Source organism: Kribbella sp. NPDC050241 (genome assembly GCF_044459685.1).
Lineage (GTDB): Bacteria > Actinomycetota > Actinomycetes > Propionibacteriales > Kribbellaceae > Kribbella.
On the sequence record NZ_JBITJE010000022.1, the window covers coordinates 1 to 46,304 of the forward strand.

The 46,304-nt window shown below is 67.9% G+C and carries 53 protein-coding genes and 1 tRNA gene; 18 read left to right on the forward strand and 36 right to left on the reverse strand.

From position 1 onward, the window contains the following. Window positions 1–104: 104 nt before the first annotated feature. Window positions 105–521, forward strand: coding sequence for an NUDIX domain-containing protein (locus tag ACIBG5_RS42895; protein ID WP_396397862.1), 417 nt, complete (start codon window positions 105–107; stop codon window positions 519–521). 95 nt (window positions 522–616) lie between these two features. Here the strand turns inward: ACIBG5_RS42895 and ACIBG5_RS42900 are convergent, their stop codons facing one another. Next, entirely contained in the window at window positions 617–1,588 is a 972-nt protein-coding gene (locus ACIBG5_RS42900) for an NAD(P)-dependent alcohol dehydrogenase (protein ID WP_396397863.1), read from the reverse strand. A gap of 180 nt (window positions 1,589–1,768) precedes the next feature. Further along, the gene (locus ACIBG5_RS42905) at window positions 1,769–2,290 is read right to left on the reverse strand and encodes a hypothetical protein (RefSeq protein ID WP_396397864.1); all 522 of its coding nucleotides are present in this window, start codon (window positions 2,288–2,290) and stop codon (window positions 1,769–1,771) included. A gap of 99 nt (window positions 2,291–2,389) precedes the next feature. On the opposite strand from ACIBG5_RS42905, the gene ACIBG5_RS42910 reads away from it, so the two are divergent. Both ACIBG5_RS42910 and ACIBG5_RS42915 read left to right on the forward strand, forming a co-directional pair. After that, window positions 2,390–2,737 carry a hypothetical protein gene (locus tag ACIBG5_RS42910; RefSeq protein WP_396397865.1) on the forward strand — a complete coding sequence of 116 codons (348 nt, stop codon included), beginning with the start codon at window positions 2,390–2,392 and terminating at the stop codon, window positions 2,735–2,737. A gap of 103 nt (window positions 2,738–2,840) precedes the next feature. After that, complete coding sequence (locus tag ACIBG5_RS42915; protein ID WP_396397866.1) at window positions 2,841–3,611, forward strand: maleylpyruvate isomerase family mycothiol-dependent enzyme; 771 nt, start codon at window positions 2,841–2,843, stop codon at window positions 3,609–3,611. 262 nt (window positions 3,612–3,873) lie between these two features. Here ACIBG5_RS42915 and ACIBG5_RS42920 read toward each other — a convergent pair whose 3' ends face one another. After that, on the reverse strand, window positions 3,874–4,230 hold the full coding sequence (locus ACIBG5_RS42920; RefSeq protein ID WP_396397867.1) for a YciI family protein: 357 nt from the start codon (window positions 4,228–4,230) through the stop codon (window positions 3,874–3,876). A gap of 677 nt (window positions 4,231–4,907) precedes the next feature. Here ACIBG5_RS42920 and ACIBG5_RS42925 point away from each other — a divergent pair. Both ACIBG5_RS42925 and ACIBG5_RS42930 read left to right on the forward strand, forming a co-directional pair. Next, window positions 4,908–5,939, forward strand: a complete 1,032-nt coding sequence (locus ACIBG5_RS42925) for a hypothetical protein (protein WP_396397868.1) — start codon at window positions 4,908–4,910, stop codon at window positions 5,937–5,939. Between the two features lie 234 nt (window positions 5,940–6,173). After that, window positions 6,174–6,821, forward strand: a complete 648-nt coding sequence (locus ACIBG5_RS42930) for a hypothetical protein (protein WP_396397869.1) — start codon at window positions 6,174–6,176, stop codon at window positions 6,819–6,821. Between the two features lie 199 nt (window positions 6,822–7,020). On the opposite strand, the gene ACIBG5_RS42935 is transcribed toward ACIBG5_RS42930, so the two are convergent. The 3 genes from ACIBG5_RS42935 to ACIBG5_RS42945 form a co-directional block, all read right to left on the reverse strand. Next, window positions 7,021–7,103, reverse strand: a tRNA-Leu gene (locus ACIBG5_RS42935). Between the two features lie 25 nt (window positions 7,104–7,128). Next, window positions 7,129–7,695, reverse strand: coding sequence for a peptide deformylase (locus tag ACIBG5_RS42940; protein ID WP_396397870.1), 567 nt, complete (start codon window positions 7,693–7,695; stop codon window positions 7,129–7,131). Then, window positions 7,692–8,198, reverse strand: coding sequence for a glycine cleavage system protein R (locus ACIBG5_RS42945; protein WP_396397871.1), 507 nt, complete (start codon window positions 8,196–8,198; stop codon window positions 7,692–7,694). The genes ACIBG5_RS42940 and ACIBG5_RS42945 overlap by 4 nt, the downstream gene beginning before the upstream one ends. 104 nt (window positions 8,199–8,302) lie before the next feature. Here ACIBG5_RS42945 and ACIBG5_RS42950 point away from each other — a divergent pair, with 104 nt between their 5' ends. Next, window positions 8,303–9,424 (forward strand): sensor histidine kinase, encoded by a 1,122-nt coding sequence (locus ACIBG5_RS42950; protein ID WP_396397872.1) that lies wholly within the window; start codon window positions 8,303–8,305, stop codon window positions 9,422–9,424. Then, entirely contained in the window at window positions 9,421–10,080 is a 660-nt protein-coding gene (locus ACIBG5_RS42955; RefSeq protein ID WP_396397873.1) for a response regulator, read from the forward strand. Before ACIBG5_RS42950 ends, ACIBG5_RS42955 begins: the two co-directional genes overlap by 4 nt. Here ACIBG5_RS42955 and ACIBG5_RS42960 read toward each other — a convergent pair whose 3' ends face one another. Further along, complete coding sequence (locus ACIBG5_RS42960; RefSeq protein WP_396397874.1) at window positions 10,081–11,388, reverse strand: NAD(P)/FAD-dependent oxidoreductase; 1,308 nt, start codon at window positions 11,386–11,388, stop codon at window positions 10,081–10,083. A 297-nt stretch (window positions 11,389–11,685) separates the two neighbouring features. Here ACIBG5_RS42960 and ACIBG5_RS42965 point away from each other — a divergent pair, with 297 nt between their 5' ends. Then, window positions 11,686–12,075, forward strand: coding sequence for an ester cyclase (locus ACIBG5_RS42965; protein WP_360442014.1), 390 nt, complete (start codon window positions 11,686–11,688; stop codon window positions 12,073–12,075). A 104-nt stretch (window positions 12,076–12,179) separates the two neighbouring features. Further along, window positions 12,180–13,298, forward strand: coding sequence for a serine hydrolase domain-containing protein (locus ACIBG5_RS42970; protein ID WP_396397875.1), 1,119 nt, complete (start codon window positions 12,180–12,182; stop codon window positions 13,296–13,298). On the opposite strand, the gene ACIBG5_RS42975 is transcribed toward ACIBG5_RS42970, so the two are convergent. From ACIBG5_RS42975 to ACIBG5_RS42990, 4 genes are all read right to left on the reverse strand, one after another. Beyond that, on the reverse strand, window positions 13,299–13,703 hold the full coding sequence (locus ACIBG5_RS42975) for a putative quinol monooxygenase (protein WP_396397876.1): 405 nt from the start codon (window positions 13,701–13,703) through the stop codon (window positions 13,299–13,301). It lies immediately after the preceding gene. Continuing rightward, on the reverse strand, window positions 13,621–13,950 hold the full coding sequence (locus tag ACIBG5_RS42980; protein ID WP_396397877.1) for a nucleoside triphosphate pyrophosphohydrolase family protein: 330 nt from the start codon (window positions 13,948–13,950) through the stop codon (window positions 13,621–13,623). Before ACIBG5_RS42980 ends, ACIBG5_RS42975 begins: the two co-directional genes overlap by 83 nt. A gap of 19 nt (window positions 13,951–13,969) precedes the next feature. Then, a complete protein-coding gene (locus tag ACIBG5_RS42985) occupies window positions 13,970–14,800 on the reverse strand; it encodes a uracil-DNA glycosylase (protein WP_396397878.1) in 831 nt (276 codons plus the stop codon). Between the two features lie 104 nt (window positions 14,801–14,904). Further along, a complete protein-coding gene (locus tag ACIBG5_RS42990; RefSeq protein WP_396397879.1) occupies window positions 14,905–16,314 on the reverse strand; it encodes an MFS transporter in 1,410 nt (469 codons plus the stop codon). Window positions 16,315–16,471: 157 nt separating this feature from the next. Here ACIBG5_RS42990 and ACIBG5_RS42995 point away from each other — a divergent pair, with 157 nt between their 5' ends. Beyond that, window positions 16,472–17,053, forward strand: coding sequence for a TetR/AcrR family transcriptional regulator (locus ACIBG5_RS42995; RefSeq protein WP_396397880.1), 582 nt, complete (start codon window positions 16,472–16,474; stop codon window positions 17,051–17,053). On the opposite strand, the gene ACIBG5_RS43000 is transcribed toward ACIBG5_RS42995, so the two are convergent. Genes ACIBG5_RS43000 through ACIBG5_RS43030 form a run of 7 tightly spaced genes read right to left on the reverse strand, consistent with a single transcriptional unit; the run spans window position 17,050 to window position 22,067 of the window. Next, window positions 17,050–17,967, reverse strand: a complete 918-nt coding sequence (locus tag ACIBG5_RS43000) for an exopolyphosphatase (protein WP_396397881.1) — start codon at window positions 17,965–17,967, stop codon at window positions 17,050–17,052. The two genes, ACIBG5_RS42995 and ACIBG5_RS43000, sit on opposite strands and share 4 nt — an antisense overlap. After that, complete coding sequence (locus tag ACIBG5_RS43005) at window positions 17,960–18,442, reverse strand: DUF501 domain-containing protein (protein WP_360442038.1); 483 nt, start codon at window positions 18,440–18,442, stop codon at window positions 17,960–17,962. The genes ACIBG5_RS43000 and ACIBG5_RS43005 overlap by 8 nt, the downstream gene beginning before the upstream one ends. Next, window positions 18,439–19,044, reverse strand: coding sequence for a septum formation initiator family protein (locus ACIBG5_RS43010; protein WP_396397882.1), 606 nt, complete (start codon window positions 19,042–19,044; stop codon window positions 18,439–18,441). Before ACIBG5_RS43010 ends, ACIBG5_RS43005 begins: the two co-directional genes overlap by 4 nt. A 21-nt stretch (window positions 19,045–19,065) precedes the next feature. Beyond that, window positions 19,066–20,346, reverse strand: a complete 1,281-nt coding sequence (eno, locus tag ACIBG5_RS43015) for a phosphopyruvate hydratase (protein WP_396397883.1) — start codon at window positions 20,344–20,346, stop codon at window positions 19,066–19,068. 39 nt (window positions 20,347–20,385) lie between these two features. Beyond that, the gene (locus ACIBG5_RS43020; protein WP_396397884.1) at window positions 20,386–20,931 is read right to left on the reverse strand and encodes an RNA 2'-phosphotransferase; all 546 of its coding nucleotides are present in this window, start codon (window positions 20,929–20,931) and stop codon (window positions 20,386–20,388) included. Then, window positions 20,928–21,770 carry a LysR family transcriptional regulator gene (locus ACIBG5_RS43025; RefSeq protein ID WP_396397885.1) on the reverse strand — a complete coding sequence of 281 codons (843 nt, stop codon included), beginning with the start codon at window positions 21,768–21,770 and terminating at the stop codon, window positions 20,928–20,930. The genes ACIBG5_RS43020 and ACIBG5_RS43025 overlap by 4 nt, the downstream gene beginning before the upstream one ends. A gap of 30 nt (window positions 21,771–21,800) precedes the next feature. Continuing rightward, window positions 21,801–22,067 (reverse strand): hypothetical protein, encoded by a 267-nt coding sequence (locus ACIBG5_RS43030; protein ID WP_396397886.1) that lies wholly within the window; start codon window positions 22,065–22,067, stop codon window positions 21,801–21,803. On the opposite strand from ACIBG5_RS43030, the gene ACIBG5_RS43035 reads away from it, so the two are divergent. Beyond that, complete coding sequence (locus tag ACIBG5_RS43035) at window positions 22,059–22,289, forward strand: hypothetical protein (RefSeq protein ID WP_396397887.1); 231 nt, start codon at window positions 22,059–22,061, stop codon at window positions 22,287–22,289. The two genes, ACIBG5_RS43030 and ACIBG5_RS43035, sit on opposite strands and share 9 nt — an antisense overlap. Here the strand turns inward: ACIBG5_RS43035 and ACIBG5_RS43040 are convergent. From ACIBG5_RS43040 to ACIBG5_RS43085, 10 genes are all read right to left on the reverse strand, one after another. Beyond that, complete coding sequence (locus tag ACIBG5_RS43040) at window positions 22,275–22,784, reverse strand: NUDIX hydrolase (RefSeq protein ID WP_396397888.1); 510 nt, start codon at window positions 22,782–22,784, stop codon at window positions 22,275–22,277. The genes ACIBG5_RS43035 and ACIBG5_RS43040 overlap by 15 nt on opposite strands. 2 nt (window positions 22,785–22,786) lie before the next feature. Then, window positions 22,787–23,641, reverse strand: coding sequence for a phosphotransferase enzyme family protein (locus ACIBG5_RS43045; RefSeq protein ID WP_396397889.1), 855 nt, complete (start codon window positions 23,639–23,641; stop codon window positions 22,787–22,789). A gap of 223 nt (window positions 23,642–23,864) precedes the next feature. Then, entirely contained in the window at window positions 23,865–24,848 is a 984-nt protein-coding gene (locus ACIBG5_RS43050) for a MazG family protein (protein WP_396397890.1), read from the reverse strand. A 9-nt stretch (window positions 24,849–24,857) separates the two neighbouring features. Then, window positions 24,858–25,487, reverse strand: a complete 630-nt coding sequence (locus tag ACIBG5_RS43055; RefSeq protein WP_396397891.1) for a hypothetical protein — start codon at window positions 25,485–25,487, stop codon at window positions 24,858–24,860. A 28-nt stretch (window positions 25,488–25,515) separates the two neighbouring features. Beyond that, window positions 25,516–29,154 carry a transcription-repair coupling factor gene (gene mfd / locus ACIBG5_RS43060; protein ID WP_396397892.1) on the reverse strand — a complete coding sequence of 1,213 codons (3,639 nt, stop codon included), beginning with the start codon at window positions 29,152–29,154 and terminating at the stop codon, window positions 25,516–25,518. Continuing rightward, window positions 29,151–29,726, reverse strand: coding sequence for an aminoacyl-tRNA hydrolase (pth, locus tag ACIBG5_RS43065; protein WP_396397893.1), 576 nt, complete (start codon window positions 29,724–29,726; stop codon window positions 29,151–29,153). Before pth ends, mfd begins: the two co-directional genes overlap by 4 nt. 41 nt (window positions 29,727–29,767) lie before the next feature. Further along, window positions 29,768–30,415 carry a 50S ribosomal protein L25/general stress protein Ctc gene (locus ACIBG5_RS43070; RefSeq protein WP_360442073.1) on the reverse strand — a complete coding sequence of 216 codons (648 nt, stop codon included), beginning with the start codon at window positions 30,413–30,415 and terminating at the stop codon, window positions 29,768–29,770. A gap of 268 nt (window positions 30,416–30,683) precedes the next feature. Continuing rightward, entirely contained in the window at window positions 30,684–31,445 is a 762-nt protein-coding gene (locus ACIBG5_RS43075) for an NAD(P)-binding domain-containing protein (protein WP_396397894.1), read from the reverse strand. Window positions 31,446–31,468: 23 nt separating this feature from the next. After that, window positions 31,469–32,110, reverse strand: coding sequence for a response regulator transcription factor (locus ACIBG5_RS43080; RefSeq protein ID WP_396397895.1), 642 nt, complete (start codon window positions 32,108–32,110; stop codon window positions 31,469–31,471). Further along, window positions 32,098–34,065, reverse strand: a complete 1,968-nt coding sequence (locus ACIBG5_RS43085; RefSeq protein ID WP_396397896.1) for a histidine kinase — start codon at window positions 34,063–34,065, stop codon at window positions 32,098–32,100. The genes ACIBG5_RS43080 and ACIBG5_RS43085 overlap by 13 nt, the downstream gene beginning before the upstream one ends. A 136-nt stretch (window positions 34,066–34,201) precedes the next feature. On the opposite strand from ACIBG5_RS43085, the gene ACIBG5_RS43090 reads away from it, so the two are divergent. Beyond that, window positions 34,202–34,861, forward strand: coding sequence for a hypothetical protein (locus tag ACIBG5_RS43090; protein ID WP_396397897.1), 660 nt, complete (start codon window positions 34,202–34,204; stop codon window positions 34,859–34,861). A gap of 112 nt (window positions 34,862–34,973) precedes the next feature. Then, complete coding sequence (locus tag ACIBG5_RS43095; RefSeq protein ID WP_396397898.1) at window positions 34,974–35,450, forward strand: hypothetical protein; 477 nt, start codon at window positions 34,974–34,976, stop codon at window positions 35,448–35,450. 3 nt (window positions 35,451–35,453) lie between these two features. On the opposite strand, the gene ACIBG5_RS43100 is transcribed toward ACIBG5_RS43095, so the two are convergent. The 3 genes from ACIBG5_RS43100 to ACIBG5_RS43110 form a co-directional block, all read right to left on the reverse strand. Then, window positions 35,454–36,434, reverse strand: coding sequence for a ribose-phosphate diphosphokinase (locus ACIBG5_RS43100; protein WP_396397899.1), 981 nt, complete (start codon window positions 36,432–36,434; stop codon window positions 35,454–35,456). Window positions 36,435–36,448: 14 nt separating this feature from the next. Next, entirely contained in the window at window positions 36,449–37,936 is a 1,488-nt protein-coding gene (gene glmU / locus ACIBG5_RS43105) for a bifunctional UDP-N-acetylglucosamine diphosphorylase/glucosamine-1-phosphate N-acetyltransferase GlmU (protein ID WP_396397900.1), read from the reverse strand. A gap of 155 nt (window positions 37,937–38,091) precedes the next feature. Next, complete coding sequence (locus ACIBG5_RS43110; RefSeq protein ID WP_396397901.1) at window positions 38,092–39,144, reverse strand: hypothetical protein; 1,053 nt, start codon at window positions 39,142–39,144, stop codon at window positions 38,092–38,094. A 267-nt stretch (window positions 39,145–39,411) separates the two neighbouring features. Here ACIBG5_RS43110 and ACIBG5_RS43115 point away from each other — a divergent pair, with 267 nt between their 5' ends. From ACIBG5_RS43115 to ACIBG5_RS43125, 3 genes are all read left to right on the forward strand, one after another. Next, on the forward strand, window positions 39,412–39,909 hold the full coding sequence (locus ACIBG5_RS43115) for a DUF664 domain-containing protein (protein ID WP_396397902.1): 498 nt from the start codon (window positions 39,412–39,414) through the stop codon (window positions 39,907–39,909). A 13-nt stretch (window positions 39,910–39,922) separates the two neighbouring features. Continuing rightward, window positions 39,923–40,255, forward strand: a complete 333-nt coding sequence (locus ACIBG5_RS43120) for a VOC family protein (protein ID WP_396397903.1) — start codon at window positions 39,923–39,925, stop codon at window positions 40,253–40,255. 107 nt (window positions 40,256–40,362) lie between these two features. Further along, the gene (locus tag ACIBG5_RS43125; RefSeq protein ID WP_396397904.1) at window positions 40,363–40,731 is read left to right on the forward strand and encodes a VOC family protein; all 369 of its coding nucleotides are present in this window, start codon (window positions 40,363–40,365) and stop codon (window positions 40,729–40,731) included. Between the two features lie 7 nt (window positions 40,732–40,738). On the opposite strand, the gene ACIBG5_RS43130 is transcribed toward ACIBG5_RS43125, so the two are convergent. Further along, window positions 40,739–40,978: a hypothetical protein gene (locus ACIBG5_RS43130; protein WP_396397905.1), complete on the reverse strand. Its 240-nt coding sequence runs from the start codon at window positions 40,976–40,978 to the stop codon at window positions 40,739–40,741. A gap of 197 nt (window positions 40,979–41,175) precedes the next feature. Here ACIBG5_RS43130 and ACIBG5_RS43135 point away from each other — a divergent pair, with 197 nt between their 5' ends. Next, window positions 41,176–42,024 (forward strand): alpha/beta fold hydrolase, encoded by an 849-nt coding sequence (locus tag ACIBG5_RS43135; protein WP_396397906.1) that lies wholly within the window; start codon window positions 41,176–41,178, stop codon window positions 42,022–42,024. Here the strand turns inward: ACIBG5_RS43135 and ACIBG5_RS43140 are convergent. Further along, the gene (locus tag ACIBG5_RS43140; RefSeq protein ID WP_396397907.1) at window positions 42,021–42,695 is read right to left on the reverse strand and encodes a nucleotidyltransferase domain-containing protein; all 675 of its coding nucleotides are present in this window, start codon (window positions 42,693–42,695) and stop codon (window positions 42,021–42,023) included. The two genes, ACIBG5_RS43135 and ACIBG5_RS43140, sit on opposite strands and share 4 nt — an antisense overlap. Continuing rightward, the gene (locus ACIBG5_RS43145) at window positions 42,692–43,096 is read right to left on the reverse strand and encodes a GNAT family N-acetyltransferase (RefSeq protein WP_396397908.1); all 405 of its coding nucleotides are present in this window, start codon (window positions 43,094–43,096) and stop codon (window positions 42,692–42,694) included. Before ACIBG5_RS43145 ends, ACIBG5_RS43140 begins: the two co-directional genes overlap by 4 nt. A 327-nt stretch (window positions 43,097–43,423) precedes the next feature. Between ACIBG5_RS43145 and ACIBG5_RS43150 the strand changes: the two genes are divergently transcribed. Then, window positions 43,424–43,618, forward strand: a complete 195-nt coding sequence (locus tag ACIBG5_RS43150; RefSeq protein WP_396397909.1) for a hypothetical protein — start codon at window positions 43,424–43,426, stop codon at window positions 43,616–43,618. A gap of 403 nt (window positions 43,619–44,021) precedes the next feature. Here ACIBG5_RS43150 and ACIBG5_RS43155 read toward each other — a convergent pair whose 3' ends face one another. Both ACIBG5_RS43155 and ACIBG5_RS43160 read right to left on the reverse strand, forming a co-directional pair. Next, complete coding sequence (locus ACIBG5_RS43155; protein ID WP_396397910.1) at window positions 44,022–44,951, reverse strand: phosphotransferase family protein; 930 nt, start codon at window positions 44,949–44,951, stop codon at window positions 44,022–44,024. Between the two features lie 419 nt (window positions 44,952–45,370). Further along, a complete protein-coding gene (locus ACIBG5_RS43160; RefSeq protein WP_396397911.1) occupies window positions 45,371–45,808 on the reverse strand; it encodes a hypothetical protein in 438 nt (145 codons plus the stop codon). Window positions 45,809–46,304: the final 496 nt, after the last annotated feature.

Genomic DNA, 46,304 nt, shown 5'->3' on the forward strand with positions numbered 1-46,304 from the left:
ACAACAACCGCGCCAAACCCTTCACCTGGACCAAGACCGCCGACACCATCCTCACCAAGATCAGCCGTAAACCAACTTCAAACACGCGACACTAGTGTGTCGCCATGGTCGCCCAGATTCCGATCTCAGTCGCTGTACTTGTGCGCGACGGTCTTGTGCTCCTTGTGCATCGCCATCCATCGCGTCGGTGGTATCCCGACTGCTGGAGCTTCTCCGCCGGCGGGCATGTCGAGGCGGGCGAGTTGCCTCACCAAGCCGTCATTCGAGAATGCCTCGAAGAACTCGGTGTCCACATCCACGACCCCCTGCCCATTCCTATGACGGTCAGCGACCCCACCCTCGACGTGCACGCGTTCCTCGTCGCGCGCTGGGAAGGGGAACCTGTCAACGCCGCACCCGAGGAGCACGACGATCTTCGCTGGTTCCGGCCCAGTGATCTCGCAGACTTGAAGATGGCCCACCCGGAGAGCCTGTCGAGCATCCTGAGCGCCGTCCAGGTCGCAACCGATCAGCCGGACTGAACTGTCCGCTCATCAGCATGAGCGTGCGGATTGCGGCTGAATGCGCGTTCGCGATGCGCCGTCAAGCGTTGTGAGCGAAGTGCGCGTTGTGGGTGCTATCGCGGCGGCTCGACCTCGATCACGACGTTGCCGATCTTTTGCCCCGTCTCGACGTACCGGTAGGCCTCGACGATCTGGTCCAAGTGGTAGCGCCTGTCGATGACCGGTCTGAAGGTTCCCGACTCGATCAGTTCCTTCAGGTGCCTCACGATCGCTTGGCTGTCCCTCGGAATCGGGAACCTGACTTTCTTGCCAGGAAGCAGCGGGGTGACGAGCGCGAGGACCGGGTTCTGGCAGAGCGGACCGAGATCGGAGGACAGATACGACCCGTGTCGTTTCAACAGTCGCCGGCAGCGACCGAAGGTGCTCTTGCCGACCGCGTCGAGCACCACGTCGTACTGCTGGTTGTCCTTGGTGAAGTCCTCCGTCGTGTAGTCGATGACTCGGTCGGCTCCAAGGCCCCTGACCAATTCGAGGTGGGCGGTGTCGCAGACGGCGGTCACCTGGGCTCCAAGCCCTTTGATGATCTGAACCGCCGCCGAGCCGATGGCTCCGGTTGCGCCGTTGACCAGGACGGCCTGGCCGTGGTGGATCTTGGTCTTCCTGATGGCCGCGAGGGCGTAGTGCGCAGCTTCGGTGCCCGGGGCAACCTCGACGAAGGTGAGGTTCGCTGGGATGCCGGCGATCGAACCGTTCACGGGAACGGTCAGGAGCTCGGCATGGCAGCCGAATCGGCCCTCGCTGTAGCCGAAGACGCGCTCACCGACCTTGAACGCGGTGACACCGGATCCGACGGCCTCGACCACTCCGGCGAACTCGGTTCCCATGATCGTCACTCGTGGCCTTCTGAGTCCCGTGAAGAACCTGGTGATGAATGGCTTGGCCGCCCGATAGCCGCAGTCGGTTCGGTTCACCGTCGTCGCGTGGACCCTCACAAGCACCTCGTTCCCCTGAGGGACCGGCTCGTCCACCTCCTCGATCCGAACGACATCGGGCGGGCCGTACCTGGTGTGAACCGCTGCCCTCATGAACCAAGGCTAACGAGTGGCACGCCGATGGATCCAGACGCCGACCGGCGGGCTCCCAGGCCGGCGCCGGAAACAGCCGGCCCTGGCTGTGAGATCTCCATTCCCCCAGTGCCCCGGAGCGATCTCGGTCGCGTCAACCACACACACGCTCACCAACTGCGGCATGTACGGACGCACCTGTTACGTCTTGTTTCGCTGCCAGCGAGGCTTGGCGAGCGCCTCGGGTCGATAGCGGACCACCTTGTAGCCTTCGCCCGTGCCCAGGAGCCACGCGCCGGCAGACGGATCGGGCGGGAACTGGTTGTCCAGCAAGGCGATAAAGCCATCGGCTACCTCAAGGATCCGTGCGAGCTCCAGGGTTCCGTTGGCGGCCCAGCCTCCGGCGACCGGATCGCCATCAAGAATGATCCACTGCCGCATCTGTTCGGTCGACAGATCTCCGAAGGATTCGGCTTTGGCCCGTGCTGTAACTGCTATCGCGCGCAGGGCGGACCGCTGCTCGTCGGACAGCTCACCCGCGTCGGCACCGAAGTCGGTGACCACCGCCGCGACGCGCCACTGCTGGGCTATCCCGCGCAGTGCGGGGTCGTGCAGGGCCGGCGTACGGTTGGCGATCTCTTCGACGAGATAGCCCATCCACGCGCCAAACGCGTCTGCAGTGGCCCAAAACCCTCGCGCGTCGACCTGGATGGTCGTGGTCATACTCACCAGCGCATGATCACAGACCCGAGCAGGACCGCGCACCCCTGACAGCGGCATGTCCGGACGTTGACCACGTGGGTGGGCAGCAGAATGTCAACCATGCTGCTCTCCGCTCCACGACGGCGCGAACGTGTTGCCGTCGAAGCCGTAACGGTGCTGTGTTACGAAGCGCTCGTGTCCATTCGGGCCAGTGCCTACACCGGCCAGGTCCAATACTTGGTTGATGTCGGGTCGGTGGATGTCGATGTCATGGAATGGATGCGATTGCTGGCAGACGCCTGCCACAACCTGCCGAAGTCCTTACACCCGTCCGTGGCGGCAGGTCGGAAGCATCGGGCAACCGATGCCATCCAGTACCTGCTTGCCACAGCGAGCCCGCTACAGCGGCAGTGGCTTGTGGTCACACTTGCTCGCAACGGCATCGATGTCGACGACCTGACTGGCTAGCCCCTGCCAACCTCCGCCCGCCGGGTGTGGAGCCGTTCTCCTTGAGCTGGACGGGATCCTCGCCCGCCGGAAGAAAGCCGCAGCCCGCGAGGTTGTGCGTGGCATGACCACACTTGTCGACCGCGCCGTCGCAGCGCTGCGTGCCAACCACGACACCCTCGCCGCACTGGTGCCGACCTTGACCGAGCAACAGCTGAGGGACCGCAGTGGGGCGGCGGAGTGGACCGTCGCGCAGGCGCTCTCGCACCTCGGCAGCGGTGCCGAGATCTCCCGCAAGCCGATCGCCACCGCCGCAGGCGAGCAGGTCGAGACCGAGGACAACCAGGCGATCTGGGCCCGGTGGAACGCCGCGTCTCCGGCCGACCAAGCGGCCGGGTTCGTCAAACACGACGCGGCGTACCTCGACACCGTCGAGGCGCTCAGCGCCGAGCAGCGCGATCGCCAGATCGACCTGGGCATCCTGCCCCAGCCGGTGCCGCTGGTGGTCGCGCTCGGCATGCGGCTCAACGAGGTCGCCAACCACGCCTGGGACGTGCGCGTCGGCGTCGACCCGTCGGCGACCGTGGATCCGGACTCGGCCGAGCTACTCGTCGAGCTCTTCGGCGGGCCGCTGGCCTTCCTTCTGGGCTTTGTCGGCAAGGCCGATCAGGTCCAGCGGGAGGTCCGCCTGGCGATCCCGGGCGGCGGCATCCAGATCACCGACACGGTCACCGTGACCGACGCGGTCGATGACCCGACAGCCACATTCGACGGTCCAGCAGAGGCCGTGGTGCGGCTGCTGAGCGGACGCCTCGGCGCCGAGCACGCCGCCGGCGTGAGCGTGACTGGCAACGTCACGCTGGACGAGCTCCGGAAGGTCTTCCCCGGCTACTAGGCCGCGAGGCCCTTGAGGCCGCGCCAGACCTCGACTGTTCCGGAGTCCTGCCGTCCGTGGCGGCGTCCTCGGCGATGTCGAGTCAGCTGACTGGTGGGTGACGGCGACCACCACCCGGGCCGCTGGGCCCGGGTGATCGTCTCGCTCAGTCGCTCTGGAACCCACGTCGGCCCTGCCTTGGCTGGCCTTGGAGGCATGGGTCAGGGCCTCGCCGTACAAGGCGGGGCCGTGGACGGACAGCAGATGCTGCCTCGACGCGATCTCAGTCGATCTCTGGGTCGTACATGAACTTGCGGACGTCCTGCGCACAGCGGCAGGCGGCCGCGTTCTTGGCGGCCCACTTCAGGGCCTCCTCCCGGGTGGGTACGTCGACGATCATCACGCCGCCGATGAGCTCCTTGCTCTCCGGGTACGGGCCGTCGGTGACGACCCCGTCGACGGCCACCACGGCGGCCTCCACGTCGTCGTCCACGTAGTCCAGCCCGCCGGCGAAGACGAACACGCCGGCGTCCTTGGCCTCCTGCTCCACCGCGTTGGAGGCCTTGCCCACCTCGGGCCAGTCCTCCTCGGTGAAGTGGTCCATCGCACCCTTCTCGAACGAGATCAGGTACTTCGCCATCTCATCACTCCTTGTCCCGGCGGCCTTCCTCCGGCCACCCCTCACCCCTGCTACGAACGCCTCGCCCCGGATCCGACAGGCTACCGGCAGAAACTTCACGATCCATCGATCATGTCGTCGCTGTTCCGACCAGTGGGGCATCGAGGCGAGCGCCGCTTCGCGAACTACTGAACATCGATCTCCTGCAGGTGCGGAACGGTGGGCGGAAACACGTTCATATCTGTCACTCAGAACGAGAATGCGGACCACGGGGCGGTCGCTCGCGCGGTAGCGCGCATCGCGGGCCGCAGCCCGCAGACGCCGGCGATAGCGGGTAGGAGAAGGGACGGCGCTGAGCCGGGGATGGGTACATCAACTCGTGCCCAGGACGGGATTTGAACCCGTATGCCTGTGAAGGCCGCGAGGTTCAAATTCGACCGGTCCCGATACTGTCTGCGGCGCGTCGGAAAGATGCTGGTTCCTGGGTGGAGCGGTCCTTGCTGCGGGGCCCGCTGGGCTCGCGGTGGTGACCAACGACCTGCTGGTTCTGGCGATCGCAGCGGCTGTGGCTTTCCTCACCTTGGCGTCGAATGGACGCGACGTGCGATTCATCGGCTACTGAGAGCAGGATTTGGCGCGTCTGCCCAGGAGACGAGATCATCGGTCGGCTTCAACTCCGACGAAAGCGAGAGACACGAATGCGCTGGACCCCGGCGACCGCCCTGGTCGTTGCTCTCATGTTTGCGACGGCAGGCTGCGGCGGCGATCAGGAGGGCGCCGAAGATCGCGCTGCCACCGTCTCATCGAAGCCGTCCCCGTCGCCCCGCCCGAAGCCGACCCCCGCGATCAGCACGCGTGGAGCGGAGGACGTGCTGAAGCGGTACATGTCGGCTATCGGCCAGGCGAACACAAAACTGGACCCGGCACGGGCTGCGAAGATAGAGACGGGATCGGCTCTGAAGATCCACAGCGCGCAGTACCGCGTGTACCGGAAGAACGACTTGCGCTACCCGCCGGTCAAGTACGTCGGAGCGCTGGGTGCGGCACCGATGGTCACGGGCTATCCCAAGTGGTTTTTCACGGCCGCGACGGACCGCGGTTCGGAGCCCGCGACACGGGACTTCCTGCTTTTCGTCCAGGACCGTAGCGGTGCGCCGTGGCGCGCGACCTACGCGCCGTTCTCGAGTAGGGCGACCGGTGCGCTCGCACCCGGAGTGGACGTGGCGGATTTCCCGGCGGTCGTGGCCGCGGGCGACAACCACTTGGCGACCCCGCCGGGCAAGGTCGCCGCCGTCTTGGCCGGCGCCGTGACCCAGGGCAGCGAGAGCCCGTACGCAAAACGGTTCGCGCAGGATGACATCCTCCAGACAGTGCGTAGCAAAATCGTCGATAACCGGAGTGCCTATACGAGCAACGACTGGGCCGGGACCAGCCGCGCCGTTGCCGCCCCGACCCCCGTATTTGCCGTGCGGACGAAATCCGGCGGTGCGCTCGTCTGGTTCGGGCTCGACCTGCTGCACTCCTATCGCAACAAGGGTGACACCAACATGGTGTGGGATACCGAGACCGCGGGCGACATGCAGCAGGGATTCGGGTTGCCATCAGAGGTCACGTCGTCGATCACTCGGCAGGAGCGCTATGAACTGGTCGCCTACATCCCCCCGAAGGGCAAGGGCACGATGCGCCTCCTCGCGAGTCGCTGGTTTCCGCTGTCGGTCCGCGGAAACTGAGGCGTCGCGTCCCGGGCGGGATTCGCTCGGCGATGACTGGTTGCCTCCACAACCGCGGACACTTACGTGTCAAGGTGCGCAGGCAGTCTCTCCGCATCGCGACGAGCCCTCAGGCGAGGAGCCGAAGGTTGCCCCGCTCCCCGGTCCTACGGTGGCGGCGCGCATTCGGGCCCCTCGAGGGGCCTGTCTTGCATGAGAGTGGCGGTTCATGTCGTTCGCCGCGATACTTGCGCGGTGCAGGAGCCGTCAGCTGACTGGGTGGCCATCGCCCCGCGATTCACGCCGGGCTGGCCGTGGCCCGAGGACTCCTACGGTCTGGGACCGATGTACGGCAACGACGGCTGGTGTCGGGGCTGCGGTACCCCACTGGTGGAGCAATCAGGCCCGCTCGTCATGCAGGGCAGCAAGTTCCCGACAGCCGACGTCTGGATGCCGAACTGGCTCTTCGACGTTGTCTGCGTTTCGGAACAACTGGCTGCAGACATCTCGGAACGCTTCAGCGTGGACCTGGGCGAGGTGCACAAGCCGCGCAAGGGTCCCACCGGGGTGCAGCAGATCCTCCCCGCGCTGACGGTCGATTCATGGCACAGGCAAGAGGAACTGGTGCTGGCTGTGCGGGCCCGGCACAGCGAGCACCACGGCGATCAGACGGGGTCGTCCTGCGCAACCTGTGGCCGCTGGAAGTGGTTGCCCGTGGGTGAGAACGAGGCGCCGATCGTCGCGAGCGCCCTGATGTCGACTTCCGACGTCCTCGCGTCGCCGGAGGTGTTCGGGGACGGCCTGAAGTCGTACCGACACCTGCTTTTCCGCAGACCACTCGGCGAGACACTCGTGGCCGCCAGCCCCCGCAACTGGCACCTCGTCGAGGCGGAGGTCAACTAGCCGCTGCCGGACCGCCGCCCAGTATCTCGGACAATCCGCTCATCGGCATGTGCATGCATTAGCCGACGTCTCAGGTGGTCTCAAGGCGCTGTGGTCATGATCGCGCGACAAATGCCAACGCCGTTGCAACCGAGGCGGGCTTGTTTCGAGCTTGGCCAAGAAGACTTGCGCGGCATCTGCGTAGCTCAGACCCCGCAGGTGCCCGGGACGGGATTTGAACCCGTATGCCTGTGAAGGCCGCGAGGTTTAAGCTCGCTGCGTCTGCCGTTCCGCCACCCGGGCCGGGGCGTGGGACTGAGGTTACAAGTTACTGGTAGACCTTTCGCGGGTAGACGGCGTGGGCGCCGGAGACTCGGTCGAGGAAGAGTTGGCCGTTGCAGTGGTCGATCTCGTGCTGGAGGGCGCGGGCCTCGAAGGCGTCGGTGGAGATCGTGACGTGGTCCGTCGTACCGGGGAGGACGCCGGTGACGGTCAGCCTGGTGGCGCGCTTGACGTCGCCGGTGAAGTCAGGGACCGACATGCAGCCCTCGCGGCCCTTCTCCTGGCGGCTGGACTCGACCACGACCGCGTTGCACAGCACAAAGACACCGTGACACGTCCGCGTCTTGGGATGCCCGGTCACGTCCAGCGCGAACATCTGCGCCGCGATCCCGACCTGCTGAGCCGCCAGCCCGACACAGCCGGGCGAAACCCGCATGGTTGCGACCAGATCGGCAGCAAGAGCGACCATCACGGGGTCGAGCGGGTCTACGGTCGCGCCTTCGGTGGCGAGGACCGGGTGAGGCGCCCGTACCACCTCCAGAGTGTCGCCGGTGATCCCGAGCTGGGCGGGGCTCCAGCTGGCGAGGGTCTGGTTCAGGTGTGCCACGCTCACAGGTCGTCGCTCTCCGCGGGCCGTAGCGTGACGCCGACTCCGAGCTCCTCCGCGGTGATCTCCAGCGCCCGGTCCAGCCAGGCCAGCTCGGCGGTCGGCGGGATCTCGACCTCGGCGGTCAGCACGTACAGCTCCCCGCTGAGCCGCGTCGCCAGGTCCGTGATCGTCCCACCGGCGGACGCGATGATCCGGGTGACCGCCGCGACGATCCCCGGCCGGTCCGCGCCGTGCACGCTGAGCAGGTACGACGGCCCGATCGGTGCGTGCTCGTGTTCGGGTCCCATGATGCGCACTGTGATCACCAGCTCGCCCCGCAGCGGCTCGAGCGCGGTCTTGACCTCGTCGAACGGCCCCGAGCACACGATCATCATGGCGAAGTGGCCGCGCAGCAGCGTCATGGTGGAGTCCTCGAGGTTGACCCCGGTACCGACGAGGGCCTCGGTGACGTCCGCGATAATGCCCGGGCGGTCCGGGCCGATGACGGTGACGGCGAGCTGACTCATGCCCGGCAACCTACCGTCGACCTAAGTAGGCGATCACACCGACTTCGGTATCCGGACAGCCGTCATCGGCCCGGAGAACGCTTACGCACCGCTACATTCGTGTCATGACCGAGCCCGCGAACCGTCGCCGCAGTACGCGCGACTGGATCGTGGACAGCATCGTCTTCGTCGTTGCGGTCCTGCTCGGCCTGGTCCTGTTCGACCAGAGTCAGAAGGAAGGGGTCAGCTCCACCCTGCTGGCGGTGGACTTCTGCGCGGGGATGGCGCTGTGCCTGACCCTGTGGTTCCGCAGGCGCTGGCCGGTTCAGCTGGCACTGATCGCGGCGGTGGTCTCGATCTTCTCCGACACAGCCAGCGCGGCGACGCTGATCCTGATCCTGTCGGTCGCCGTGTACAAGCCGTGGCGAGCCACGCTGCTGGTGTTCGCGGTGAACTCGATCTCCCTGTTCGCCTACATCCAAGTCAAGAACCAGAACGACGACGCCGCGATCGTCATCGCGGCGACGTCGATCTACGTCGCCGTCGCCGGCTGGGGTCTCTACATCCGGTCCCGCCGCCAGTTGCTCCAAACGCTCCGCGACCGGGCCGATCGTGCCGAGACCGTCGCCAAACTGCAGGCCGAGCAGGGCCAGATGCGTGCCAGGGAAGAGATCGCCCGCGAGATGCACGACGTACTGGGCCATCGACTCTCACTTCTGAGCGTGCACGCCGGCGCCCTCGCGTATCGCCCCGACGCGTCCACCGAGGAGGTCGCAGGCGCCGCCGAGATCATCCGGGCCAGCGCTCATCAGGCATTGCAGGACCTCCGCGAGGTGATCGGCGTACTGCGGGCGCCTGTCGGCGAGCTCCCGCAGCCGACGTTCACCGATCTCCCCCAACTGGTCGAGGCGTCCCGTACGGCGGGAGTCCCCATCGACCTCACCCTGGATGCTCCCGGCGCGTTGCCCGACCACGTCGGACGTACGGCGTACCGGATCGTCCAGGAAGGTCTCACCAACGCGATGAAGCACGCGCCAGGTGAGAAGCTGACCATCACCGTGACCGGCGCCCCAGGCAACGGTCTGTCGGTGGAGGTGCGCAACCCCGCGCCGCATCGCAGACGAGGAGATGGGCAGGGCTTGATCGGACTGACCGAACGGGCGGCACTGGTCGAGGGACGGGTCGAGCACGGCCGCACCCCCGATGGCGAGTTCCGCCTCTTCGCCTGGTTACCGTGGCCGGCGTGAGTATCCGGGTCCTCATTGTCGACGATGATCCGCTGCTGCGTGCCGGGCTGAAGCTGATGCTCGGCGGCGCTCCGGACATCCGTGTGGTCGGGGAGGCCAGCGACGGCAGCGGCGTACAGGGCCTGATCGATCGGCTGGCTCCGGACGTCGTACTGATGGACATCCGGATGCCAGGCACCGACGGCCTGACCGCGACGGAAGCGGTACGACGCCGCCCGGGCGCGCCCGAGATCGTCATCCTGACCACGTTCGACGCCGACGAGCACGTACTGCGCGCGCTCCGCGCCGGGGCGGCCGGGTTCGTGCTCAAGGACACCCCGCCTGCCGAGATCGTCGATTCGGTACGCCGGGTGGCCGGTGGGCAACCGGTGTTGTCACCGGCCGTCACGAAGCGACTGATCACCCGGGTAGCGGCGTCCGGCCAGGACCAGCGCAAGGCCAAGGCGATGGACCGCCTCGCCGACCTGAACGACCGCGAACGCGAGATCGCCGTCGCGGTCGGCGAAGGCAAGTCCAACGCCGAGATCAGCGCGACGCTCTATCTCAGCGTGCCGACAGTGAAGACCCACGTCTCGCGGATCCTGACCAAGCTCGATCTGAACAACCGGGTCCAGATCGCGCTCCTGGTCCACGACGCCGGCCTACTGCACGAGTGATCAGGACCGGGTCGCGCGGCGGAACTCCTCGTTGGGCATCTGGAGGCTGCCGAGCGAGATCACCTCGCGGCGGAAGAACAGCGCCAGCGTCCAGTCGAGGACGACGCGGGCCTTCCGGTTGAAGGTGGGGACGCGCGACACGTGGTAGGTCCGGTGCAGGAACCAGGCCGGCCACCCCTTGACCTTGATGCCGTACAGCTGCGCGACTCCCTTGTGCAGGCCGAGGCTCGCGACCGAACCGACGTACTTGTGCTTGTAGTCCTGCGGCGGCTGACCGTCGACCACCCGGAGGATGTTCGCGGCGAGCCGGTTCGCCTGGCGGACCGCGTGCTGCGCGTTCGGTGCGCAGTACGCCCCGGTCTCCGAGGTCAGGTCAGGTACGGCGGCGTTGTCGCCGGCCGACCAGGCGTCGTCCACGCCCTCGATCCGCAGGTTGGCCAGGCACTTGACCCGGCCCTTGTCGTCCAGCGGGAAGTCGGTGCCGGCCAGCGCCGGGTTCGCCTTCACGCCGGCGGTCCAGACGATCGTGTCGGCGTCGAATTCGTCGCCGTCGCTGAGGATCACGTGACCCTTCTCGCAGGACTCCAGCCGGGTCTCCAGCTTGATGTCCATCTTGCGCTTGCGCAGCTGGTCGACCGTGTACTTGCCCAGCTCCGGGCCTACCTCGGGCAGGATCCGGCCGGTCGCCTCGACCAGCACCCAGCGCATGTCCTCGGGCTTGATGTTGTCGTAGTACCGGGTGGCGTAGCGGGCCATGTCCTCCAGCTCCGCGAACGCCTCGACACCGGCGTACCCACCGCCGACGAAGACGAAGGTCAGCGCGGACTTGCGCAGCGCCGGGTCGGGCTGCGACGACGCGACGTCCAGCCGGTCCAGCACCTTGTTGCGCAGCGCGATCGCTTCCTCGACGTTCTTGAACCCGGTCGCCTCCTCGGCCAATCCGGGGATCGGCAGCGTCCGGGCGATCGAGCCGAGCGCGACCACGACCTGGTCGTAGGCCAGCTCGTACTCCGGTCCCTCCTCGGGCATCACCTTGGCGACCTTGTTCGCGTGGTCGATCCCGGTGACCCGGCCGGTCACCACCCGGCAGCCCTTGAGGGTCTTGCGCAGCGGCACCACCACGTGCCGCGGTTCCACCGAGCCGGCTGCCGCCTCCGGCAGGAACGGCTGGTACGTCATCACCGACCGCGGGTCCACCACCGTGACCCGGATCCGGCCTTTCCTGGCCGCGCGGCGCAGGCCGTACGCGGTGTACATCCCGACGTAACCGCCTCCAACGACGAGGATGTGCGGCACCTGGGCTGTCATGCGGCTCACTCTCCCTGAGTGGTCGTCCGACTTAATGTCTACTTCAGGTTATCGACTCGTGAAAACTTTCACAAACCCTCTGGGGAGCGATCTCACGCACCGGAACATCCCCCGTCCGAGCGACCTCTCACCCCCTCATGGTGACGCCATCCGGGCCGTACGCCGAGCCCTCACGCCACCCGTCACAGAACCGCAAGAGCTCTGCATCCGTCAGTACCGGGCGGTGTTCGGCCTTGCCGGGGTGCGGGATGCGTCCTAGCTTCGCAGCAGATGAATCGCGGCAGGGTGGGAGCAGGCATGGATCGCGAAGAGATGGTGCGGATCGACGATGCGATCACCGACGCGATCGGGGCCGGTGATCTCGGCGCCTTCGACACCCTGATGGGGCCGGCGCTGGCGGCGGACTTCCGGGTCGGCATCGGCGAGATCCGCAGCGCCTTCCCCGACTATGCGGGCATCGTGGTGAGCCGGGTGGTCGAGGGCGACCGGATGGCGAGTCATTTCGTCTATCACGGCACGCACCAGGGCGAGTGGCTCGGCGTACCCGCGACCGGTCGGCGGGTGCGGTTCGTCGGGACCAGCATGAATCGGTTCGCGAACGGCGTGATGGTGGAGGCCGACGTCGTTGTGGACATGCTGGAAGTCCTCAAGCAACTAGGTGGGTTCCCGGACGACGAGCCCGCCTAGAACCAGGGCCGACCCGCAGGGATTCGGGGGCGTTCCCGGGTACTTCGGCGTGCGCTGCTCCGGAAGGGTGGCGGGCATCGGATTGCTGAACTGGGAGGCTGGGGATGAGGCGCGCACTTCGGGCGTTGGTGGCTGTGACGACTGTGTCGGCGATGGTTGCGGTGCCTGCCGCTGCTGTTGCCGCGCCGGCGGAACGGGATCGGGCTGAGCTGCAGAAGCAGCTGGACGACGTTGTGGATGCTGTCGCGGTGGGGGCGGTCGCGGAGGTGCGCGACGGGCAACACGTGTGGCGTGGAAGTAGCGGTGTGGCCGAGCTGGGGAAGACGAGGGAGGTTCCGGTCAACAGCCGGTTCCGGGCTGGGAGCATCACGAAGACGTTCCTGGCGACCGTCGTACTGCAGCTGGTCGATGAGGGGTCACTGCGGCTGGACGACAAGGTCGAGTCGTGGCTGCCTGGCGTCGTACCTGGTGGCGACGGGATCACCGTGCGGCAACTGCTCAACCACACCAGCGGGGTGTTCGACTACCGGCTGACCTTGACGCTGCCGCCGAGTCCGGAGTTCCTGAACTATCGGTGGCGGACCTGGAGCGCGAGCGAGCTGATCCAGCGTGCCGTCGCGCAGCCGTCGCAGGTCGACCCGCCAGGCTCGGCCTTCTCGTACTCGAACACCAACTACACGCTGCTCGGCGAGATCGTCCGCAAGGCGACGGGCCACTCGTATGCCGACGAGGTCGAACGCCGGATCATCAAGCCGCTGCGGTTGAAGGACACCGAGATGCCGGGTACGTCGCCCCGGATCCGCGGGCCGCACCCGCACGGCTATCTTCCTGTGCAGCGCAGCGAGAACGACGTGGAGCTCGTCGACTTCACCGAGATGAACCCGTCACTGTTCGGCGCCGGTGGCGAACTGATCTCGACGACAGCCGACCTCAACCGCTTCTTCACCGCACTCCTCGACGGTCAGCTGCTGCCACGCCACCTCTTCGACGAGATGAAGACCGCAGGCACCGAGACCAGGGACTACGGCCTCGGCTTGTCCTGGCGAGACACCACGTGCGGCATCCGTCTCTACGGCAACGACGGCGACGCCCTGTCCTACCAGTCCTGGTCGTTCTCAAGCCGCGACGGCCGCCACCAGGTGACCATCGCCGTAACCCCCACCTTCAAAACCAACCCCGACGCCGCAGTCGACAACTTCCTGAACAAGGCCGTCTGCGGCTGACTACGCGGTGCCGCCATTGTGCAGGTAGGCGACCTGGCCGTAGGCACCTTCTGGAGTTCCGGCCACCAGCGACATGATGCGTTTGGTGGCCGACACGACGCCGTCGGAACGAGTCCCGGCATCGTGTGCCGCTTTGTCCGTCCAGAGCTGCGTCAACCAGATGGTGTCCGGGTCATCGAGGGCCTCATTGATGCTGCACAACTCAAGGCCGGGAATGCCGCCGTCCAGCATGTCCTTGAATCCCTGGACGACTGCGTCCCGCTGTCCCGGTTGCGCGGTCATCTTCCCGTAAACACTGAACACGTTCGTCCTCCAAGTAGGTTCAACGGTTGTCGCCGCTGCCACCCAGCACGGAGCGCTTCTGGCGACTGGCGAGTTTCTCGATGTTCTTCTCGGCGACTTCACTCAGCGGAATGTCGAAGTAATCGGCAAGCACAGCGACATACCACATGACATCGCCGAGTTCTTTGGTCAGATCCTCGACGTCCACCGTCGACAGGTCGCTGTCGTGGTCACGGATGATCTTCTTGACCTTCTCGGCGATTTCACCAGATTCCCCGACCAAGCCGAGCACGAGATGCAGGAACTCGTTCTTCTTGTCACGGGGAGCAGCCGTACGGAGCGCAGCCTTCTGGTAATCGTCCAAGTCCACGTCGCGAGTGTAGAACTGGTCAGATGTCGGCGATGGTGCGGGCACGGTGGAGTACGGCGTCGAGCATCGCTTCGGTCAGGCGGCCGGTGAAGGTGTTCTGCTGGCTGGGGTGGAAGCAGCCCAGGACGGTGACCTCGCCCTGAGGGGTTCGTAGCTGGTGTTCTACGCCGTGGCCGAACTTGGGGCGAGGTTTGGGGATGGTGGCGCCGAGGGCGGCCAGCCCGTTGAGGAGGGCGTCGTACCCGAACTTTCCCAAGCAGACGATGGCCTGGGTGCTCGGGAGGACCAGCTCGAGCTCCCGGCGGTACCAGGGTGCACAGTTGTCGCGTTCTTCCGGCGTTGGTTTGTTGGCGGGTGGCGCGCAGCGGACGGCGGCAATCATGCGGGTGCCGATCAGGTGGAGGCCATCGCCGGCGTGTTCGCTGGTCGCCTGGTTGGCGAGGCCGACGCGGTGGAGCGCGGCGAACAGCCAGTCGCCGGAGCGGTCGCCGGTGAAGACGCGACCGGTGCGGTTGCCGCCGTTCGCCGCGGGCGCGAGGCCGACGATCAGGATCCGCGGCTCGGCCACACCCCAACCGGGGATCGGCCGGCCCCAGTACGGCTGGCCGGCAAAGGACTTTCGCTTGCCGATAGCAACTTCTTCCCGCCACTCCACGAGTCGCGGGCAAGCCCGGCACATCGAGACCCGTGCCTCCAACTCGCCCAGGTCCTGCGTCTCGGTCAGCGCGACCACCTCGTCCGCATCCCGCGCAACCGGAGTACGACGTACGGCGGGATCCTCCGGCCACCCGGTTCCCGGCGGAACCGGGCTGTCGAACAACTCCCCCGTCAACGGGTGCGGAAGCTTCATCCGCACAGGCTAGCCCCGTCTGAATCCGCCCACGTGGCATGCCTTTCCGGAAAGAAGTCGTCTCCTGGTGACGACTTCTTTCCGGAAACCGAGGACTGCCGAGGCTAACGAACCAGTTCTTCGAGGACCGGGTCCGGTGCCGCGTGCTGAGCTCGGCGGTGGGTGGGGATGGCCAGGGCCAGGAGGACGGCGGCTGCGGCGAAGGCGGCGAGTAGGAGGAAGGTGTCGGTGAAGCCTGCTTCGGTCGGGAGGCCGGAGGGTTGGGTGTGGCCGGTGATGATGGAGCTGGCCAAGGCCGTGCCGATCGAGCCACCGATGGTGCGGATGTTGGCGTTCATGCCGGTCGCCGCTCCTGTCTGCTCGCGCGGCACGTTCTGCACGATCAGGCTCGTCATCGACGCGTAGGCCATCCCGAGGCCGATGCCGAACACCGCCGTCCAGAGCGCGACCTGCCAGGGCTCATCGTGGAGCTCGGCGAACGCGAGCGAGGCCACCAGGATCAGCGCCGATCCCCAGACCACCTGGGACTTCACACCGAAGTACGGCGTGATGGGACCACTGAGGGACCCGGTGACGGCCATCGTGACCAGCATCGGCAGCATCAAGAGACCCGCCTGCGTCACGCTCGAGCCGAACCCGAAGCCCGCAGCCTTCGGGATCTGCATGAACTGCGGCACGAACGCGTACACCGCGAACATCGCCGCACCGAACAGCAGCGCGACCAGGTTGGTCGTCCAGACCGCCGGCAGCCGCATCATCCGCATGTCGATCAGCGGGTTCCGCGACCGAAGCTCAACAGTGATCCAGCCGGCCAGCAGTACGACGGCAGCCGCGAACAGCACGATCGTCCGCGCCGAACCCCAGCCCCACGACCGCCCAGCACTCAACGGCAGCAGGAGAGCGATCAGCCAACCGGACAGGAACGCGGCGGCCAGCCAATCGATCCGGCCGGGCACACGAACAGGTGACTCGGGGACATAGTGGCGTACAAGCACCGACGCGAGAGCGATCACGATCAGCGGGATCCAGAACAGCCAGCGCCAACCGAGCGCCTCCACGATCGGGCCGGCCAGCACGATTCCGAGCCCGCCGCCGGCCGCGATGATCGCGGAGACCACGCCGACCACCGACGGCACGCGCTCGCTCGGGAATTCGTCCCGGATGATGCCGAACGACAGCGGGAACACCGCGCCGCCGACGCCCTGGACGACCCGGGCCGCGATCAGTACGCCGATGTTCGGGGCGAGCGCGGCGATCAGACAGCCGACCGCCAGCGCGATCAGCGCGCCGAGCAGAGTGCGCTCCTTGCCGGTCATGTCGCCGATCCGGCCGAGCAGCGGCGTCGCGACGGAGACGGACAGCAGGAGCGCGGTGAAGACCCAGGTGACCGTGCTCGGGGTGGTGTGCAGGTCGTGCTGGATGACGGGCAGTGCCGGGCTCACCAGCGACTGCAGCATCGAGAAAGCGGCCACGACCGACGCCAGCACAGCCAGCGTCACTCGTGGTGAGGACATATTTCCGGGCATGCAGAAGTCCTTCGAAAGGGTGTGAGCGCGCCGCACCCGCGGCGCGGGAATTCCCCGGCCTGGTAAAGTCGAGGTATGCCTCCACTATAGCGGAGGGTTGCCTCCGCTTGCAACGGGTATGGCACACGATGGATAGGGTGATCGGATGGTGAGTGAGACCAGGCCGGCCCTGCGGGTCGACGTACGACGGCCGCAGCGGGCCGACGCGCGACGGAACTTCGACGCGCTGCTCGCCGCTGCCCGGGACGCGTTCTCCACCAAGGGCACCGAAGCGTCGCTGGAGGAGATCGCGCGGCAGGCCGGCGTCGGGATCGGCACGCTGTACCGCAACTTCCCGACCCGCCAGGATCTGCTGCGGGCCGTGTACCTGGGTGAGATCGAGGAGTTGTGCCTGGCCGCCGAGGACGCCGCCGACCTCCCGCCGTGGGAGGCGCTGGCAACCTGGGTCCGTCGCTTCGTCGAGTACGCCGCGACGAAGCGCGCGATCCACGAGTCGCTGAACCGGGAGGCTGCCGAGTTCAGTGAGGCGCGGGACGCGATGTACGCCGCGGGCACGCCGCTGTTCGAGCGAGCCCAGGAGGCCGGCGAGGCGCGCAAGGACGTGTCCTTCGACGACCTGCTCCGGATGATCAGCGGCCTCACAGCCGCCGGGTTCGTCGACGACGAGCAGCGCGAGCGCGTGCTCCGGATCGCGCTGGACGGCGTCCGCGCCCGCGCGGCCGACTAACCGATCGAGAGGGCGACGCCGTCGAGGATGTCGTGCTCGGAGACGATCACCTCGCCGACGGCCATCCGGTCGTACAGGCGCTGCAGGATGAGCGCGCCGGCGCCGATAACGTCCACCCGCCCAGGGTGGATCACCGGGACGCTGCTCCGCTCGGCCCGTGTCGACCGCATCAGCCAGTACGTCGTCTCGCGGAGCAGTGAACCCGGGATCCGCGAGTGATGGATCCGCTCGGCGTCGTACTCGGTCAGCTTGGACGCGACGGCGGCGACGGTGGTGACCGTGCCGGCGGTCCCGATCAGGGCGCGTGCCGCAGTGATCGGGACGGTGGTGGAGGCCAGGAGGGCGTCGACGTCTTGGGTGGCGGCGGCCAGTTCGGCGGCCGTCGCGGGGTCGGAGACGAGGTGCCGCTCGGTCATCCGGACCGAGCCCATGTCGAGCGACTCGGCGGCGATCACGCCGTTCGCGTCGCCCAGGACGAGTTCGGTGGATCCGCCGCCGATGTCCGCGACGAGATACGGCCCGGGTACGGCGAGAGCACTCAGACCACCGGTCGCTCCGCGGAAGCTGAGCTCGGCCTCCTCGGCACCTGAGATGATCTCCGGCTCGACGCCGAACCGTTCCGAGATCCCGGCGAAGAACTTGTCCCGATTGCTCACATCCCGCGCAGCCGAGGTCGCCACGAACCGCGTCCGCGGAGCTCCGGCGGCTCGAATCACAGCGGCGTACTCGTCGGATGCCTTGAACACCCGCTCCAAGGCCTCCGGCGCGAACGCCCCGGTCGCATCCACACCCTGCCCGAGCCGCACGATCGTCATCCGCCGATCGATCTGCTTCAGCTCACCATCCACCACATCCGCAATCAGCAGACGGAGAGAATTGGTCCCGCAATCAACCGCGGCGACCCGGTCAAACACACGGACCTCGGCGGCCCCAGTCGTCCAGGGCGGCGAGGGCCTCGTCGCCGAGGGGGTTCACACCGGGGCCGGCTGCCAAGGAGTGGCCGACGAGAACGTGGAGGCATTTGACGCGCGTCGGCATGCCACCGGCGGTGATACCGGCGATCTCCTCGACATGCTCGATGGACTCGCGATGGGCGAGGTAGGACTCATGAGCCGCCTGATACTTCGCCGCCAGGTCCGCGTCGGTGCCGAGCCGGTCGGTCATTTCCTTCATCATGCCCTCGGCCTCGAGCGTCCCGATCGCCGACGCCAGTCGCGGGCAGGTCACGTAGTACGTGGTCGGGAACGGCGTACCGTCCGGCAGCCGTGGCTCTGTCTCGACAACGTCGGGCAGGCCGCAACTGCAGCGGTGCGCGATCGAGCGGATGCCACGGGCGGTCCGGCCCAACTGCTTGCTGACCGCTTCGGTGTCCTCGGGGCTGACGCTCACCGCGTCGCCTTGGGAGAGGGTGTGATGATCGGCTTCGGGGTGGGTTTGGCCGGGGTGGCGGCCGGCGGCGCGGGCGGTTCGCCGGCGCCTTCGACACTCCCCCAGAGCTTCGTGTACCAGGTCGGCTTCTGCGCGTCCGCCGTACCGTCCGCCGGCGTGTTGGGCTCCGGAGGCGCACCGACCGGCTTCCCGTCCGCGCCGATCACCCGGTAGCCGACCTCGCCCGGCATCACCCAGCCGAGCCGCTGCCGCGCCTGCGCCTTCACGTACGCGTCGTCGTTCCAGCGGGCGATCTCGTCGTTCAGTTCGCCGACCCGCTTCTCCCGGTCCCGGATCTCCTGCTGCAGCGCGGTGATCTGCTGGTGCTGGTCGAACCACACCCGCAAGCTCTGCGCGTACGACACGATCAGCGCACCCAGCACCAGCAGTACGACGGCCGCCCGGCCGGTCAGGTTGCGGGACCCCCGGGTCCGGGCCGGTCCGGCGGCTGTCCCCGTCGTACGGCGTTTGGGCTGATCGCCCCGCCGGGCCGGTGGACGCGACTGGGTACGGCTCGACGGACGCGAGCCGGGTCGTGCACCGGATTCCCGACGGGACGGCATGCTGTCTCGACTCCTCCTGGGTCAGCCCTGGTACCGCGGGAAGGCGGAGCGACCGGCGTACGCCGCGGCGTCGTCCAGCTCCTCCTCGATCCGCAGCAGCTGGTTGTACTTCGCGGTGCGGTCGGACCGCGCCGGGGCACCGGACTTGATCTGGCCACAGTTCGTCGCGACCGCGAGGTCGGCGATCGTGGTGTCCTCGGTCTCGCCGGAGCGGTGGCTCATCATGCAGGTGAAGCCGCTGCGGTGGGCCAGGTCGACCGCGTCCAGGGTCTCGGTCAGCGAACCGATCTGGTTCACCTTGACCAGCAGGCTGTTCGCCGCCTTCTCGGTGATACCGCGCTGCAGCCGCTCGACGTTGGTGACGAACAGGTCGTCGCCGACCAGCTGGGTCCTGGTGCCGAGCTCGGTGGTGATGGCCTTCCAGCCGTCCCAGTCCTCCTCGTTCAGTGGGTCCTCGATCGACACGATCGGGTACGACGCCACCAGGTCCGCGTAGTACGCGATCATCTGGTCGGCCGACTTCTTGCCACCCTCGAACGCGTACACGCCGTCTGTGTGGAACTCGCTCGCGGCCACATCCATCGCCAGCGCGATGTCCTTGCCGAGCTGCAGACCGGTCTTCTCGACCGCGACCGCGATCAGGTCGAGCGCCTCGCGGTTGCTGGCCAGGTTCGGCGCGAAGCCGCCCTCGTCGCCGAGGCCGGTGGACAGGCCGCGCTCCTTCAGCACCGCCTTCAGCGCGTGGTAGACGGTCGCGCCCTGCATCAGCGCCTCGCCGTAGGTGGCCGCGCCGATCGGGGCGATCATGAACTCCTGGACGTCGACGTTGCTGTCCGCGTGCGCGCCGCCGTTCAGGATGTTCATCATCGGCACCGGCAGGACGTGCGCGTTCGGGCCGCCGACGTAGCGGAACAGCGGTAGGCCGGCGCTGTCCGCGGCCGCCTTCGCCACTGCCAGGCTGACGCCGAGGATGGCGTTCGCGCCCAGCTTGGCCTTGTTCGGGGTGCCGTCGAGGTCCAGCAGCGCGTGGTCGATCAGCCGCTGCTCATGGACGTCGTACCCGACGATCTCCTTGTCGATGTCCTCCAGGATGGCCGTGACGGCCTTCAGGACGCCCTTGCCGCCGTACCGGGCCTTGTCGCCGTCACGCAGTTCGACGGCCTCGAACTGGCCGGTGGACGCGCCCGACGGGACGGCCGCCCGGGCGACTGTGTCGTCGTCGAGCAGAACCTCGACCTCGACAGTGGGGTTGCCGCGCGAGTCGAGGATCTCGCGGGCGCCGACGGCCTCGATGGTGGCCACATTGACTCCCAAGTTCTCGATGACGAATCGGTCCCGAGCCTAGCCGTCAGACCACCGGGCCCGGTGGACCGCGTCGACCCTAACGATCGCATCCGGCGGTACCTCCCGCGTCAGTAACACTCCGTTGGGCGCCCGATAGACCGCCAGATTGCCTGGATCCACGCCCAGCAAGACATCCACGGCCGATCGCCGTCCGACCTGGCTGTCCTTGGACGGCGCCAGATGGACGTGCGTACGTCGCCCGGCCTTGAGACCCTCGTGCTGGATCGCGGACAGTGCCTGGCCATTGGTCCCGTGCCAGAGCAGGTGGTCGGGGTGCACCCGTTCCCAACTGTTCTCCAAGGCTTCACGTGTCACCGGCATCCCTGCGCGTGAGTGCCCCTGACAAGCCCGGATTCGGTCTCTGTCGACCTGGAGCCGCTGCTTGTCGTTGTCCCGGACTGCGGCGTCCAGCCGCTCGCGGGTCAAGTGCAGCAGTTCGAGTACGTCGCTGATCGCCGCCCAGCCGTCCGCACTCATCGTGAGGCCGCGCTCACCCGCCGTGTGCCTGAGCAGCCGCGAGACCATCCGGCTGTCTCTGCTCACGACAGCATCCGCTTCAGTTCGTCCACCCTCTCGCTCCGGTCGGGTCGCGTGACGACGTAGTACCGCACCGGTGGCAGATCCTTGACCGGGATCCTCCGGACGGCACCCGTCGTACGGACCGAACCGTTGACCACGGCCGGTCCTATCCCGAGACGCACGAAGTGGACCAGCAGTTCCCACCCTTCCGCCTCGACCGCCACGGACCACCGCAGCCCCTGATCGAGCATGCTCCGCTCCAACTGCTGCCGATGCAGCCGATCTTTCGGCGGTACGACGAGCGCCTCGTCCCGCAGGTCCTTCAACCGGACGCTCCGCCGGCCGGCCAGGCGGTGGTCGGACCGGGTGATCAGGGTCTGTGGGAACTGCTGGAGCAGGTCGCAGTCGAGGTCATCGGGCGGGACCGTGAGCGCGGTGACTCCCACATCGCCGGACCCCTCCCGCACCGCAGCCAAGGTGGCGGCCGCATCGCCGGTGCGCAGTTGCAGCTCGTGGCCTTTGGCAAGGATCCGCCGGATCGGATCGCCGAGCAGGTAGAGGTACGCGCCCGAGCCGGCCATCAGCACGAGTGGGCGCGGAGGTAGGGCATCGAGCGTACGCAGGAAGTCGGCGGCCCGGTCGTTCGTGTCGTTCGCGAACGCGGCCAGCCGCTCTCCGGTGTCCGTCAGGTGCAGCTGCCGTCCTTGCTTGACGTACAGGGATTTTCCGAGGCGCTGCTCGAGTTTTCGGATGCGGGTGTGGAGCGCCGGCTGGCTGACGTGCAGCTCTTCCGCCGCGCGGGTGAAGTTGCGGTGTCGCGCGAACACCGCGAACGCTTCGAGATCCTCCGCCACCAGAGTCATTGACAGAAACTATAGCTGTATGGCTGATTGCTAGTTCTGCTGAAGTGCTGCGGCGGGTGAGCCTTGAGGTATGAAGCGATTGGGGATTGATATCGGACGGGTCATCATCGATGGATCGTCGGGATCCGGGGACACATCGTTCTTCTCCGGCGACACCGCGGCGATGCTGCGGACGCCCGCCGTACCTGGTGCGTTCGAGGCGATCGCGCGGCTGGTGCCGCTGTTCGACGAGGCCTGGCTGGTCTCGAAGTGCGGGCCGCGGGAGCAAAGCAGCGATCGCTGGATTGGTTGCGTCATCACCGCTTCTTCGAGCGGACCGGGATTGCCGACGGCAACGTTCGATTCTGCCTGCGTCGACCACAGAAGGCGATCCACTGCGCCGACCTCGCCATCACCCACTTCGTCGACGACAAGCCGGACGTGATCGCGGCCATCAAGCCCGTGGTGCCTCACCGCTACCTGTTCAAGAACTGGATTGCCACCGAGACGGCGATCCGGCGGGATCTAGCCGGCGTCTGAGCTCCTGCGATCGATGGCCAGGTGGCGGAGCTCGGTCGCGTCCTCCATCAGGCAGTCCCGGATCTGTGGCGGCAGGAGATCCACGCCGCCCAGGTCGGCGCGGCGAACCCAGCGGAAACTGTGCGCGAGCTCCACGGTGTCCTGCGCCGCGTCCGGCGAGAGGCCGTCGGGCCAGGCGAACTCGTAGTAGAAGCAGACCTCCTGATGCAGCGTGCCGTTCAGGGTCAGCATGTCCTCGGTGACCAGCCGGAGTTCACCGACGGTCAGCTCGAGCTGCATCTCCTCGCGGAGTTCACGGACCGCAGCGGCCGCCGCAGTCTCGCCGTACGCGACCTTCCCACCGGGCAGGAACCAGCCGTCGAGGTCATCGACTGCGCACAAGAGGATCCGGTCGCGATCACGGACGATCGCCCCGGCCCGCAGCTTGAAGTTGCCGTCCGGACCCACGCAAGCGATGTCCTCCGGCTGCCCTGCCCAGCCAACCTCTTGTTCCACAGTCAGTGCTCCTCGGAGGCGAAGGCGCGGCGGGCGTCGGCGAGGCCCTTGCGGTTCTCGGCTGGGTCGGCGATGCCGGTGCGGACGTCGGTCGAACACCGCCAGGCGAAGTACCCGGCCTGGACCGCCCATCGGAGCCGGAGGAACGCTGTGAGGCCGGTCTCGACCTCGTGGGCAGACTCCGGCCGCTGCTCGAGATACGCGGGTACGACGTCGTCCGGGGTACCGGCGTACATGACCGCCGACGCCACGTCGTACAGCACCGGCCCATGCATCGCGCCACCCCAGTCGATCAACGCGACCTCACCATCGGGCTGCCGCAGAAACGCCTCAGCCGCCGGATCCCCGTGCAACCCGGCCCAGGACAGGCCATCGAGCGCCTGCACACCCTCTACCGCGCCCTCAACCGCCGGCCGGATCCACGCTTCCAGATCCAAGTACTCATCGAACTGCGTCACCAGGTGAAGCCAATCCACCAACTCCCCGGGCGGCGTCGCCGACACACCATGCACCCGCCCGAGCGACTCGCCGACCGCACGCTGATCCTCAACCGTCCCCGCCAGCGGCTCCCCGTCAACGAACTCCAGCACCCCAACCAGCCGGTCCCCCACGCGCTCGGCCACCCGGCCCGCCTGACTCACCACCGGCCGCCCAGTCACCACTCCCGCATCCCCAAGCCGCGCCGCCAACTCCAGCCCAGGCACGAACGCGCCATCCCCCGCGTCCACGGACTTCACCACCACCCGCCAGCCATCCGCGGCGGCAAGCCACACAGCGGAGTTCATCCCGCCGGTCAGTTCCTCCACATGTGTGGGCTTGAGATCCCACCGCTCCAGCAACACTCCGGTGACATCCACCGCCCCACCCTGCCAGCCACACACCACCCCCGCATCCGATTTCCCAGCAGCACCACCACGAGGCGGACCTCCCCCACTCACCATCGCCCGTGACCTGCAAGTGGCAGCAGCCCGCTGAGCGTGAGCCGGTCACGCGACGAGTAGTTGGTGAGTGGCACAGGTCCGCGCACTCGCTGGTCGTCGGGATGTGGACGGCCGCGTTCGTGCGGATGACCGCCGTGGGTCAGGACGCCTCGGCGGCGCGAATCTCCGCGGTCAGCTGCTGGATCGCGGTCCGGAGTGCCTGTTCGGCGTCGACATCGAGGGTGCGAGCCTCGCGGACCAGCGCCAGCAGCTCCCTGCCGATGCGCTCAGCCTCGGTGCCGGGAGCCGCTGGTGTCAGCTCGGCGGGCAGGACCTTGGCGGCGCGGCCGAGGATTTTGTCGGCCAGGGCCAGGGCCGGGAGGGCCAGCGGGATTCCTTCCAGGACGGAGGAGCGCTGCTTCTCTGCGGCCTTGATGGTTTCCCAGTTGGCTTCGACAGCGGCCGCGTCGGCCGCATCCACCGTGCCGAAGACGTGGGGGTGCCGGCGGACGAGTTTCTCGACGATGTCCCCGGAGACGTCGTCGATCGAGAATCCGTCGTCGGAGCTGTCTTCCTCGGCAATGCGGGAGTGGAAGGCTACCTGCAACAACAGGTCGCCCAGTTCTTCGCGGAGGTGAGGGCGGTCGCCGGTGTCGATGGCTTCGAGGGTTTCGTAGGTTTCCTCGAGGAGGTACTTCGCCAAGGTCTCGTGGGTTTGCTCCTGGTCCCAGGGGCAGTTGCGGCGGAGGCGGTCCATGACGCGGACGAGGTCGATGAGTCGCGCGCCGGGTACGTCGTACGAGCCGTGCAGGATCTCCACGTCGTACGGCGGCCGCGGCTCCCGGCTGATCTGGTCGGCTACCACGCGGAGCAGCCCGGGTTCGCCGTCCTCACCGACGAGCCAGGCGACCTGACGTCCTGAGGCGGCCGCGGCTGACAGCCAGGTCCAGGCCTCGGTGAGCCCGCCCTCGACCTGGGTGACGACCAGTCCGGAGCCGACCACTGCCTGGACATCAGGGCGTGACGGACCACCCGCGGCGCCGATCTCGTCGGCGTCGCCCAGCACCTGCCAGGCGGCACGAGTCAGCAGGCCCGGCGCCACCCGAGGGCTGGTGAGGACCACCTTGATCCCACCAGTGGTCATGCGGGAACCTCAGCCCTGGCCCTGCTGCTGTTGCTGCTGCTGTTCCTGGGCCTCGCGCTTGGCCTTGGCCTGGTCGGACTCCTCGGACAGCGAGCCGGAGACCTTGCCGTCGATGGCGCCGTCGGTCCACTGGCCGAACCGTGGCGCGATGCTGACGTCGATGTTCTTCGACGCGTCCTTGACGACCGCCATGCCGTTCTGCTGCTTCTGCTGCGCCTGCGGGTCGTTCACGCCGGAGCCGCCGCCGAGCTTGATGGTCGCGACCGCCGCCTGCGCGACACCGTTCAGGAAGTCGCGCGACACCGGATTCGCCTGGAACTTCTGGAACGCCGCCTCGTCGCCGACCACCAGCTTCGCGGCCTCGGCGGTCTCCGCGTCGCTGACCGAGATCGACCTCTCTTCGCTGACCTTGGACACCAGCACCGAGTTGACCATCTCGCTCAGCGTGACGCCGGCAGTGAAGTCCTGACCGAGAGCATTGGTGACCGCGCGCGAAGTCTCGTCGACGTCGCCGATGCTGATCTCGGTCCCGCCGACCACGGCCGCCGCGCCCGGGTGCGTTCCCGCCGCGCAGCCGCCGGCCAGCAGCACCATGGCCACTGCCACACCGATCGCCCCAAGCCGTCGAGATGTGCTCACCGAATCTCCTCGTGTCTTCCGTCCAGGTTCACGCCGGCACCCCGATCGGTTCGGCGATCACGTCATCGATCAACCGGGCGCACCACTGCAGCAACTCCTGGTCACGGAGCGGCTGACCGGCGACCGGCCGGGTGGCAGGTCTCGGCACCAGGATCGTACGCAGTTGCGCCTTCACCAGACTCTTCGGGTACAGCCTGTTCAGCCGCAGCACCTTCGAATCGGGCAGCTCGACCGGTCCGAACCGGATCAGATTCCCCTGCAGGGTGACGTCGTGCAGCCCCGCCCGGCGGGCATGGTTGCGGAACTTCGCCACCTCGATCAGGTTCAGCACCGGCTGCGGGATGTCGCCGTACCGGTCGTGCAACTCCTCGACCAGTTCGGCGATGCCCTCGTCGTCGCGGACCGCGGCCAGCCGCTGGTACATCTCCAGCCGGAGCCGCTGCGACGGGATGTAGTCGTGCGGCAGATGCGCGTCGATCGGCAGCTCGATCTTGACCTCGGGCTCCTCGACCTGGGTGTCGCCGCGGTACTCCGCGACCGCCTCGCCGACCAGCCTGACGTAGAGATCGAAGCCGACGTCGGCGATGTGCCCGGACTGCTCGCCGCCGAGCAGGTTGCCGGCGCCACGGATCTCCAGGTCCTTCATCGCGACCGCCATCCCACCGCCCAGATCGGCGTGCTGCGCGATCGTGGCCAGCCGGTCGTGCGCGGTCTCGGTCAGCGGCTTCTCCGGCGGGAAGAAGAAGTACGCGTACGCGCGTTCCCGGCCACGGCCGACCCGGCCGCGGAGCTGGTGCAGCTGGGACAGGCCGAGCAGATCGGACCGCTCCACGATCATCGTGTTCGCGTTCGAGATGTCGATCCCGGACTCGACGATCGTCGTACAGACGATCACGTCGGACTGCTTCTCCCAGAAGCCCTGGATCACGTTCTCGAGCGTGTGCTCGTTCATCTGGCCGTGGGCCACCGAAACCCGGGCCTCCGGGACGAGCTGGCGAATCCGGGCGGCCGCCTTCTCGATCGTGTTGACCCGGTTGTGGACGACGAAGACCTGGCCCTCGCGGAGCAGCTCGCGCCGGATCGCGGCGGTCACCTGGCCCTCTTCGTACGCGCCGACGAAGGTCAGCACCGGGTGCCGCTCCTCCGGCGGCGTCGCGATCGTGGACATCTCGCGGATGCCGGTGATCGACATCTCCAGGGTCCGAGGGATCGGCGTCGCGGACATCGTCAGTACGTCGACCGCGGTTCGCAGCCGCTTCAGCTGCTCCTTGTGCTCGACGCCGAACCGCTGCTCCTCGTCGACAACGACGAGTCCGAGGTCCTTGAAGTGCACTTCACCGGACAGCAGCCGGTGCGTACCGATCACGACGTCGATGGTCCCGTCGGCCAGCCCGTCGATCGCGGCCTTGGCCTCCTTGTCGGTCTGGAACCGCGACAGCGGCGCCACATTGACCGGGAAGGCGGCGTACCGCTCGGCGAAAGTCGCATAGTGCTGCTGCACCAGCAGCGTCGTCGGAACCAATATGGCGACCTGCTTGCCGTCCTGCACCGCCTTGAAGGCAGCGCGTACGGCGATCTCGGTCTTGCCGTAACCGACGTCGCCACACACGATCCGGTCCATCGGCGTGATGCGTTCCATGTCGTGCTTCACGTCGTCGATCGTGGCCAGCTGATCCGGCGTCTCCACGAACGGGAACGCGTCCTCGAGCTCGCGCTGCCACGGGGTGTCCTTGGCGAACGCGTGGCCCTTGGTCGCCTGGCGGGCGGCGTACAGCTTGATCAGCTCGCCGGCGATCTGCCGGACCGCCTTGCGCGCACGGCCCTTGCGCTTGGCCCAGTCGCCGCCGCCCATCTTGTCCAGGGACGGCTGCTCGCCGCCGACGTACCGGGTGACCTGGTCGAGCTGGTCGGTCGGCACGTACAGCCGGTCGCCGGGCTGGCCGCGTTTGCTCGGCGCGAACTCGATCACGACGTACTCGCGGGTGGCCCGCTGGGCACCGGTGCCGACGGTCCGCTGCATCATCTCGACGTACCGGCCGACGCCGTGCTGCTCGTGCACGACGTAGTCGCCGGGCTGCAGCTCCAGCGGATCGATCGTCTTCTTCCGGCGCGAAGGCATCCGTTGCTGCGAACGCCGTTCGGCCGCCGACCGCTGACCGGCCAGGTCGTTCTCGGTGAGTACGGCGAGCTTGATGCCCTCGGCAATGAATCCGTGGTCCAGCTGGCCCTGCGAGATCAAGACGACGCCCGGCGCCGGGATCTCGTCGATGCCCTCGACCGCGCGAGCCGGCAGCTCGGCCTCGGAGAAGACCTCGGCCAGGCGCTGCGCGGGGCCGTGGCCCTCGGTGACGCAGACGACGCGCCAGCCGTCGCGCAACCATCCACGGACGTCCTCGACCGCGGCCGCCGTCTCACCGCGGTACGGGTCGACCTCGTGCGCCGCGATCACCCGGCTCCGGACCGCGCCGGCGTCCGGGTCGATGTCGAACGAGATCCGCTCGCCCATCGAGTCGCGCAGCTCCGGCGCGTCGGTCGGGGCCGCCGCGAACGGCGACAGGCTCCACCAGGCCAGGCCCTTGCCCAGCGCATGCTCCCGGACGTCGCCGAGCGCCATGTACGCCGCCGCGCCCAGGTCGATCGGGGCCTCGCCACCACCGGCAGCGGCCGCCCACGACGCCTCCAGGAACTCCTGGCTGGTCGCGACCAGGTCGTGCGCCCGGGCCCGCACGCGCTCCGGGTCGCTGACCACGACGTGCGTCCCGGCCGGCATCAGGTCGACCAGCAACTCCATGTCGTCGACCAGCACGGGTGCCAGTGACTCCATGCCCTCGACGGCATGCCCTTCGGCCAGCTTCTCGAACAGCTCGGCCAGCTCCGGGTGTTCCTTCGCCAGTACGGCGGCCCGGGCGCGGACCTCGTCGGTCAGCAGCAACTCACGGCACGGAGGAGCCCACAGGCCGTGCTCGGCGATCTCCAGCGACCGCTGGTCGGCGACCGCGAAGTACCGGATCTCCTCGATGTCGTCGCCGAAGAAGTCGACCCGCAGCGGGTGCTCCTCGGTCGGCGGGAAGACGTCGATGATGCCGCCGCGGACCGCGAACTCGCCACGCCGCTCGACCAGGTCCACCCGGTGGTACGCCGCCCCGGCCAGCTGCTCGACGACATCCTCGAGCTCGACCGAGTCGCCGACGTGCAACTGCACCGGCTTCAGGTCGGCCAGCCCGGCCACCTGCGGCTGCAGCACCGACCGCACCGGCGCGACCAGGATCTTGATCGGCCCGGTCGTCTCGTCCGACGGATCCGGGTGCGCCAGCCGGCGCAGTACGGCCAGCCGACGGCCGACCGTGTCCGACCGGGGCGAGAGCCGCTCGTGCGGGAGGGTCTCCCAGGCCGGGTAGTAGGCGACCGTGCCGGGCTCGACCAGGCACTGCAGTGCCTCGGTGAGCTCCTCGGCCTCGCGGAATGTCGCGGTGACCGCGAGCACCGGGCGGTCGGCGCCCTTCTGCTCGGACGCGATCGCGGCCAGCAGGACCGGGCGGATCGGCCCCGGTGCGCTCAGGTCAAGAGTCGTGACACCGTCCGGCTGCGTGGAACTCCGGGCATCACGAACGGCCTGGGCCACCACCGGATCGGTGATCAGGGTGTCGACCAGACCGCTCAGCTTCACGAGTTGTACTTCCCTTGAGTGACATCGAGGCCGTCGGTGAGCAGCGACTCGACCGCGTCCGCGGTCCGGTCGACCGCGAAGGGGAGGTCCTTGCGTTCGGTCGAGGAGAACTCGTTCAGGACGAAGTCGGCGGGGTTCTGCCGGCCCGGCGGACGACCCACACCGAACCGGACTCGATAGTACTCACCGGTGCCAAGCGATTTCCGGATCGACTTCAGCCCGTTGTGCCCGTTGTCCCCGCCGCCGAACTTGCAGCGCAGTACGCCGAAGTCGATGTCCAGCTCGTCGTGGACCACGACCAGGCTGGCGGGCTCGACCTTGAAGAACTTCAGCAGCCCGGACACCGGCCCACCGGATTCGTTCATGTACGACCGGGGCCTGGCCAGCACGGTCCGGATCCCGCTGATCCGGGTCTCGATCACCTCGGACTTGACCTGCTTGTGCTGCTTCCACTTGCCGCCGGTCCGGGCGGCCAGCTCATCGGCCACCAGGTGACCGATGTTGTGCCGGGTGCGCGCATAGGAAGGGCCGGGATTCCCCAGTCCGACGACCAACCACACGTCGTCCGCCACGGATCCCGGCCCTCCTGATGTCGCTGTGTGCTGAGTGCTGACTACTCCGCGGCAGCGGCGACCGGCTCTTCGGCCGGGGCCTCCGGCTCGTCCCGCTCGATGCCGGCCTCGGCCTCGGCGTCGGCCAGCTCGGCGTCGACCTGCTCGGCGGTCTGCGCCTGGGTGATGTTCACGATCAGGGTGTCGGGCTCGATCGCCAGCGTCGTACCGGCCGGCAGCGGCAGGTCGGAGGCGTGGATCTGGGCGCCGACGTCGAGGCCCTCGATCGAGACGGTGACCCCGTCGGGGATGTGGGTCGCCTCGGCCTCGACCAGCACGCTCGGCTGCTCCAGCACGACCAGCGTGTCGCTGACGGCCTCGCCCTCGAGGTGGACGGCGATGTCGACCTGGACCTTCTCACCGCGCCGGACCATGACCAGGTCGACGTGCTCGATGAAGCCCTTGATCGGGTCGCGCTGAACCTGCTTCGGCAGCGCCAGGTGGCTCTCGCCACCGGCGACCTCGATCAGCAGCAGGGCGTTGGCGGTCTTGAGGGCCAGCATGGTGTCGTGACCGGGCAGCGTGATGTGCACCGGGTCACTGCCGTGGCCGTACAGGACGGCGGGAACCTTGTTGTCCCGGCGGATTCGGCGGGCAGCACCCTTGCCGAACTCCGTGCGCGCTTCGGCTTGGATCTTGACCTCGGCCACGAGATGAACTCCTCAGATGCGTTGCGGTGATCAGTTGACTAGGTGGAACTCGGCTGCGGCCTCAGCGGGCGCTTTGTGACCCCGGAGAAGGCGTCAGGCAACGAACCACCGCGTCGATCACGGAGCCGCGCCCAACAGTTCTCGGGGGGCGTCCCTCGCCGAGGCAACCAAAACAGTCTACCCACCACTCCGCCCAGACGGGAAATCCGTTCCCCCAGGCACTTTGCTCCGGCTCCGCCACCACTCCCCGTGAGCCTTTTCCGAAGGCTCAGGTGAGCTTGGTCCAGACCTGACGGAGCGCTCGGGCCGCATCACCTTCGAGGCCGGCGGCGTCCAACGTGGCAGCGAGTTCGTCGAACTCGGGTCCCCAGCGCCAGGCGACGCTCCGCAACTGCTCAGGCAGCCCGGGATCCTTGAGCGATCCCGCGTCCGCGCGGACCTGCTGCGCAGTCAACGCCTCCGTGACACCGTGCTTCTCGGCCAGCTGAAAGGCCAGCACCGCGAGCGCTGCCTTGCCCTTGTTGTAGAGGGCGTACGACGACTTGGCCGCACTGGCCGCACCCGGCTCCGCACCGACCACCATCGCGGTGACCGCAGTGCCGGCCCACAACCCAGCCGCTTGATCAGCAGCAGCACCGGACAGCATCAGGTGTGTCGGACTCGGCCCACCGGTCGGCGGTGGGCCAACCACACCGGCGTCCACGAACGTCGCCTCCGGTACGGCGGACTGCGCCTCACGCAACGACATCGGGGACAGCGGATTCGCCTCGATGTACAGGCCGCCGAAGCCCGCGCCGCCGACCTGCTTGGCGATGTCCACCGCGCCCTGAGGAGCGCACGAGCACAGCACCGCGTCGGCCTCACGCACCGCATCGGCGAACGGCGTACCGATCAGGCCGGCCTCCGCGGCGCGCGCAGCGGAAGCCTCACTCCGTCCCTCCGGCACCCAATGCACCTCGTGCCCGGCGGCGACCAGTTGGGCCGCGAGCTTCGAGCCCATCGCACCGGGATGGAAGACAGCGATTCGCATGGGCCAGTCCTCTGGGAAAGCGGTCAGTGCCCACCAAGATAGGCCAGTACGGCGAGCACCCGGCGGTGCTGTTCGTCGTTCGTGATCAGCCCGAGCTTCGCCATGATGCTGCCGATGTGCGTCTCGACGGTCCGCTCGGTCAGGAACAGGCGGCGACCGATACCGACGTTGGTGCACCCCTCGGCCATCAACGCGAGCACCTCACGCTCACGCGGGGTCAACGGCGCCAGCCGATCGTCTGCGCGCTGGCGCCCGATCAACCGGGCAACCACCTCGGGGTCGAGCGCCGATCCGCCGGATGCGACCCGAACCAGCGCGTCGAGGAACTGGTCCACCGCGAGCACACGGTCCTTCAGCAGGTAGCCGAAGCGGCCCGTCGCGACGAGCTCGACCGAGTGCCGGGTCTCGACGTGTTGGGACAGCAGGACGATGCCCAGCTCGGGGTTCTGCATCCGGAGCCGGCGGGCGGCGCGGGCGCCGTCGTCGGTGTGGTCCGGCGGCATCCGGATGTCGATCACCGCGAGGTCCGGCGTCGTCTCGGCGACTGTGGTCAGCAGACTGGGCGCGTCCACGGCCAGACCGGCGATCTCGTGCCCGGCGTCGGCCAGCAACCGTGCCAGCCCCTCGCGGAACAACGCCGAGTCCTCCCCGATCACGATCCGCATGGCAGCACCGCTTCAACCGTCGTACCGCTGCCGACCGGACTCCGCAGCTCCAGCGACCCACCCACGGCCGCGACCCGATCGAGCAGCCCACTCAGGCCCGACCCCGGCCGAGGCGCCGCTCCCCCACACCCGTTGTCCTCGATCCGCACCCGCACCTCACCCGTCGACCGCGCCACCCGGACCGCGATCGACGTCGCGTTCGCGTACTTCGCGGCGTTCGTCACGGCTTCCGCCGCCACGAAGTACGCCGTGGTAGCCAACTCCTCGGGCAGATCGGGCGGGATCTGCAGGCGGACCGGGATCGGCAGCGATTGCGTGATCGCGCTCAACGCCGCGTGCAATCCGTCGTCGAGGCTGCCCGGACGCAGCCCGTGCGCGATCTGCCGCAGCTCGGCGACCGCAGTGGTCAGCTCCGCGACTCCCTGATCGAGTAGCCCGTCGACATCGACCGATCCGTCGTCCAGATGCCGCTGCGCCAGCCGCAGCGCCATACCCAGCGACACCAGCCGCTGCTGCGCCCCGTCGTGCAGATCCCGCTCGAGCCGCCGCCGCTCTGCATCCCCCGCCTGCACCAGCCGCGCCCGGCTCGCCGCGACCTCACGCAACGCACCGGCCAGCTCGGCCCGCAACCGCGTCACCTCGACCAGGCTGGCCGCCCCAGCAGCCACAGCCTTCAGTACGGCGGGACTGGTCGCGTCGGACGCCAGTACGCCGATCTGCGCGCCCCCCAGCGTCACCGGCACCAGCTGTGGTCCGCTGACCGGCGTACCGGCCGCATCGACGAAACCGGACGCACCGGGGACGAGCAGGCCGACCCGCAGCGCCGGATCGCGCAATGCGGTACGCAGTGCGGACTCCAGCTCCTCCGGTTGCGCCTGCTCGGTGTGAATCCGCCGCTGCAGATCCTCGATCGCCAGCAGGGCAGCACGACGCGGCGGGTAGAGCCGCCGGTCCACCGAGCGCTGCAGGCGAGAGCGCAGTGGCGCCAGCACCAACGCACACAGCGCTGTGGCGGCCGCAGCCACGACGGCCGAGTCCCGACCAAGCACGAGCCCAAGCGACACGGCGGCGACGGCATAGGTGCCCAGCAGGACCACCATGACGATCCCGTACGTGACGGTGTCGGCCAGCACCCGGTCGACGTCGTACAGGTCATGCCGGAGCATTGCCACCGCGACCGACGCCGGGAGGCTCACCAGCGCGATGATGCCGAAGACGGTCGCGACGATGCCGGTGTGTCCGGTGACGACGATCTCGGCTCCGCAGACCACCGGGTAGAGCACGGCGGCCAGTCCGGCGAGTGACAGCCACTTGAGCTGCGCACGCTCCTTGCCGGTCGACCGGCGGGCTCGGATCAGCACCGCGACCGCCGCGGCCAGGCACATGGCCAGGAAGCCGAAGAACACCACGTCGCTGACGATCCGCAGTACTCCGGACAACGGTTCGTACGGCCGGGGCAGGTCCTGAAGAGGTGGCAGGAAGGGTTCTGGGGCGAAGACACCGAAAACCTGTTGTGCCACACCGAGCAGCAGCAGGACCGGCGCGATCGGTCTCCACCGTCGGCTCACCGTCTGACCGGTCGGGAAGTAGAGCAACAGGCACGCAACCGCGACCAGCAGCCACCAGCCGCTCTCCTCGAGCCAGGCCACGACCCGACTGTCCAACGGCAGCCGACCAGGATCGTGGACCACGGCGTTGTAGTAGACATCGCGTCCCGTCAGGAAGACCGCGATCGCACCCATCCAGCCGAGGATCGCCCCGACCGGGTTGACCGGCTCACGCCGGCTGACGACGAGCCCGAGTACGGCGATAGCGGTCCCGATCGCGGCCAGGCCGACGAAGTTCCGGACCGTGTGCGGACCGGTGCGGTACGCGATCAGCAGCCAGGAGCTCCCCGCGACCATCGCCAGGACGAGCAGGAAGGTACCGAGCGCGACCCATCGCGGCCACCGCATGTCGTCAGAGTAAGGCCGCAACCCGCCGTCCGGACTCCGCGCCAGCACGGAGATGCGCCTCCGTACCCGCTCCGATGTGTCACCGCGCCCGCCCGGCGTTTCCTGAGGTCGTCAGCTCACCTCACGGAGGAACACCATGACGACCCGAACCGCACCACCTCCCACCGTTGCCGATCCCGTACGCCGGCGCCGGGTCGGAATCGTTGCCTTGCTCCTGGCGATCACCGCCGTTGCAGCGGTTCCGGGCGGACTGCTCTGGCCGGAACCAGCCGCGGGCGGCGAGACGTACGCCTACAGCGACATCCAGCCGGTCCGCAACCTGTGGTGGGGCCTGCTGGTGGTTCTCAGCGGTGCACTGGTGATCAACGTGCCCGCTCAGGCGCTGCTGACAACGCTGCTCGTGCGCCGCCGCGGAGCCGCCTGGGCGACCACCGGTGCCGTGGTGATGTGGATCGGCACCGCTCTGTACGCCGTCGGAGGCGCCGGCTGGGCAGCGGCGTACTACTTCGCTACCGCACCCGGTGTCGACGCCAGTGTCATCGAGCGGATCAACGACGACTCCGCCCACCTGTTCGGCGTGATGATCCCCGGCGCCCTACTAGTTGCTGTCGGCACCGTCATCCAGGCGGTCGGCCTCTGGCGCTCCCACGCCGTACCCCGCTGGATCCCCGTGCTGTGGCTGACGATCATCGCAACGTTCGTCGTACCCGGCAACGGCATCGGCGGTCTGCTCACCGCGTTGCCGATGACCGCCGCATCACTCGGTACGGCGTACTACGCCTGGCGTCAGGCCTGACTGTCTGGAGACGGGACGCTACCCCTCGTCGTCGTACGGTCCGAGCCGTTGCCCAGGGCTGCGACCAGGTGCAGCGTGGAAGGAACAGCGGATCTCTGGGGAGGGGACTCCAATGAGCGAGAACGCAATGGGGCGCCGCCAGGCGCTGAGGGGTGCAGGCATCGCCGCGGGTGGTGTGGCGATCGCGGGGCTGGCGACTGCCACGCCGGCCATGGCAGACGACAACGGACTGTCCGGCAGTTGGATGTGCCGCCGGCAGGACGACGGCTCGACCGAAAAGATACGGCTGATCCTGAGCTTCGCCGCGGGTGGTGTGATCGTGTCGCACGACATCAGCCCAGCCGGACCGCCGTTCACCGGCACGTGGTCGAAGCACGGCAAGTGGTTCCAGGCGACCTTCTGGACCGGGTTCCCCGGCGAGCTGGGACCGGAATCGGTCGGTCCGACGATCCGGGTGCAGCTCCGCGGATCGGTGTCCCACGGCAAGCTGTCGGCGACGTACCGCTTCACCGTGTACGCGCCGAACAGCGAGACGCAGGTGGAGGAGACCGGCACCGGGAAGCTGACGGGTCGCCGGATCAGCGCCTGACGGTCAGGCGCGGCCCTCGAACAGGCTGGTCACCGAGCCGTCCTCGAAGACCTCGCGGATGGCTCGGCTGATCAGCGGCGCGATCGACAGTTCGGTGAGCTTGTCGAACCGGCGGTCCTCGGCGATCGGCAGCGTATTGGTGACGATCACCTCGCTGGCCTGGCAGTTCTTCAGCCGGTCCACCGCCGGGCCGGACAGGATCGCGTGCGTCGCGGCGATCACCACGCCGGCGGCGCCCTCGGCGTACAGCGCGTCGGCGGCCTTGGTGATGGTGCCGGCGGTGTCGATCATGTCGTCGACCAGGATGCAGACCCGGCCCTTGACCTCACCGACGACCCGATTCGCGACCGTCTCGTTCGGCCGCTCGATGTCGCGGGTCTTGTGGATGAAGGCCAGCGGCGCGTTGTTCAGCCGGGCCGACCACTGCTCGGCCACCTTGATCCGGCCGGCGTCCGGCGACACCACGGCCAGCTTCTGGTCGCCGTACTTGGTCCGGACGTACTCGCTCAGGATCGGCAGCGCCATCAGGTGGTCCACCGGGCCGTCGAAGAAGCCCTGGATCTGCGAGGTGTGCAGGTCGACGCAGATCAGCCGGTCCGCGCCGGCGGTCTTGAACAGGTCGGCCATCAGCCGGGCCGAGATCGGTTCGCGGCCGCGATGCTTCTTGTCCTGCCGGGCGTACCCGTAGAACGGCAGCACCACGGTGATCCGCTTGGCCGACGCCCGCTTGAGCGCGTCGACCATGATCAGCTGCTCCATGATCCACTCGTTGATCGGCGAGGTGTGGCTCTGGATCACGAACGCGTCGCTGCCCCGGACCGACTCCTCGAACCGGACGTAGATCTCGCCGTTGGCGAAGTCGTACGCCGCGGTCGGGACCAGGCCGGTGCCGAGCTGCTCGACGACCTCCTCGGCCAGACCGGGATGGGCCCGGCCGGAGAACACCATCAGGTTCTTCTCGGTGGTTCGCTTCATCCCGCTCATGGCCCGGCCTCCCGTTACTTCTTCTCGCCAGTGTCGCCCAACGCCGCGTGATCCGCCGGTGCCTGTCCGGCATCGGCCGACAGCGCTTCTTCGGCCGCCTTCGCCGTCTTGGTGCCGGCTCGCTTGCGCGCGACCCAGCCCTTGATGTTGCGCTGCCGCCCGCGCGCGACCGCGATCTCGCCCGGGCCGACGTCCTCGGTCAGCGCCGTACCGGCGGCCAGGTAGGCGCCGTTTGCGATGGTCCGCGGCGCGACCAGCACGGAGTTGCTGCCGATGAACGAGTGCTTGCCGACAATCGTCGGGTGCTTCGCGACGCCGTCGTAGTTGGCGAAGATCGTGCCGGCGCCGATGTTCGCGCCCTCACCGATCGTCGCGTCTCCGGCGTACGACAGGTGCGGCACCTTGGCACCGTCGCCGATGGTGCTGTTCTTGGTCTCGACGAACGTACCGATCTTGGCCTTCACGCCCAGCTTGGTCCCGGGGCGGAGGTAGGCGAACGGTCCGACGTTCGCGCCGTCGCCGATCACCGAGCTCGACCCGTGCGCGCGGATGATCGTGGCGTCGGAGCCGATCTGTACGTCGGTCAGCGTCGTGTCCGGGCCGATCGTCGTACCGGACCCGACCGTGGTCGCGCCGTGAAGCTGCGTGTTCGGCAGCAGGGTGGCGTCGCGCTCGATCCGGACCGTCTGGTCGACCCAGGTGGTGTTCGGGTCGACGACCGTCACGCCGGCGCGCATCAGCTTGTCGAGGTTCCGGCGGTTCAGCTCGGCCCGCAGCGTGGCCAGTTGGACGCGGTCGTTCACGCCCTCGGTCTGCATCGCGTCCTCGGTCGCGTAGGCGCCGACCCGCTTGCCGTCACTCTTCGCGATGGCCAGTACGTCGGTCAGGTAGAGCTCGCCCTGCGCGTTGTCGGTGGTCAGCCGGCTGAGCCCATCACGCAGCGTGGCCGCATCGAAGGCGTAGATGCCGGCGTTGATCTCGTCGATCTGTCGCTGCTGGGGCGTCGCGTCCTTGTGCTCGACGATCCCGGCGACGGTGCCGTCGTCTCCCGGGATGATCCGTCCGTACCCGGTCGGGTCGGGCACCCGCGCGGTCAGCACGGTGATCGCGTTCCCCTGCTTGTCGTGCTCGGCGATCAGCTCCTGGAGCGTCTCGGCCTCCAGCAGCGGTACGTCGCCTGACGTGACGACGACCGAGCCCTCGAAGTCGGCCGGTACGGCGGTCAGCCCGGCGCGAACCGCGTCACCGGTGCCGCGCTGCTGCTCCTGGACGGCGGTCCGGGCTCCGGGGTCGATCTCCTTCAGATGAGCCTCGACCAGCTCCCGGCCGTTGCCGACCACGACCACCAGGTGTTCGGGGTCGAGTGCACGGGCGGTGACCACCGCGTGCCCGACGAGACTGCGCCCGCCGATCTCGTGCAACACCTTCGGGATCGCCGATTTCATCCTGGTTCCCAGACCGGCGGCCATGATGACGACCGCCGCGGGACGTTGGGAAGTCACGCGGTCTTCTCCTCGAGTTCCCTGCGAGTTTCTGGAACAAGTATCGGCACGGACACTCGAAACTGTGCCCGCGCAAGCCTACTTGCTCCTCAGACCGGATCCCGCACGGCCTCCGCGCGGCCGTGCGGGATCACGTGACTCGTCTCACGGCATTGTCAGTAGGCGAAGGCGGTGAAGGCCGAGAACGGAGCGTCCGGAGTGGCGCTGGTGAGGCCGGCCGTCCACAGCCGCCCGTCGGCAGCGGCGGCTCCGGTCAGGGTGCCGTACTCGGCGCCCGGGCTCGGTGCTTCGACGAACTTCGAACCGCGGTACTCCAGCACGTAGGGCTTCGCGAAGATGCTGTTGCCGGATTCCTCGAATCGCTCCCCCACTGCGACCGGGCGGTTGTCACGCAATGCGACGTCGTACAGCTGTGACCATCCCTTCGGGGCCGGCACCCGGGTCCAGGAGACGCCGTCGTAGTGCAGGACCAGTGGACGGTCCTGGGCGACATGCTCCACACCGACGAGCCAGATGTCCTTCGGCCCGGCCACCGCGATACCGGTGGGGATCTGGGAACCATCTGCCGGTACGTCGTCCACCAGCGTCCACCGCTTGCCGTCGAAGTGCGCCAGTCCGCCGTTCAGCCCGAGCCAGGCGTCCTGCGCGGAGATGACGGCCAGGGTGTTGCCGTTGATGGATCCCTCAAGTCCCGCCGTCAGTGGCTGCCACGATCCACCGGCGTACCGGTAGACGACCGCGTGCTCCTGCCCGTCGACGTTGGCCCAGCCAGCCGCCCAGACGGCGCCGTTCGGACCGATGGCGACGGTGCCGAACGACCCGGTCGGCACTGACGGCCCCGGTACGACGCGCCAGCGGGTGCCGTTCCAGTGCATCACCAACGGCTTGGGGGTCGCGGGATCGGCACGGTCCTCGCCGACCGCCCAGACGTTCTTGGCGCCGGCCACTGCCACGCTCTGAAGCGTCGCGTTCGTGCGCACCGGCTGTGCGGTGGCCTCCCAGCGCTCGCCGTCCCAGCGCAGCGCGAGCGGCCGCTGGTCCTGGAACCCGTCGATCTGGTCACCACCCACCGCCCAGGTCTCCCCCGCCCGGCTGTCGATGTCGTCAAGGTTCGCCGGCTGCCGCCCGGTCGGAGTCACCGTCCACTGCAACGCCGCCTGCGCGGCGGCCGGCTGCGCTTCCGCGGTGAGCGAGCTCCCTGTGAACACGCACGCAACCACCCCGAGAACCGCCACAAGCCTGCGCGTCCCCCGATTGTTCTCCCGCACTGAAGGCCTCCACATCACTGTCCGGTCCCACGCGAATCGCAGGCACCACCCCTTTAGACGCCATCACCCCCACATCCGTCACGCCTGATCTGCGTATGGCCCGACGCGGACGGGACGGTCTGCGCATGGCGCGACGCGGAGTGAGTTTGTTGTGATGGTTGGGCAGCTGGTGTGCGAGTGACCTCTGCAGGGGGAGGATGGGGTGGTATGGAGCGGGTTCGGCAGCCGGGGGATGGGGATGAGCGGGGGATCTTGCTGGGGTGGTTGGGATTTCATCGGGATGCGTTGCGGGCCAAGTGTGACGGGCTGAGTGCGGAGCAGCTGGTGACGCGGGCGGTGGCGCCGTCGGCGTTGTCGCTGCTGGGGATCGTCCGGCACATGGCGGAGATGGAGCGCGCGTACGGCGTCTGGGCGCTCGGCCCGAAGACCGAGTTGGAATGGGTCTGGGGGCAGTACACCGACGACGGTCCTGAGTGGGACTTCGACGTCGACGCCTCGATGGTGGACGCGTCGATGGCTGCCTGGGAACGCGAACGCACGGCCCACGACGAGCTGATCGCGCGGCACACCTCACTCGACGACATCGGACCCGCCAGCGGCATGAGCCTGCGCTGGAACCTGCAGAAGCTGGTCGGCGAGTACGCCCGCCACAACGGCCACGCCGACCTGATCCGCGAAGCACTCGACGGCCGAACCGGCGAATGACCAGGAGCGAACCATGGGACTCACTCTCGGAGCAATCGTTCTCAACGTGAAGGACGTCGGCCCCGCGGCCGAGTTCTGGCGCCAGGCCCTCGGGTACGGCGCCACGCCCGACAACCCCGACTTCCTCGTCCCGCCAGGCGGCCGGCCCACCGAACTCCACCTCGACGAAACCGACCGCACCCACCTGGATCTCTGGGTCGACCGCAGCACGTCCACCGTCGAGGCCGAGATCGACCGCCTGATCGCCCTCGGCGCCCGCCGCGTCGAGGACTGGACCTACCCGCCCAACGCGGACTTCGTCGTACTCGCCGCCCCTGACGACACCATGTTCTGCGTCATCGGGTGAGCAGTCCCTGGACCGCAGCTCCGGCCAATCCCCATGCTCCACACCATCTGGAACTGTCGGCGGCGGGTGTGATGCTGTCCACGTTCGATCGGCGAAAGGGGACACAGATGTCCGGCAGAGACGCTCCTCGTCTGACGCATGTCCGCGCGAACGTGCGCCACCTGCCCAGCGCGATCACGTGGTACGAGGATTTGCTCGGCGTCCAAGCCCAAGGGCATTGGCCACCCGACGCCCCGACGTACGCCCACTTCACCCTCGGCCCCACGCAGTTCGCCCTCGGTCGGTACGACCCGGCGCCGGCCGTCGGTGCCCGCTTCAACTTCGAGGTCGACGACGTCGACGCCTGGTGGGCACGCAGAAGCCCGGACACCGACGTACTGGAACCCCTGCAGAACACCCCCTACGGGACCCGCAAGTTCACCATCAAAGACCCCGACGGCAACGAACTCGGCTTCGTCCAGGCCAGGCCGGATTGACCGCACATCAAGCGAACGAACGCTCCGCGAAGCTGAGCCCACCGCGCTCCACCGCGGTGAGGATCTGCCGACCGACGTGTTGGGGCGGCATGCGCAGGTACTGGGTGTACGCCTCGGCGCGGAGGCGGAGGTCGAAGTTGTGGCCTTCGAGATGCCACAGCGGAGCCGGGTCGCGGTCGGGTGACGCGAGGCGGTGGAGTGCGTCGATCTCCAGCAACTCGTGCAGCGGCCCGAGGTCGCCGGACACGTCCCACGCGGTCGAAAACCAGCGGCCACCGCCTGCCCGCGGTGCGTGCCGAGCTCCTGGCACGCGCCGGCCGTTCCGAGGAAACTGTGACGGCGTACGACGCCGCCCTCGCAGCCTGCGACAACGCGGCTGAACGGGACCATCTGACGCACCGACGAGCAACACTCCGGCCCTGAGGTTTTGGCATGCTCGGTGGCATGGGCGATGGGGCGCTGGTCGATGTCGGGGATGTCACGTTGTTTGTGCGGGAGCTCGGCGAGCGTGGTGACAAGCCGTCGTTGGTGGTGATGCACGGCGGGCCGGATGTCGGGCACGGTTATCTGGTGCCCGGGTTCGAACCGCTGGCTCGCGACCATCACGTCGTACTGTTCGACTTCCGTGGCTGCGGCCGGAGCACCCGGGGCCTTCCCGACGAGGACCTTCAACCGGAGTACGTCGTACAGGACACGCATCAGCTGATCGACAAGCTTGGCCTCGGACAGGTTGACCTGCTGGGCTTCTCCACCGGCGGCAGGGCGGCGATGCAGTTCGTGGACAAGCATCCTGAGCAGGTACGGCGGCTTGTCCTCGCGTCGACCACGGCTTACGCCGATGCGGACCAGTACCTGGCGGGCTGGGAGGAATACCAGCGGCGCCAGCGAGCGGAGGACGCCGCCAGCGGGAAGCTGCGGAACTCCACCGTCTTCGTTTGGGACCTCGACCTCGCACCGGCGTACCTGGAACTGCTGGAAAGCCTGGGTTCCGACACCGGCGACTGGAGCGAGGAACGCGCCATCAACGGCGACATGCACCCGTGGTGCCCCGGCGACCCCGAACGCATCCTCCGCGACTCCGGCAAGCCCATCCTCATCCTCCACGGCGAACAAGACATGGGCTTCCCCGTCCAACTCGCCCGCCGCCTCCACGCCGCCCTCCCCACCAGCCACCTGGCCGTCATCCCCAACACCGCCCACATGTGCCACTTCGAAAACCCAACCACCTGGTCCACCCACATCCGCGACTTCCTCCAGCCCCTGAGCAGACCGCCGACAGCTGAGGCCGGTTAGCGGGTGAGTTGCTGCAGCCAGGGGTGGTTGTTGTCGGTACGACGGATCATGTTCCGGAGCCAGAGCTGCTTGTCCTGACTCAACAGCGGCCAGACGCACGCCAGATCCCGCTCGTCTTTCGTACGCCGCTTTCGAGCCTTGAACAGCAGAACGATCTCGGGATTGAGGTACCGAATCCTGTCGCCCGCAACCCACGTGACCTCGTCGAGCGGCGCAACGTGATCAGCGATGAACTTGTTCGTCCACAGACCATCGCGATCCGGCGTCAACGGCAGGTCGATCACCCACGGCGCATCACCATGCTCGCGCACCCAGATCTGACTCGCCGGATGAAACACCTCGGGATGCCGATCAGTCAGCGGCCGCATGTCCTCCCCGGCAAGACACCACAGATGCCACCGATCCCCGACGTACGTCCGAAGCGCAGGCACATCAGAAGCAAAGATCGAGACATCCACATCGTCATGCCGGCGGCCCACCCCCGTGAACGCATCGACGGCCCACCCACCGACTACCCACCACGGCCGCCCGAACCCCTCCATGAACCCGGCAACCCCAGCCAGATCCATCGCCTCCCAGCGCCCATAAAGCCGAGCCCAGTACGCCGCCTCAGCCAACTCATCGACCGTCGGCCCCAACCACTCGGGCCGCTGGTTCATCCAGCCGTTCACAGACTTCGGCGTACGACGACGTTGCGTTTCGCCTTGGTGCGTTCCTCGCCGTACACCGTGAACCCGGCGGCGAGAAAGGTACTCAGCATCCCGCGCCCAGGATCCCCGGGCAGGGCCTTGACCGGATAGGCCTCCACGATCCGCGCGCCCGAACTGCGAGCGTATTCGACTGCCGCCTCGACCATCGGCAGCGTCGTACCACGCCCGCGATACCCACTCTTCACGAACAGACAGTTGATCGCCCAGATCGACTCATCGTCCGGCTCGTCGATAGGCAACACCCGCGAGTGGACGATCGCGTAGTACTCCGTCCGCGGCGCAACCGCACACCAAGCAGCCGGCCGCTCATCGACATACCCGATCAGCCCAACCGGCTCCCCCGCCCGCACAAACCCCTCCATGGCGGCCCGATTCTCCGCACTGCCATTCACCGCAACCACCGAACTCGGCAACCGCCGAGCCATGCACCAACACCCCCGCGTCCCCCCACTAGGCCCAAACAACTCAACCAGGTCCTCCCACCGCCCCTGATCAACCGCCTGAACCATCACATCCATCCCCGCATTCAACCACCGCCCCCGGACAGAAACCGGCCCTCCAGAACGCACCGCCGAGCGACGCAGAAGCACGCACCCACGGGCGCGTACGAGCACGCGAGTGCGCCAATCACCGGAAACTATTCGTCGCTGGGTGCCCCTTTGTTTCCGAAGATCGCGACAGTGACCGACATGGACGACCTGATTGACGACCCAGGCCCAGCGTGCGCGTCCACTGAGATGCAGGTTGGCGATGTGGTCGAAGGCCACCTGTACGGCGGCGTGCTTCGAGGACAGCGGACGAACTCCGGCCTCAGCCAGAGCTGCCGGGAGAACGTCTCGGACCTCGCGAGTGTCCCGGCCGCTGAGGCCCGCGAGTTCAGCTAGCGCGGCGCCGTCATACCCCTGGACGAGCCAGTTGGCAGCCCACATCGGAACGGACTCTGCGCAGTTCGTCCAGGGCCAGCCATGCGGCTACCAACTCAGGTGTCGGCGTCGCCCCATCCAGCATGAACTCTTATGACATGCGCCCATTGTGCGGAGCTTCACGCGGAGCCGCACGGGATCTCTCCATTGACTCCACGAGGAACCGGACGCGGAGCGACGTGTTGGCAGATCCGTTGGCAAACCCCGAACTCAGACGGTCCCAAGCCGGGGTTGTACTCGGCTCGCCCGCCAGGTTTCGACGTAGCCGGCTCGGAAGACGGCCGACCTGACGCTCACCGCTTGCCCGCGAGCGTGACGCCGTGCCCACCGAGTAACCCACCTGAGGCCGTGGCTTACTCATTCGTCACCCGCGCACGAGCAGGGTCTCGAGGTCTGGAAGTCGGGCGAACATGTCGGGGAGGCCGCGTACGCCGTTGCGCACGGCCTCGTGCGATAGCGCGAGGTCAGGGCCGGTGCTCGCCTCGACACCGGCCAGGCAGCGCAGGATGTTCCACCGTGTGTGCCCCAGCCAGCCACCGATCATGAACACGAACCAGCTTGGACCCGCCGGCGGCAGCGCTCCGCCCCCGGCGACGTAGCCGTCGAGGACCGAGCGGAAGATAGTGGGCTCGATGGTGTCGAAGCCAGGTCCCTTCGCGAGGCTCAGCGCGGTCGAGCCGAGCTCACCGGACAAGTCGAGCATCCCCGAGAGCTCCCAGTCGAGCACTACCGGCCGACCGTCTCGAGCCAGCAGGTTCCACGGTTGAATGTCCTTGTGGGTCAGCACCATGGGGCCCGGCCGTTCGCAGGTGTCGACGAAGTCGGCAATCGCGAGCAGCGTCTCAACGTGGGAGGCGAGTTCGTCGGCCCACGGCTGACCGGTCGCCGCCGCCCGCTCGGCGAGCTCGGGCCAGTCCCGTGGCGTCGGGTCCTCGATCGACACGTCGGTCCATTCGACGTCCAGTGCGTGGATGCGCGCGAGAATCTCACCGATCTCGAACGCGTACGCCGCCGACACCGGTGCTTCGGGCACCTTCTCTCCCTCCACCCACCGGTGGACGAGCGCGTGATGGCTGACCGAGATCGGCTCAGGCATCGGTACGCCGGCTGCGAACGCCGCCTGCTCGAACCTGAACACGTCCTCGAAGCGGTAGGTCCAGCGGCGGTCGACGAGGTTCAACTCCTTCACCGCGAACGATCCCTGGTCGGTGTCGAGCCGGAACATCCGGTTGGCGAACCCGCCATGGACCCGGATCATCGGCCCGATCGGCGTACCGAGATGCGAAAGATCCACCCCACGCACTCTAGGACCCGCACTTCATCGACGCACCGGAATTGCCCGGAACGCATGCATCCAGGCTGAATGCCTGCGCGACGTCAGCGAGGCGGTCGACTTCTGCGGTGTGCTGGTGGGCTGGGACGGCTCGTGCCGCATGCTCGGCTGCACGACCTTCGACATGTGTACGCCGCCCTGCTCCTGATCGCCGGTGTCCGGTCCGCGTCGTCGCGGAACGCCTCGGCCACGCTGATCCGGCGATCACCCTCCGGGTCTACGCACATGTGATCCGCCAGCACGCGGACGAGGCTGCTCAGAGCGTCCCGAGCCGGGGCTTCAGTTGCTCCCCCGCCAGGTTTCGATCCTGGTCTTCGAGATTCAAAGCTGCCGCCGACCCATCCAACCCGGTCCACATGTCCCCGCTACGAGCGAAGTGCCTAGAGCCAGGGCGGGTCGTAGCGGCCCACATAGGCGCGTGCGCGTTCTGTCGGATCGGCCCAGTACTGGTGCGGTTGTCGATGCACGTGCTCTTCACAGAACTCCCGAAGGTCACTGCTGATCGTCTCCACCTGACGGACGGGGAGACCCTCGAAGTCGCTGTTGACCTGCAGGAGTTCGGACTCATGGTTCCAACCCGACGCATCGAACGCCCACGTGCCCCACCTCGCGTACGTGTGAAGTGGATGCTCGTAGTCACCCAAGTACACCGCCGCCAAGGCGATCCCCTTGTCGGGATAGAAATCCCTGCACGTCCAGGCCAGCACGTGGCATGCCCCACTCGAGAAGAAGGCCCGATCCGTTCGTTCCCAGGAGACTTGTTGATCTGTCCGCTCGATCGCGGTTCGCCGGAACACCCCAGACGCTGTCACTGCCATGGGGCGATGCTAGCGACGCGGTCCCCGTCCGCGATGAGGCTCCAAGTACCCCGATGTGTCTTCCCGTCTGCCGACCAAAGTGCCGGCCGATTCGGACCCGTCATCCCGGCGTCGCGAGGCCCCGCCAGACGCAAATGCTCTTGGCTCTCGTGAAGACCACCTGGGCGGGCGCGGGCGGTGAACGGCCGGAGGCCGCATCCGCACGGCCGCGCCTTGATCCATAAGAGCCAGATTCGGCAACGGGCCACGCGGCAAGACTGTCCTCCTTCGGCTGCGGCGCGACACTCGTCCGCCAGGTGATCTGCGACAGTCGAAAGCGCGGATCGCGGCAGATCCGGTTGCCGCAGCGCACGCCATCTGCGGCACGTCCGAGCGACATGGTCCCTTCGTCGGGCCGGTCTGGCGACGGTCATGAATGGTTGCCCAGTCGTCGCCGCACCACACGCCGCCGCAGGGTGGGCGAAGCCACCACCTCGTAACCAGCCTCGAGGAAGAC

Coding starts and splice junctions, on each gene's coding strand:
- ACIBG5_RS42895 (WP_396397862.1), top strand. CDS start 105: ATGGTCGCCCAGATTCCGATCTCAGTCGCTGTACTTGTGCGCGACGGT.
- ACIBG5_RS42900 (WP_396397863.1), bottom strand. CDS start 1,588: ATGAGGGCAGCGGTTCACACCAGGTACGGCCCGCCCGATGTCGTTCGG.
- ACIBG5_RS42905 (WP_396397864.1), bottom strand. CDS start 2,290: ATGACCACGACCATCCAGGTCGACGCGCGAGGGTTTTGGGCCACTGCA.
- ACIBG5_RS42910 (WP_396397865.1), top strand. CDS start 2,390: ATGCTGCTCTCCGCTCCACGACGGCGCGAACGTGTTGCCGTCGAAGCC.
- ACIBG5_RS42915 (WP_396397866.1), top strand. CDS start 2,841: ATGACCACACTTGTCGACCGCGCCGTCGCAGCGCTGCGTGCCAACCAC.
- ACIBG5_RS42920 (WP_396397867.1), bottom strand. CDS start 4,230: ATGGCGAAGTACCTGATCTCGTTCGAGAAGGGTGCGATGGACCACTTC.
- ACIBG5_RS42925 (WP_396397868.1), top strand. CDS start 4,908: ATGCGCTGGACCCCGGCGACCGCCCTGGTCGTTGCTCTCATGTTTGCG.
- ACIBG5_RS42945 (WP_396397871.1), bottom strand. CDS start 8,198: ATGAGTCAGCTCGCCGTCACCGTCATCGGCCCGGACCGCCCGGGCATT.
- ACIBG5_RS42950 (WP_396397872.1), top strand. CDS start 8,303: ATGACCGAGCCCGCGAACCGTCGCCGCAGTACGCGCGACTGGATCGTG.
- ACIBG5_RS42960 (WP_396397874.1), bottom strand. CDS start 11,388: ATGACAGCCCAGGTGCCGCACATCCTCGTCGTTGGAGGCGGTTACGTC.
- ACIBG5_RS42965 (WP_360442014.1), top strand. CDS start 11,686: ATGGATCGCGAAGAGATGGTGCGGATCGACGATGCGATCACCGACGCG.
- ACIBG5_RS42970 (WP_396397875.1), top strand. CDS start 12,180: ATGAGGCGCGCACTTCGGGCGTTGGTGGCTGTGACGACTGTGTCGGCG.
- ACIBG5_RS42985 (WP_396397878.1), bottom strand. CDS start 14,800: ATGAAGCTTCCGCACCCGTTGACGGGGGAGTTGTTCGACAGCCCGGTT.
- ACIBG5_RS42990 (WP_396397879.1), bottom strand. CDS start 16,314: ATGTCCTCACCACGAGTGACGCTGGCTGTGCTGGCGTCGGTCGTGGCC.
- ACIBG5_RS42995 (WP_396397880.1), top strand. CDS start 16,472: ATGGTGAGTGAGACCAGGCCGGCCCTGCGGGTCGACGTACGACGGCCG.
- ACIBG5_RS43010 (WP_396397882.1), bottom strand. CDS start 19,044: ATGCCGTCCCGTCGGGAATCCGGTGCACGACCCGGCTCGCGTCCGTCG.
- ACIBG5_RS43025 (WP_396397885.1), bottom strand. CDS start 21,770: ATGACTCTGGTGGCGGAGGATCTCGAAGCGTTCGCGGTGTTCGCGCGA.
- ACIBG5_RS43030 (WP_396397886.1), bottom strand. CDS start 22,067: ATGACGCAACCAATCCAGCGATCGCTGCTTTGCTCCCGCGGCCCGCAC.
- ACIBG5_RS43050 (WP_396397890.1), bottom strand. CDS start 24,848: ATGACCACTGGTGGGATCAAGGTGGTCCTCACCAGCCCTCGGGTGGCG.
- ACIBG5_RS43075 (WP_396397894.1), bottom strand. CDS start 31,445: ATGCGAATCGCTGTCTTCCATCCCGGTGCGATGGGCTCGAAGCTCGCG.
- ACIBG5_RS43080 (WP_396397895.1), bottom strand. CDS start 32,110: ATGCGGATCGTGATCGGGGAGGACTCGGCGTTGTTCCGCGAGGGGCTG.
- ACIBG5_RS43085 (WP_396397896.1), bottom strand. CDS start 34,065: ATGCGGTGGCCGCGATGGGTCGCGCTCGGTACCTTCCTGCTCGTCCTG.
- ACIBG5_RS43090 (WP_396397897.1), top strand. CDS start 34,202: ATGACGACCCGAACCGCACCACCTCCCACCGTTGCCGATCCCGTACGC.
- ACIBG5_RS43095 (WP_396397898.1), top strand. CDS start 34,974: ATGAGCGAGAACGCAATGGGGCGCCGCCAGGCGCTGAGGGGTGCAGGC.
- ACIBG5_RS43100 (WP_396397899.1), bottom strand. CDS start 36,434: ATGAGCGGGATGAAGCGAACCACCGAGAAGAACCTGATGGTGTTCTCC.
- ACIBG5_RS43115 (WP_396397902.1), top strand. CDS start 39,412: ATGGAGCGGGTTCGGCAGCCGGGGGATGGGGATGAGCGGGGGATCTTG.
- ACIBG5_RS43120 (WP_396397903.1), top strand. CDS start 39,923: ATGGGACTCACTCTCGGAGCAATCGTTCTCAACGTGAAGGACGTCGGC.
- ACIBG5_RS43125 (WP_396397904.1), top strand. CDS start 40,363: ATGTCCGGCAGAGACGCTCCTCGTCTGACGCATGTCCGCGCGAACGTG.
- ACIBG5_RS43135 (WP_396397906.1), top strand. CDS start 41,176: ATGGGCGATGGGGCGCTGGTCGATGTCGGGGATGTCACGTTGTTTGTG.
- ACIBG5_RS43145 (WP_396397908.1), bottom strand. CDS start 43,096: ATGGAGGGGTTTGTGCGGGCGGGGGAGCCGGTTGGGCTGATCGGGTAT.
- ACIBG5_RS43150 (WP_396397909.1), top strand. CDS start 43,424: ATGGACGACCTGATTGACGACCCAGGCCCAGCGTGCGCGTCCACTGAG.
- ACIBG5_RS43160 (WP_396397911.1), bottom strand. CDS start 45,808: ATGGCAGTGACAGCGTCTGGGGTGTTCCGGCGAACCGCGATCGAGCGG.